Consider the following 56,674-nt stretch of genomic DNA (forward strand, 5'->3'; position numbering starts at 1 on the left):
CCAGCAGCGAGTGGCAGTTGTTGTAGTCGTGCCAACGCGGGTTGAACACCAGCTCGCAGGCCAGGCCCTCGCGCTTGACGAGTTCCTCGATCATATTCGCCCGATATCCGGTAACGATGACCACGGCGCTGTCGTGGACGCCGACCTCACGCAGGCGGTCGAGCGTGCGCAGCAACATGGAGCGCCCGAGGACCTCGACCAGGGGCTTGGGGCGGTCGTCGGTCAGCGGAGCGAGGCGATTGCCGCGACCGGCAGCACGATGATGGCACGCACGCGCGGCAGTGAGAAGTGGCCTGGGTGTCAACCGCGGTGGTCTGAGGCTGTTCTGGCCAGTTGGTCAAGAGCGGCGCTCGCCGAGCCAGGGCGCACCTCCTCGGCGCGATCGAGCGGGCACACCAGCACCCGCCCCCGCTGACCACCACGGCGACGTCACGCATCCCCAGCACCGCGACCTCGGCCCCTCGCTCCACACCCAGCACGCCTTGACTGTCGATCAGCTGCACCCCCGCCGTGGCCGGCGCCACCACCCACGTTGTCGCGGCTGTCCTTCGGCAACGCGGCATGCATCGCCGACCACGACCCGAGGTCGGTCCACGGCAAGCGCATCGGAATGACGCAGAGGTCGCGCTGCTTCTCCATCACCGCGATGTCGATCGCCTCGGCCGTGATCGCGTCGTAGGCGGTGACCGCAGCAGACCCGGGTCCAGTGGGGCGAGCAGCGCCGCAGCTACCGGCGCCATCGCGCCCGCCACATCGGCCGCGCGCGTGGCGCTCGAGCCCGCCGCGGCGCGCCCCAGCGGCATCACGAAGATGCCGGCGTTCCGCAGGGAGCGCCCGGTCTCGACGAAGATCCCGGGCCCGCACGCATCCGGCTTCTCCACGAAGCGCAGCGCGGGATACACGAACGCGCGCCGCGCCGCGCCATGTAGCGGCTCCGGTCCTCGCTCAATGTAGCCGTACGCGGTACTGGCCTCGCGCGGCTCGACCCCAGCGGCGTCGATCCCTTCATCTCCTCCGCCTGCTCACGCAAGCTCCAGCAACGCGGTGAATCGATCCAGATCGCCGATGTGATGGTCCGCCGGCAACACCATCAACGTGGCCTTTGCGACCTGTTCTTCCGTACAGCCCGATCCGCAGGCGCTGGCGGACGTGCAGGAGGGCCAGCGCGACGCAGGGCGCGGTGCTGCGCGGCCGCGGCTCGGGGATCACGTTCGCGGGCGGCAGATCGGGCACCGCAGCCTCCACAGCCGGCACCAGGGCGATGTTGGTGACCACGAAGATCCGCTCGAGCGGCACCAGACGACGCGCCCGCTCGACCGCCGCCGCGAGCAGGGTGCTCGGCGGGCGCTCGCTCAGCTGCAACAGCTGCTTCGGCCGCGTCGGCGTCGATGCCGGCCACAGACGCGTCCCGCCCCCGCCGGCCATGATGACGACGACCCGGACAACACCGACACTCCGCGCTGCCCCGGGGCCATGGGTCCCGCACCAGGTTACCCGCTGGCGCCCCGCCGTACCAGACTCGCGCAAATTGGCCTGCTTGCGGCCGTAGTCGGCCTCCAAGAGTCCCCTTCCTCCGTTGCCGTGAAGCCGCCCTCACACGAAGGTCATCCGATCCCCGTTCGTGACGAGCCGGACGCGAAGGACTGCGAACGCGTTCTTCGGACGCGCGCACCGCCTCGCGGTTATCGACCGCGCTCGTGACGCATCGACGACCTGGGCTTCTGTGGAGCGGCGTCGTGTCGTCGCACGCGACCTTCAAGCTCGCGGCAGGGCCCGCCGTGTGTCGACCACCAGGCGCGCCTGGCGGGCGATCGCCGGCCAGTCATAGGCACTATGGTCGGTGACTACGACGACACAGTCCGCGGCGTCCAGCGCCGCCGCCAGATCCGGCTCGCTGCGAAGGGTGACCCCACCGTGGTCGATGCGCGGGACATGCGGGTCGTGATAGCTGACGCGGGCGCCTTTTTGCCGGAGCAGCTCGATGATGTCGAGCGCAGGCGACTCGCGGACGTCGTCGATATCCTTCTTGTAGGCGACCCCGAGCACCAACACCCGGCTGCCCTTGATCGCCTTCTCGTGCTCGTTGAGTGCGTCCTGCACCTTGCCGACCCAGTACGCCGGCATGCCGCTGTTGATCTCGTCGGCCAGCTGGACGAAGCGGGCGTTGTAGTTGAGCGTGCGCAGCTTCCAGGACAGGTAGTGCGGGTCGAGCGGGATGCAGTGGCCGCCGACGCCGGGCCCCGGCGTGAATTTCATGAACCCGTAGGGCTTGGTCGCGGCGGCGTCGATCACCTCCCAGACGTCGATCCCCAGCTTGTCGCACATCAACGCGATCTCATTGACGAGGGCGATGTTGACGGCGCGGAAGGTGTTCTCCAGCAGCTTCGACATCTCCGCGGCCTGGCTCGAGCTGACCGCGACGACGCTGCGGATCGCCTGACGGTACAGCGCGACCCCGACCTCGCAGCAGGCCGGGCTCACCCCGCCGACGATCTTCGGCGTGGTCTCCACCACGAAGTCCTTGCGACCCGGATCGATGCGCTCCGGCGAGAACACCAGGAAGAAGTCCTGTCCGGCGCGCAGACCCCGGGCCTCGAACATGGGCCGCAGCAGCTCATCGGTGGTCCCCGGGTAGGTCGTCGACTCGAGCGAGATCAACATGCCCGGGTGCAACGCGCGGGCGATCGCCTCGCTGGCCGCCGTCAAGGCCCGGATATCGGGGTCCCGCGTCTTGTTGAGCGGCGTGGGCACACAAATGATCGCCACGTCGGCGCTCGCCAGCGTCGCGTCGAAGTCGCTCGAGGTGAACAGGTTGACGCCGACGATCCGGGCCACCCGCTCGGCCGAGATGTCCTCGACGTACGACTCGCCGCGCTGCAGGGCCGCCAGCTTGCCGGCGTCGATGTCGAGGCCCGTGACCCGCGTGAAGCCTGCCTCGGCGAAGGCGACCGCCAGCGGCAGGCCGACGTAGCCCATCCCGAGGATGGCGATGTGGGCGCTGCGATCAGCGAACTTGTGCAACAGGACTGCGTGCGGATCGGTGCGGGCCACGGCCCGCGGAAAGGTAGCGAAACACCCCGCAGATGCGCGAGCCCACGCGGGTGACTCCTGTCACGCAGCGCCCGGTTCACCCGCTCAGGGCGCGCCGTCCAGGCGTGGCGCATGCACCGGCGCCCCCTGCGTGAGGCGCCGCGCCAGCAACTTGCCGAGCCACAGCAACCACAGCAGCGGGAAGCCGACGGTCACGCCCACGATCCCTCCAAGCTTGCGTACGAGGCTACGGCGCGGGTCGGTCCACGCCATGGCGAGGATCAGCACCCACAACAACACCGCATAGGCCGGGTAGAGCAGCACGAAGCGGACCGGGAAATAATGGCCGATGATGTTGTGCAGAAACTCGAAGTGGCGCCAGCCATAGCGATGCAGCGGCTGGAAGCGCTTGTCCATGCCCCCCGCGATGTCGAGCCGGCGAACCATCACAGCCTCGGGGTCGAACACCGCGTGCTCGCCAGGCCGACGCAGGCGCAGGAACCGGTAGCACAGCGACAGCTCGTCCTCGACGCTGGTGCACTCGTCCCACAGGCCGAAACGCGCCAGCGCGTCGCGGCGGATCGAGACGTTGCCGCCGTGGATCCCCAGGACCTGGCGGCGGCGATCGGCCTGCGCGTAAACCCGCTGGTACATCAAGATCGGCACGTAGCTGAGGACGTGCCGGCGGGCGACCTCCATGTTGCGGTACGGCGGGCCATGCACCGGCCCCTCTGGGATCCACCGCCCGGTGACAGCGATGCAATCCGGGTCGGAGAAGTTGCGCAGGTGAGCGTCGATCCAGCCGTCGTCGAGCGGCAGGTCGTCGTCATCCATGAACAGCAGGATCTCCCCGCGAGCCGCCCGGGCCCCGACGTTGCGCGCCCGCGGACCCCCAAGCGGCGGGTGGTAGAGCATGCGCACTCGCCGGTCACGGGTGAGCGCTGCGAGCTCGTCGGCGACCTCCGGATCCCGGCGCGTGCTCTGCTCAACGACCACGACCTCGAAATCGCTGAAGCGCTGCTCGAGCACCGCATGCAGCAGCTGACACAGCGCCCGGTGCCGGTTGAACGAACGAATGACGACGGAGACGCGGGGCGGCGAGGGCATGGCGGCGACCCGAAGGGGCGGCGCACCCTACCACCGGCCCCGTGGTATACGCCAGCCAATGGCCGTTCAGGTCCCGCCCCAGCACTACGAGTTCCACCGCTACGACGACCTCGAGCGCTGGGGCTCGTACTGGTACCAGATCCGGGCCGCCCTGCGCACCGCGCCGCAGCGGGTCCTGGAGATCGGCAGCGGCACCCGCGTGTTTCGCTCGTACCTCGAGAACCGCGGCGTCGAGGTGCGATCGGTCGACATCGACGACACCCGCCGGCCCGACTACGTCGCCGACGTCAGCGACCTCGACAACTCGCTGCCCCCCGGCCTCCGCTTCGACTGCGTCGCCGCCTTCCAGGTGCTCGAACACCTGCCCTACGAGCGCTTCGAGGCCTGCCTCGCCGGGCTGGCGCGCCGCGCCGCGCCGTGGTGCCTGCTGAGCCTCCCCCACTTCGGCGTGCAGTTCCGACTCGCCTGGAACTTCGCCGGCCTCCGCTTCAGCCGCGGCTTCTCGGTGCCCTTCCCATGGCGCCTGCGCTTCAACGGCGAGCACCACTGGGAGCTCGGCTGGCAGCACCCGATCCGCACTGTCACGCGCACAATCAGCACATACTTCGAGGTCGTCGAGCGGGGCTTCGTGCCGGAGAACCCCTACCACTATCTCTGGGTGCTGCGCTCACGCGCCGGCTGAGCTGGCCCGGGAGGCGTCACCCGAGAGACGGCCGCTGCGGCGCAGCGCGATCATGCCGGGGGCGAACACCGCGGCGAAGGCCGCGAGTCCGCCGATGCGCGCAGTGAGGTCCGCCGCCACGCCCGGCCCGCACAGCGCCGCGAGGCCGATCCAGGCCCCCGCCATGGCCCCGGCCGCGATCGCGGTCAACCCCCGCACGGCGGCGATGCTGCGCTCGTAGTGCCAGCCCTTGGTGATGAGACGCGCCTCAACGGCCCACAGCAAGTTCAGCAAGACATAGGTGAGCCCGATACCCCAGGCCGCCCCATCGACGCCATGGACAGGGATCAGCAGGACGAGCAGCGCGAAGCCGCTGGCGATCGCTAGCAGCATATTGACGAAGGTCAGCCGGCTGTGGCCAAACCCGCTCACGATGTGCTGATTGAGCCCGAACAGGCCGTGCAGCGAATACAGACCAATCAAGATCAGCGCGGGTCGCACGGCCACCGAGAACGACTCGCCCAGCAGCGGCACGATCCACGCCGCCGCGGCGACCATAAACGCGACCAGCGGGATCTGCAGGGTAGCGACCATGATCCACGCATGCGCGAAGCCGCGGCGCAGGCGGCCCTGGTCGTTCGTGTGGCCGATCTGCGAGACCATCGCCATCACCATCGGGTCGAAGGACACGCGGATCGCCGTCACATTCGACGCATACTGCAGCGCGCCCGCGAAGATGCCCACCGCGACCTCGTCGGTCAGCGCGGCCAGCACAAAGACGTCGAGGCGAACGAACAGCGCCTGAGCCAGCTCGCTTAGCCACATCGGCCAGCTGTACCGCCACAGCGCCGGCGGCAGGCGCCACGCCGGCCCCTGCCACGACGACCCGGCGAACGCGCGCCGAAACACCCACAGCACCGCCACCAGCCCCGCCGCGTAGGAGGCGAAGAACGCCAGCGCCAACCCGGTCTCGGCCAGCCCGAGCGCGTAGAGGAGCAGCGCCGCGAGCACCATCACCAGCGACACCACGCCTTCCTTGGCGATGACGTGCGCCTCGATGTGCCGCTTGCCGACAGCGGCCTGACACAGCACCTCGAGCATCGCCATCGGCACCAGGCCGGCGGCCATCCAGCGCAGGCTGGTCGTGATCTCCGGATGCCCAGCCCACGCAGCGATCAGCGGGGCGAGGGCCAAAGCCGTGGCGAGCGCCAGCGCGGCGCTCGTGGCCGCAGAGATCGCCAGCACGGCGCGCAGTCCGAGCCGCTCATCGGCCGGCACCTGGCGCGGGATCCACCACAACAGGCCCTTGTCGAGGCCGAGTAACGCCAGCCGCAGCAGCACCATCAACACCGCCTGGACCAGCGAGAACACGCCGAAGGGCCCCGGCCCGTACAGCGCGATCACCACGATCAGCAAGAAGGGATGGGCAAACTTGACGACGTACCCGATCAAGTTAAAGCGGAGGCTGCGGCGCAGGTCGCCGGCGTCCCTGGCGATCGCAGCGTGCGTGCTCTCCGTCGCGCCGGCCATCACGCCTGGCGCATGACCTTGCGGATCGCGGTGACGACGTCGTGGAGATCGCGGCGCGTGAAGGTCGTCGTCAGGCCGAGGAACACGCAGCGCGCGACCAGGTCAGCCGAGCGCGGGCACAGCGGCTCGGGCTGCAGGTTCACGCTGCGGATCGCCGGCTGCATGTACAGCAGGCGCCCGCCGTACTGTCGCTGAACGCGGATACCCTCAGCGTTGAGCGCCTCGACAACCCGCAGGGTGCGTTCAGGCGACTCGGTCAGGAATGTGAGCGAGACGCCGCCGTCGCCCTCGTCGTCGGGCACACGGGTCAGCTGCAAGCCCGGGATGTCTACGAGGCGCTCGAGCAAGAAGCGCTTGGCCCCGCGCATCCGCGACAAGATGTCGTCGAGGCGGCCCAGCTGCGCCAGCAGGACCGCCGCGTTGAGCTCACCGATCCGCAGCCCCTCGCCGATGCACGGCGACCCCGCCGCCTCGTTGCCGCGGTGGTTGCCGTGGTCGTGCAGGCGGACCGCCCGGTCGTACAGCGCGGCGTCGTCGGTCACGATCGCCCCGCCCTCCCCGGCCGTGATCACCTTGTTGAGCTGGAAGCTGAAGATACCGAGCGCACCGAGGCGACCGACCGTCTGCCCGCGGTACATCGTGCCGCAAGACTGCGCGCAGTCCTCGATCACCGGGATCTCGTGCTCGCGCGCGACCTTCAGGATCGGGTCCATGTCCGCGGCCACGCCGAACAGGTGGACCACGCAGATCGCCTTCGGCTTCGTACCTGTCCCTTCGGCCAGCTTACGACGCAGGTCGACGGGGTCGAGGGTCATGCTCTCGTCGATCTCGACGAACACCGGGCGGGCCCCAAGCGCGAGCACGACATCCGCGGTGGCGACGTAGCTGAACGCCGGCACCAACACCACATCACCGCGACCGACCCCGACCGCGTGCAACGCACACTTGAGCGCCGAGGTGCCCGAGTTGAGCGCCAGCGCGTGCCGCGAGCCGATGCGGGCCGCGAAGCGGCGCTCGAACTACGCCGACTTACCGAGCACATCCGGGCCGTAATAACGAAACAGGCTCTTCGAGCGCAGCACCTCGAGGACCAGCTTCTCCCTCCTCGCGGCCGATCAGCAGCGCGCCCGGTAAGGGCCCCGGCAGCGGCGTCTTGCGCACCGCGGGCCCGCCATCGATGGCGAGCGGCTGGTCGACCGCGCGGGTCGAACGGGCGGCTTGGGGAGGCACGAGCTTGAGCGAGGCGCTGTCTTTCATGGCGGCTTTCAGGTGGGCAGGCGATCGATCGCATCGGCTAGAGCATGGGCGGCTGTGAGGTTCTCGGGTGTATCGATCTCCATGCACACGAGCCCGGTGACGTCGCTGATGTGGAATTACCAGCCGGCGGCGATCAACTGCTCGAACGCCAGCTCGTAGTACACGCGGCGCTGCCCAGCCTCGATCTGCGCGCCGAGGCGGGCCCACAGCGCCTGGGCGGCCGCGGCCGTGAAACGCGCCAGGCCGACCGACTCGCCGATCGCTGCAGCCACGTCGACGGTCTTGCTGACCGCCGCAACGGTGCCGTCTGCCGCTTCGAGCACCTTCATCTCCTCGTCACCAAGGTCACGCCGACGCTCGACCGCCAGCGCCGCCTCGCCGCTCGCCGCCATCACGGTCGTCAGCACCCGCGTCTCGAACAGCAGGTCGCCGTCGAGCAGCACGACGGCCCCCGGAACGGCGACCCGCGCGGTCCACAGCGAATAGGCGTTGTTGGTGCTCGCGTAGACCTCGTTGCGCACGCACGTCACTCGCAGCCGACGCGGGCGCGCGGCCTGCCAGGTCGCCAGGAAGTCGGCCAGCACGTCCTCGCGGTAGCCGGTCACGATCACGACCTCATCGACCCCCGCGACCTCGAGCGCGGCGAGGGCTCGCTCGAGCAACGGTCGCCCGCCGACCGTCACCAGACACTTCGGTCGATCCTGCGTATACGGGTGCAGGCGGGTGCCCTCACCCGCCGCCAGGAGCACCGCGACGGTCGACGCAGCTTGCAAGCGGCACCTTGGTAGTCGGGAACCCGGAGCGTGTCAAATGCTCGCCCTACCCCGCGATCTCGGCCCCCGCTGGCCCGCGAAGCCCCATTCACGGCATCCGCGCACAGCGCGCGGTCAGAGCGACACCCGCGTAATCCGGTCCCGGCTCAGGTGCCCCAGGTACAGCTTGTCCCCGTGCTCGTGCACCGACGCCACCTGCTCCACGTACCCCCCGCTCGCGTCGTGCAGGCTGCGGATCACCTGGCCCGCCTCATCGAGCTCGATCACCAGCCCATACGGCTCCGGCTTGGGCCACAGGAAGCGCGGCAGGTTGGCCACCATCTTGCGCAGGAACGGCCGCGGCGCCAGGAAATCCCCGACCGGGTTGCGCGGCGTGAACATCGCGACCCAGAAGGTCCCGCGCCCGCTCTGACTGATGCCGTCGGGGAAGCCCGGCAGCTCCGCCCCGAACGGCTCCGTCGTGCCCGCCTTCGGCCCGCGCAGCCAGTACCGCGTCACCCGGTAGCGATACGTCTCGTTGACCACCACGAAGCTCTCGTCCTTCGCCAGCGCCACCCCGTTGGCGAAGAACAGCCCCTGCGCCAGCACCGTCGTCGTTTTGCCCACCGGGTCGTAGCGCAGCAGTCGGCCGTGGGCGCGGCCCTCGAGCAGGTCCAGCATGTGGTCGCCGAAGCCGAACTTGTCGCTCGCGTCCGTGAAGTAGATGACGCCGTCGCTCGCCACCACCACGTCGTCGGTGAAGCCGAAGCGCAGCCCGTCCGCGCTGTCCGTCAGCAGCGTCACCACGCCGTCCGGCGCCACCGACAGCAGCCCCCTCTTCGCGTCCGCCACGATCAGCGCCCCGTCCGGCGCGAAGTCGATGCCGAGCGGGCGCCCGCCCGTGTCCGCGAAGGTCGTGATCTTCCCGGCCTCCACCCGCACGATCGTCCCCGCGTGGGTGCCCGCGTACACCCGCCCCTGCGCGTCCGTCTCGATGTCCTCGGGCCCATCGACCTGGCCTTGCCCGATCAGCTCCGCCGTCGCCAGCTTCGCGTTCGGCGCCAGCGGCCCCGTCATCGCCGGCACCGGCGACGGCTCCCACGCCACCGGATCGATCGGCGCCGGCTTGATCGCCAGGTAAGCCACCGCCAGCAGCGACAGCGCGAGCAACAGGAGGAGCACCCGCTTGATCATCGTCATGGTCGCGGCGCCATCATACGCCCCGTCGACCCCCCGCTCCCACGCTCGCCCCCGCCCAACGGCGTGCAGACCTACCGGCGATAGCGGAAGATCTGCGGCTTCCCGCTCTCGACCTCGAAGATGAACCCGAAACCGAAGTCGATAAACCCGGTCTCCGTGTCGACCAGCTGCGACGGCGGGTTGTTGAACGGCGCCGCCTGGCGCACCGCCCGGATCGCCTCCTCGTCCAGGAAGTCGACGTCCGAGCTCCTGTCGAGCTTGATCTTGTTCAGCGTGCCGTCCGGATTGAGCCGGATCAGCAGCCGCGTCACCCGGGTCTTGATGCCGTAGCGACTCCCGTCCGGATCACGGGCCGCGTGCGCCACCTCCGGGTGCCAGTGCTGCTTCACCTGGTCGCGCACCCGATTAAAAAAGCTCGCGTACTTCCAGCGCCGCGAGTTGAGCTGATTCTCATCGCCCTCCTCGATGTCCTGGATATCGTCCATGCTCCCGTTCTGCCCCGGGTCGCCCGGCGACGACGACGGGTCGCCTCGCACCCCTGGCCGCCCCGGCGACGCCAGCTGCGGGCGCAACGGCAGCAGCGAGCCCGGGCTCGGCACCTTCGGCAGCGCCGGATCGCCGCGCCCCTCGTCCGCCTCGCCCTCGGCCGAGCTGGGCTCCTTCGGCTGCGGCCGCGGATCGAGCAGGTTCGGCATCGGCGGCATGTTGTTCGCGTCCGGCGCGTCGCCTGGCGTCGTTGGCCTCGCCCCGGCCCGCTCGCGCCCGTTCTGCGCCTTCGTCTCCTTCTCCACCTTCTGATCGAACTCGGCGACGTGCTTCGCCTCGTCCGGCACGACCTCCTTCTTCACCCGCTCCTGCTTGATCAGCTTGCCGGGCGGGTCGGTCTCGCGGGGCGCCTCGGCCTCTGGATCCTCCGGCGGCTTCTCGTCCTCGTCGACCAGCGCCACCTGCATCCACCCGTCGCGCGAGGGCGCCGGCGCCGAGCTCCACGACAGCCGGATCAAGCGATCGCCGAGCGGCCACAGCAGCACGTGCATCAGCAGCGACGCGATCAGCGTCGCCACCAGGATGACGATCGGCGAGGACTCATCGCGGCGGGCCATACGAAGGGCGAGAAAGTATAGCGGCCCCGGCCTGGGCCGGTATACCCTCCCGCCGCATGCCCGCCACCGCCCGCACGCTCGCGCCCGGCGCCGAGGCCCGCCTCGGCCGTGAGGTCCCGGTCCTCGACCTCGGCTTTGTCCAGCCGATCGACTACATGGGGACCGATGAGGACATCGTCCAGGCCGCGCGCGTGAGCTACGGCCCGAGCACCCGCAAGCTCCACGACGACCGCGGCCTCCTGCGCTACCTGATGCGCCACCGCCACACCACCCCCTTCGAGATGTGCGAGGTGAAGTTCCGCTGCAAGATGCCGATCTTCGTCGCCCGCCAGTGGATCCGCCACCGCACCGCCAACGTCAACGAGATGTCGCTGCGCTACAGCGAGGCCCCCGACGAGTTCTACGTCCCCGAGCTCGAGGCCGTCACCCTCCAGTCGACCACCAACAAGCAGGGCCGCGACGACGACACCAGCCTCCCCGCCGAGCAGCGCGAGCAGGTGCGCCAGCTGCTGCGCGCCCGCAACGAGCTCGCCTACGCCGACTACCAGCACCTCGCCAACGAACTCGGCATCGCCCGCGAGCTCGCCCGCACCATCCTCCCGGTCTCGCTCTACACCCAGTGGATCTGGAAGATCGACCTCCACAACCTCCTCCACTTCCTCGACCTCCGCCTCGACCCCCACGCCCAGATCGAGATCCGCGTGTTCGCCGAGGCCATGGCCGAGTTCGTGCGCGACTGGGTCCCCCACGCCTGGGAGGCCTTCGTCGACTACCGCCGCGAGGCCGTCCCGCTCAGCCGCCTCGAGGCCCGCGCCCTCGGCCGCCTGCTCGCCGGCGACCCCGAGCCCGCCGCGATCGCGGCCGCCGGCCTCAAGGGCCGCGAGCTGCAGGAGTTCGAGCACAAGCTCGCCCGCCTCCGCGAGCTCGCCCGCTGACCGCCTGTCATCGCGTGCGCGCGCTCGTCCGATCACCCGCCTGCCCGAGCTCGCCCGATGACCGCCACCCTCCCGCTCGCCGTCGCCTGCCCACGCTGCCACAGCCCCGCGATCGCCTACTCCTGCGAGCCGCGCTGCTGCTTCAACCACGTCTGCGCCGCCTGCCGCTGCACCTTCCAGACCGCCACTGAATTCCTCGGCAGCAAACTCCCCGGCCTCAGCCCGCCCGATCCACTGCCCGCGGACAGCGATCCCACCGCCCCGACCGCGCAGTGCTGCGAGTGCCGCTCCATCGCCGTCTACCGGCTCGCCGACGGCCGCAGCGCCTGCACCCGCTGCGGCGCCCTCCTCCAGCTCCTCTACGAGGACATCGACTGACCCGCCCGATCGGTGCTCTCGAAGATCCGATCCGCCGACCCCTCGATGAACCCATCGAACAGCGCCCCATCCGGCCCCGGGTACCGGCGTGCGAACTCGTAGTAACACCCCGGCACCGCGTACACCCCGTCGGAGAACTCCACCTCCACGTTATCCGCGATCGTCGAGCTCTGCTCGAGCCCCCTGCGCCGCGGACCCCTTGATCACCCCGCCCGCCGGGTTCAGCGCGAAGCCCTGCGCCACCACCCACTCGTTCAGCGCCGCCAGTTCCGCGAACCCCCGCAGCGCATTCACCAGCACCGTGAAGTGGTTGGCCCGCAGCCCGTGCGCCGCCACCCACGCCGCGTACTCGCTCTCGCGACGCAGCGCCTCGACCTCCGCGAAGCTCACGCTCCAACCTCGCCCGATCGCCAGCGCCGCGGGTAACTGCCCGACCATCCGCCTCACCGTCGCCTGCAACCCATCCGAGCACTCCGCGACCCGCAGCTCGCTGATAAAGACCTTGGGTCGCCCCGCCTCCGGATGCGCCAGGTGCCGCGCGTCGAGCTTCTTCTCGACGAAGCGGTAGCTCCCCGCGACCCGCCAGCCTGCCCGCAGGAACGGCGCCGCCAGCTCGTCGATCCCCATCCGCGTCCCCGCGAAGCCACGCAGCGCCACGTGATCGTCGACCACCGTCTCCCCCAGCGCCGCGAGCCCGCCACGGATCTCCCGCGCCTGCGGCGTGCGCGTCACGTAGTCGTCCCACAGCGCCGAGAGCAGCTCCATCGCCCCGCCAGCATCGCAACAACCTCGACGCGCAGCAACCACTCGCTGGCCCCGCGGGGCAACCACTCGCTTGCCCCGCGCCCCCCTCCGGCGCATCGTCCCCGCGACCATGGACCTGCGCAGCTTCAAGCTCCATCGCCCTGACCGCCACGTCCGTGCCGTCCTCGCCGACCATCGCGGCGAACACCCCCACGACCTCGAGGGCGAGCCCTTCGCCCGCGTCCTCCTCGCCGCCGCCCCCCTACTGTCCCGCCTCCACGATCGCCTCGGCCACGAGCCCCGCGCCCTCTCCGTCGACGGCCTCACCCGCGTCCTCCGCCTCACCACCGAAGGCGATCCGCCCCGCCCCTTCGTCCTCCCCCTACCTGACCTTTCGGACATGTCCCCGGAGATCAGCGCCCTCGCCCGCGCGATCGTCCGCGAGCTCCAGCCCCGCGGCCCCGACCTCCCCGGCACCACCCCCTCCGACCCCGCCTTCTGGGACCACCTCTATCGCGCCGACGCCGGCGGCTGGGAGCTCGGCCGCCCGACCCCGCCGCTCGCCCACTGTCTCGCCGCCGATCCCCCGACCGGCCAGCGCGCCCTCGTCGTCGGCTGCGGCCGCGGTCACGAGGCCCGCCTGCTCGCCGAGCTCGGCGCCCGCGTCACCGCCATCGACCTCGCCCCCGCCGCCATCGCCAGCGCCCGCGCTGCCACCCCGCCACACCTCGCGATCGACTTCCAGGTCGCCGACCTCTTCGCCCTCCCCCGCAGCCCCAGCTTCGACCTCGTCCTCGAGCACTGCTGCTACTGCGCGATCGAGCCGCGACGCCGCCGCGAATACGTCGACGCAGTCGCCGACCTGCTGGTCCCCGGCGGCCGCCTGCTCGGCCTCTTCTACGCCCACGGTCGCCCCGGCGGCCCGCCCTTCACCGTCAGCGCCGACGAGCTCGCCGCCAGCTTCGCCCGCCGCTTCACCGTCGACGCCCTCGCCATCGCCGACGACTCCGTGCTCCTGCGCCTCGGCGAGGAGCTGCTCGGCCGCTTCACCCGCCACTGACCCCAAATATCGCGGCGCGATCCCGCCCGACAGCACGGGCAGTGTGACCCCACACGTCCCCCGCCAATCCCCACCGATCCCTGCGTTGCACGCGCAACGAGCCCGCTGGTATACGACCCGCGGACCTTCTAGGGGGAAGTTTTCATGTCACGCCGCAACAAGATCACGATCGTGGGAGCCGGCAACGTGGGGGCCACCGCCGCCCACTGGGCCGCCCAGAAGCACCTCGGGGACGTCGTCCTCGTCGACATCGTCCCGGGCTTTCCGCAGGGCAAGGCGCTCGACCTCGCCGAGTCCGCCCCGGTCATGGGCTTCGACCTCAAGCTGGTCGGCACCAACGGCTACGACGAGACCGCCGACTCCGACGTCGTCGTCATCACCGCCGGCGTCCCGCGCAAGAAGGACCCCGTCACCGGCAAGTTCACCTCGCGCGACGAGCTCGTCGAGATCAACCGCAAGATCGTCGGCGGCGTCACCCGCGAGATCGCCAGCCGCTCCCCGAACGCCGTGCTCATCTGCGTCAGCAACCCGCTCGATGCCATGTGCCACGTCATGTACGAGGAGTCGAAGTTCCCCAGGGAGCGCGTCGTCGGCATGGCCGGCGTCCTCGACACCGCCCGCTACAAGACCTTCATCGCCGAGGCCCTCGGCGTCAGCGTCGACGACATCCACGGCATGGTCTTGGGCGGCCACGGCGACACCATGGTCCCGCTGCCGACCCACACCTCAATCGGCGGCATCCCGCTGACCGAGCTGCTCCCGCAGGACAAGATCGACGCGATCATCCACCGCACCCGCAACGGCGGCGGCGAGATCGTCGGCCTGCTCGGCTACTCCGGCTACTACGCCCCCGCCGCCTCCACCGTCGCCATGGTCGAGTCGATCGTCCGCGACCGCAAGCGCGTGCTCCCCTGCGCCGCCCTCCTGCGCGGCGAGTACGGCTACCACGACCTCTTCCTCGGCGTCCCCTGCGTCCTCGGCAAGGGCGGCGTCGAGAAGATCATCGAGATGAAGCTCGGCGACAAGGAGAAGGCCATGCTCGAGGTCTCGGCCAAGGCCGTCCGTGAGGTCGTCGCCATCCTGCCGTACGGCCAGAACGCGCAGGCGGCCACATGAAGATCCACGAGTACCAGGGCAAGGAGCTGCTGCGCGGCCTCGGCGTGCCCGTCCCGCTCTCACGGGTCGCCTTCAGCCCCGCCGACGTGCGCGCCGCCGCCAACGAGCTGCACAAGGAGACCGGCAACCCCGTCGTCGTCATCAAGTCGCAGATCCACGCCGGCGGCCGCGGCAAGGGCCGCTTCAAGGAGCACCCCGAGCTCGGCGGCGTCAAGGTCGTCAAGACCGCCGACGCCGCCTTCGAGGTCGGCGAGAAGATGCTCGGCAACACGCTGGTCACCATCCAGACCGGCCCCGAGGGCAAGAAGGTCCACCGCCTCCTGGTCGAGCAGGGCATGGACATCGCCCGCGAGCTCTACCTCGGCATCACCCTCGACCGCGTCACCGGTCGCACCACGATCATGGCCTCCACCGAGGGCGGCATGGACATCGAGGAGGTCGCCGCCCACACCCCGGAGAAGATCCTCCGCGAGAGCATCGACCCCGCCGTCGGCCTGCAGCCGTTCCAGGCCCGCAAGCTCGCCTACGCCCTCGGCCTCCAGGACCCCGTCGCCGGCCGCGCGGTCAAGTTCCTGCTCGCCCTCGCCGCGGCGTACGACAAGCTCGACTGCTCCCTGCTCGAGGTCAACCCGCTCGTGATCACCGGCGCCGGCGAGGTCATCGCCCTCGACGCCAAGGTCACCTTCGACGACAACGCGATGTACCGTCACCGCGACCTCGAGGAGCTGCGCGACCCCAACGAGGAGGACCCCTCCGAGCTCGAGGCCAAGGCCTGGGACCTCAGCTACGTCAAGCTCGACGGCGACATCGGCTGCATGGTCAACGGCGCCGGCCTGGCGATGGCCACCATGGACATCATCCAGTACGTCGGCGCCCACCCGGCCAACTTCCTCGACGTCGGCGGCGGCGCCACGGCCGAGCGCGTCACCGCGGCCTTCAAGATCATCACCAGCGACCCCAACGTGAAGGGGATCCTGATCAACATCTTCGGCGGCATCATGAAGTGCGACACCATCGCCACCGGCGTCATCGCGGCGGTGAAGGAGGTCGGCCTCTCCGTCCCGCTGGTCGTCCGCCTCGAGGGCACCAACGTCGAGCTCGGCAAGCAGATGCTCGACGCCAGCGGCCTCAACGTCGTCACCGCCTCGAACCTGCGGGACGCTGCAACCAAGATCGTCGGTCTCGTCGCCAAGGCCCAGGTGAAGTCATGAGCGTCCTCGTCGACAAGAACACGCGCCTCATCGTCCAGGGCATCACCGGCAAGGTCGGGGCCTTCCACGCCGAGAACTCGCTCAAGTACGGCACCCAGGTCGTCGGCGGCGTCACCCCCGGCAAGGGCGGCGAGAAGGTCCTCGGCGTCCCCGTCTTCGACACCGTCACCGGCGCCGTCAAGGCCACCGGCGCGACCGCGTCCGTCATCTTCGTCCCGCCGCCCTTCGCGGCCGACGCGATCATGGAGGCCGCCGACGCCGAGGTCCCGCTCATCGTCTGCATCACCGAGGGCATCCCCGTCCTCGACATGGTCCGCGTCAAGCGCTACCTGCAGGGCCGCAAGTCGCGGCTGCTCGGGCCCAACTGCCCCGGCATCATCACCCCGAACCAGTGCCGCATCGGCATCATGCCCGGCTACATCCACACGCCCGGCAAGATCGGCGTCGTCTCCCGCTCCGGCACCCTCACCTACGAGGCCGTCCACCAGCTGACCAGCCTCGGCCTCGGCCAGTCCACCGCCATCGGCATCGGCGGCGACCCGGTCAACGGCACCAACTTCGTCGACTGCCTCACCCTCTTCAACGACGACCCCGAGACCGAGGGCATCATCATGATCGGGGAGATCGGCGGCTCCGCCGAGGAAGACGGCGCCGCCTTCATCCACGCCCACGTCAAGAAGCCCGTCGTCGGCTTCATCGCCGGTGTCACCGCCCCGCCCGGCAAGCGCATGGGCCACGCGGGCGCCATCATCTCCGGCGGCAAGGGCACCGCCGAGGCCAAGCTCGAGGCGCTCCGCAACGCCGGCGTGGCGATCGCCGAGACCCCCTCCGACCTCGGCTCCACCATGGCCCGCATCCTCGGCCACCACGCCCGAGCCTGACGCCACACTCCCCACTCCGGGGCTTCAGCGGCCACAGACTGCCCGTCTGCTGGCCGCTTCGTTATTTTCTCGAGCACATCAACGACAGCCAAATTCGTAAGGTCCAACACACAAGAAGCACAGCGACCACAAGCCTGCGCCTCCCGTTGTCGTGGATCACCGCTTGCCTCACCCATGCGGCCCACGCCGAGCCGGTCCCGTGCACTTGCAATCTTCGCATGCCACGCCTACCGTCCGGGCATGCGGAGACTAGGACTGTTGCTGGCGCTCAGCGCCTGTGCGCCCGAAGGCGGCACCGCGAGCAGCGATGTCGACCTCGAGACGATGTCGACCACCGAGGTCGCCAGCACCAATCCTCCCGTCCAGACAGTCACTGGGGCCACCGACGAGACCAACTCGGGGTCCAGCGACCCCGTCACGTCGAGCACCGGCCCCGACACCAGCAGCACCACCAGCACCATCGACAGCAGCAGCTCCGACGCCGAGTCGAGCACCTCGCACGGCCCCCCCGTCTGCGGCAACGGCATCGTTGAGGGCGACGAAGCCTGCGACGACGGCAACGACGACGACACCGACGGCTGCACCAAGACCTGCCTGGTCCCCGGCTGCGGCAACGGCGTCCTCGAGCCAGGCGAGGCCTGCGACGACGGCAACAAGTCCGACCTCGACGCCTGCCTGAACAGCTGCCAGGAGGCCAGCTGCGGCGACGGCGTCGTCTGGGACGAGATGGAGGAGTGCGACGACGCCAACGCCGTCGACACCGACGCCTGCCTCACCAGCTGCAAGGCCGCCAAGTGCGGCGACGGCTACCTCTGGGCCACCAAGGAAGTCTGCGACGACGGCTTCAACGACGGCGAGTACAACGGCTGCTCCCCCGGCTGCAAGGCGCTCTCCCCCACCCGCTGCGGCGACGGCAAGGTCCAGGATCAGTACGAGCACTGCGACGGCAGCAGCGGCCTCATGGGCGTGGGCTGCACCCCTGGCTGCCTCTACGACTTCTCCAGCGTGCCCCAGATGTCCTGCACGATGACCTGCAGCTGGGCCGGCCCGGCAGGCTGCGACCAGGCCGACGCCGATGTCTTCTGCAAGCTGCGCACCGGCAACAAGCAGGCCAAGGCCACCTCGTTCAAGCCCGGCCCGCCCTCTGACAAGGGCGGCTTCCCCTGCTCCGACTCAAAGGTCGTCCTCGACCCCGACCTGCGCCAGAAACTCGGCATCCTCACCGAGTTCGGCGTCAACAAGGAGGTCTACTACCAGGAGACGAAGATCGCCAGCACGCACGGCGTCGCCCAGGTGTTGCAGGCGGCGTTCCTGGTCTGCAGCCCGTGAGCGCAGCGCGCCGCACTCGCATACGATAGACTCGCGGCCACCTCCCATGTGGCCACGCTTCGAACAAGTCACGAGCCGCGACGTCCTCGAGCGCCTCCCGTTCCTCGACCTCCCGTTCGACCGCTACGGCATGGACCCGTACGGCATCTCGCGACACCACCTCGGCCTCTTCATGACGCTGCTCGAGGGGTTCTACAAGCACTACTTCCGCGTCCGCTGCTTCGGCCTCGAGCACATCCCCAAGACCGGCGCCGGCATGCTGGTCGGCAACCACTCCGGTGGCATCCCAGCCGACGGCGGCATGATCGTCGCATCCCTGTTCTTCTCCCTGAACCCGCCCCGCGCCGTCCACGGCATGGTCGAGAAGTTCGCCCAGGAGTGGCCCTTCGTCAGCCAGTGGTTCAACCGCGTCGGCCAGCTCCCCGGCCTCCCCGAGCACGCCATCCGCCTGCTCCACGACGGCCGCCTGCTCATGGTCTTCCCCGAGGGCGCCCGCGGCCTCGGCAAGCTCTACAAAGACCGCTACCACCTCAGCCACTTCGGCACCGGCTTCATGCGCATCGCCCTCCAGACCGGCACCCCGGTCGTCCCCTTCGCCTTCATCGGCGGCGAGGAAGCCATGCCCACGATCTTCCACGCCAAGCGCCTCGCTCGCATCGTCGGCGCCCCCTACTGGCCCGTCCCGCCGTACCTCCTGCCCTTCCCGCTCCCCCTCAGCTGCGAGATCCACTACGGCAAGCCGATGCACTTCCCGGGCAACGGCAACGAACCCGATGAGGTCGTCGAGGGCTACGTCGAGCAGGTCAAGAGCGTCATCAACCTCCTCGTCACCCGCGGCCGCGCCGTCCACGAGCAGCGCCGCTCCGGCGCCAACCTCTCGGAGCCCACGCCATGAAGGTCCTCATCACCGGCATCAACGGCAACCACGCCCGTATGGTCGCCCTGCGCCTGCTCGCGCAGGGCCACGAGATCTTCGGCATCGACCGCCGCCCCTGGCCCGACGCCCCGCCCAACATCCACGTCTTCCAGACCGACGTCCGCAAGCGCCCCGCCGCCGACGTGTTCCGCCAGCACCGCCCCGAGGTCGTCATCCACATGGCGACCATCACCCACTTCTCCGCCCGCGCCGACGAGCGCCTGCGCATCAACCTCCACGGCACCCGCCTCGTGTTCGACTACTGCCACGAATTCGGCGTCAAGCAGGTCGTCTTCGTCGGCCGCCACACCATCTACGGCGCCGCCCCCGACGCCCCGCTCTACCGCACCGAGGACGAGCCCCCGCTCGCCGTCAGCACCTTCCCCGAGCTCGCCGACCTCGTCGCCGCGGACCTCTACGCCGGCTCCGCGCTGTGGCGCTGGCCCGAGCTCAAGACCGCGGTCCTGCGCCTGGTCTACCTGCTCGGCCCGGCCCGCCGCGGCACCCTCGCCAACCTGCTCGACGGCAAGCGCGTGCCGATGATCCTCGGCTTCGACCCGCTCTACCACTTCATGCACGACGAGGACGCCGTCGAGGCGATCATCCGCACCATCGACCACCAGCTCAGCGGCGTCTTCAACGTCGCCGGCCCGCCTCCGATCCCGCTCTCCGTGCTCGCCCGCGGCACCGGACGCCAGGCCATCCCGATCCCCGAGCCGCTGTTTCGCTACGCCGTCGGCCGCTTCGGCCTCGCCTACCTCCCGCCCGGCGCCGCCCTCCACATCAAGCACCCGATCGTCGTCGACGCCGCAGCCTTCCGCGCCGCCACCGGCTTCCAGCACCAGTACGACGCCCACGAGATCATGCGCGGCTTCCGTGACGGCTGATCAGCTGCCGCGATACGGGTCCGGGTCGTAGCGCAGCAGCGCCAGCTCGAAGGCCTCGAGGTGCTCGGCCAGCAGCTCGATGCGCCGCCGCTGCTGCCCACGATCGAGCTCCCTCACCGTCGCCGGATCTTCCGCGAGCGACTCACCGAGCAACACGCTCACGACGTCGCGGTGCGAGACCCCGAGCCGCTCGATCACCTCCGCCTCGAGCACCCCGAGCTCGCGCACCGCCGACACCCACGCCCACGCGAGCTCCTCGATCGCCGGCTCGTCGGGCGCCGCCGCCTCGATCGCAAACCGCAAGATCCGCGTCTCCTGGGCCAGACGCGCCAGCCGCGGCGGCAGGTGCCCGGTCGCCAGCGCCACATCGTCACCCGCCCGCAGCTGTTGCTCGAGCAACCATCCCGGCCGGGCGATCACGGGGGTGAACAGCGCCAGGCACGACACGCTGAACACCACCACGAAGAAGCCGAACACGATCCAGCTGAAGCCAACCAACCCAGCGATGATCGCCGCAGCGATCCACGCCACCGCCTGCCACGCCAGCACGAGCCGGGCCCAGCGCCCCCACTGCACCCTCCGGGCCTCGATCGCCGCGATCCCCCGCTCATGGCGCGCAGTGCGCGTTTGCGCACGAATCACAGCGCCAGCGCCAGCACGCGGGTCCCCATCACCTCGCATCCTCCGCACTCTACCGCAGCACCGGGGCTCCCCGACGACAGCGGCCCCGCAGCCCGCTCGCGCGCCCGCTTTGTTCCGCCGGCATCAGCGACTCGGTTTAGAATGCGGCCACTCGCATCGGTCTACCGCTGCGCCCCCTCCCAAGGCCCAGGACATCCATGACCCACAGCTCCACCGCCTCTGCACCTCGCCGTCGCCGCCTCCCCCGCCTCTCCCGCGGCCTGTGCCTCGCCGCGAGCCTGGGCGCCGCCGCAGCCGGCGTTGCAATGACCAGCAGCGAGGCCCAGGCTGCCCCCAAGATCTTGCGCGAGGGCACCCGCCCAATGGCCTTCCTCCTCGGCCTCGGCCCCTCCTGGGGCGTCGGCGGCAGCGGTTGGTACTACTCCCACGGCCCCGGCTGCAAGGACGGCTTCTGCAACTACGGCGGCTGGGGCGGTCGCTACGGCGGCGCCTTCAAGGTCACGCAGGAGTTCATGGGCCACTTCAAGGGCGACTCCTCCGGCCCCGCGCTCGGCGTGATCCTCAACGAGACCTTCACGGGCCCGTACGTCGGCTTCAACATCGCCCCCAAGTTCACCTACGACATTCAGGTCAAGAAGGGCCTCGCCCTCTACGTATCCCCCAGCGTCTCACTCGGCTACGGCCTGCTGCACTACCGACCCGCCTACTACGGCTACTACGCTGGCGCCAACTACCACGCCGCCAACCTTCAGTTCGGCGTCGCGCTCAAGCTCATCATCAACGACCGCTGGCTGGTCTTCGCCCAGCTGCCCAACTTCGACTTCCTGATCGGCCCCGGCAGCTACTACTACGCCAACGGGGCCTGCGCCGCCGGTTTCAACTGCGGCACCTTCTTCGTCTCCCGCATGGACTTCATCCTCGGCGGCGGCGTCACCTTCTAGCCCCGCGAGCTTCGGCTCCCCCCACGGGCACGCCACACCGCGTGCCCGTTCCACGTCGGTGCACAATCTCTGTGCCAGCGCGTGCTAGCGTGCCCGCGTGCCGCTCCCAGCCCACATGCTGCCCGTCGCCGTCATCGGCGCCGGCTTCCTCGGCCGCCCCCTCGCGCTCGCCCTCCCGCGCCCCGTGCTCGCCCTGTCCCGCAGCGGCCGCCGTGACGCCTGGCCCGAGGGACATGTCCCCGAGGACATTCAGCTTCACGCCCTCGACCTCCTCCACGCCGACGCGTCCGTCATCACCGCTGCCCTCGCCCCCGCGCGCAGCCTCGTGATCTGCGTCGCCGCCGGACGCAGCCAGGATCGCCGCGCCCTCTACCTCGAAGGCACGCGCCGCCTGCTCGTCGCCTGCACCGGCCTCGCCCTCACCCGCGTCGTCTACACCTCCTCCACCTCCGCCCTGCCCGAACGCGACGGCTGGATCGACGACGACGAGCCCGCCCGCCCCGACGACCCTCGCGGCCAGGTCCAACGGGACGCCGAAGATCTCGTGCGGGCCCACTGCGAGGCCCAGCGCTGGCCGTGGCTGATCCTCCGCCTCGCCGGCCTCTACGGCCCCGGACGCGAGCTGTTCCGCCTCTACCGCGACGACCCCGGCGCGCTACAACCCGGCGACGGCATGCAGGCCACCAACCTCATCCACCGCGACGACGCCGTCGCCGCCTGCCTCGCCGCCCTCGCCCTCCCCCCGCGCCACAGCGCCATCGTCAACGTCTGTGACGACGACCACCGCCCGCGCCGCAGCATGTTCGCCGCCCTCGCCCACGCCGCGGACCGCCCCGAGCCGCGCTGGCAGCACCCCGCCGGCCCCCTCCGCGGCAAGCAAGTTCGCAACGATCGCATGAAGCAACTCCTCGGCCTGCACCTGCGTCACCCACAGCACGCCCTCCCGCCCCCTTTATAACCTGTCTTTTAAGACATGTACAAAGGTATAGGTCGCCCCCACTGCCACCCGGCGCAGGCGCCGCGCCGCGCGGGCGGGCCCGCCCGGACCACCACCCCGACGAGAAATTCGGCCCCGGCCTTGCCCGCCAGCCTCCCGTGCTTAAACCCGAAGCCACGCCATGAACCTCCCAGTCGCATCCGCCGTCACCCACGTCTTGCCGATGCCGACCGACGGCACCATGGCGCCGCACATCGACCTCGGCGAGCTTCAGGCAGAGCTCGAGGGCGTCGCCACCGAGGCCCTGCACGCCCGTCGCGCTGGCCTCTCCTTACTCGAGGCCGTCTGGGATCCGCGCTACCCGGGCCTGCGTGAGTTCCACCAGGGCATCCGCGACGCCCTCTTCGTCGAGATCCCGCAAGAGTTCGAGCCCTGGGCCCGCGCCGCCACCAGCAGCCGCGGCGACGCCCGCTTCGATGGCATGCAGCGCACCCTCTTCTCCTTCGCCCGCGCCCGCGCCGAGGACGACCTCTCCGCCCTCCAGGCCGCGCTCGCCGAGCTCCTCGTGTTCGAGGCCGTGCGCCTGCGCCTCCTGGTCACCGCCCTCGGCAGCGCCGAGTTCGAGCTCCTCGGCGGCGAGGAGTCCGACGTCGACGCGATCGCCTGGGCTGAGGTCGGCGCCCTGCTTCACCGCGACGAGCTCAGCGACCCCGAGGTCCGTCCGCTCACCGTCATCCTCGCCGCTGCGAACGTCGCCCTCGCCCGCGACGCCGCCGAGCGGGCCCACGAGCTGCGCTCCAGCGGCGACGACTTCCGCGAGGAGCTGCGCATGCGTGCCCGCCTGCGCGCCGCCCTCCGCGAGCTCCGGCTCCCGGAGGCCGTCCTCCTGGAGAACGCATTGTCCGCCCTCCTCGGGGGCGACCGCCGCGAGCTGGTCGACCTCCAGGCCGAGCGCCCCGTCGCCCTCGATGGCATGAGCCGCCAGGCCATGGACCAGCGGGTCTCTCGCGGCCGTCGCAGCCTCACTCACCCGCGCGCCAGCTGGCCCCGCCGCCGCCGCCCAGCCCTCTTCGACCTCCTGCGCGACACCTCGGTTTGAACCACTCGCGCGGGCCGGGTATGCTCGCCCGCCCGCATGACCGACGCACCCACTGTCGACCGAGGCCCGTCCCGCGGCGCACGCATCGCCCTCGTACTCGGCGTCCTCATCCCCGCCCTCGCCCTCGACCTGTGGACCAAAGCCTGGGCCTGGGAGCATCTGCGCACCCAGCCCGGCCGCGAGATCGTCAAGGACTTCTTCTACCTCGACTTCGCCTTCAACACCGGCTCGGCCTTCGGCTTCCTGCGCGACGCCGGCTGGTCGCGCCTCTTCTTCATCGCCATCACGGTCGCCGCGCTGGTCTACATGGCGCGCCTCGCCCTGACCCTCACCACCCGCGCCGGCTCTGGCTTCGTCGCCATCGGCCTCATCGCCTCCGGCGCCCTCGGCAACCTGCACGACCGCTTCGTCCGCGTCTTCATGGACCAGTACGGAGTGGTCGACTTCATCGTCGTCTACTATTGGCCGGGCAAGCGCTGGCCCGCCTTCAACATCGCCGACGCCGCCCTCGTCGCCGGCGTCCTCCTCTTCATGATCTACCTCCGTCGCCACGGCGACCCCGCCAGCCCCGAAAAGCCCCTGGCCGCCTGAAGCGGGCCTCTGCGCGCTGCTTTGCCTGATCCGAGCCCTGCGCTACACTCGTCGACCCGCATGCTCGTGCAAGCCTCCGACTCTGCCACCAAGCCGCCCGTCGTGACCGCCGACCCGGGCCGCCGCCGGGCCGTCATCGCCGCCTCGATCGCCACCGTCGCCTTCCTCGCGCTCGATCTGTGGACCAAGAACTGGGCCTGGCACACGCTCCGCGACGCGCCGCGGATCGCCGTGATCAAGAAGTGGTTCTACCTCGACTTCAGCTTCAACACCGGCTCCGCCTTCGGCTTCCTGCGCGGGCATGACTTCTCGCGCCCGCTCTTCATCGCCATCACCCTCGCCACCGTCGTGTACATGGCCACGCTGGTGCGCAAGCTGCCCACGGAGCGCCTCTACGGCTTCGTCGCCATCGGCTGCATCATCGGCGGCGCGCTCGGCAACCTGCACGACCGCCTGCTCCGCCAGATGCTCCTCAACGGCGAGCCCAAGCACGGCGTCGTCGACTTCATCCAGGTCTACTACGCCCAGGGCAGCCCGGCCTGGCCGAACTTCAACATCGCGGACGTCGCCCTCGTGATCGGCGTGCTCCTCCTGATCCCCTTCCTGATGTTCCACGCCGAGCCCCAGCCGACCCCCGCGAGCAGCCGCGCCTGAGTCCGCCGCGATCGAAGCGCTCCGATTCGTCGTCACGCCGCCCTGCAGACAGCCGCGCCTGAGTCAGCCGCGATCGAAGGCCCGGACCTTCGCCCAGGTCTCCTGTCGCTCAGCCTCCGCGTCGCTGTCGATCACGATCCCGCCGCCGCTTTGCAGCGCCAGCCCGGCCTCGTCGAGCTCACCCGTGCGGATCGGGATGCTGCAGCGCAGCCCACCCGGCATCAACGCCACGATCGCCCCGCAGTACAAGCCGCGCCGACGCTGCTCGAGATCGTCGATGATCTGCGCCGTGCGCCGCTTCGGCGCCCCGGTGATGCTCCCGCCCGGGAACACCGCCGCGAGCAGCTCCGCCAGCCCCCAGCCCGGCCGCAGGGTACAGCGCACCTCCGAGACCAGGTGGTGCACCGTCGGCAGCGAGACAAGTGCTGGTCGCCGCGGCGCCTCGACCGTGCCCGCGATCGCCAGCCGGCCGAGGTCGTTGCGCACGAGGTCGACGATCATCACATGCTCGGCGAGGTCCTTCTCGCTGGCCAGCAACTCGGCCGCCGCCTCGGCATCGGCCTGCGGATCGCCGCCTCGCGCTCGCGTCCCCTTGATCGGCCAGGATCGGGCCAGATCGCCACCCCCGACCCCACGCCCCAGCTCCACCGCCAGCAGCGTCTCGGGTGAATTCGACACCACCCACAGCGGCGGCGCCAGGCCCTCGCCTCCCGCCAGCAGCGCCCCCATCGTCGCTGGCGTCGCCCCGCGCAGCGCCGCGTACACCGCGGCCGCGCGGACCGCCAGCGGCCGCGCCCCCCACTCCGGTCGCCACGGCGCCGCGAAGGCCTGGCTGAGGTTCACCTGGTAGGTCTCGCCCGCCGCGATGTACTCGCGCACCCTCGCCACCCGCGCCCGATACTCGTCCGCCGTCCACAGCGCCCGCAGCGGTCCCAAGGGCCAGGTCCCGGGGGACATGTCCTCAAGGACAGGTGCCTCATCGATCCGCCGCATCAGGCGGGCCCCCGCGCGCGCCTCGCCGTGCAGTCGCGGCGTCGGCCCCAGCTCGAGCGCCGCCCGGTAGCGACGCAGGCACAGCCCCGGCAGGCGGCCCGCCCGTGGCGCTCGCCCGAGCAGCAGGTCCGCCCCGAGCTCGTAGCTGAGGTGCCCGATCCACACGAACTGCGGCTCGGCCCGCCACAGCGCCTCGATCGCCTCGATCGATCGCATGCTGTCATCGGCCACCCCGAGGTCCGCCTCGAGGCCGAGCCAGCCGCGCTCCTCGCCGCCGTCGAGCCACGCGAAGGCCCCGCCGGGGTCGCTCGCCGCCAGCCCCACGATCCGCGCGCAGAGCCCGGACCTCCCCCGTCCCGGCATCAATCCCCCTGCTTGTGCTGCGCCAGCGCCTCGCGAAAGTGAAAGGTGTACTCGACCGCGCTGAGCACCGACAGGATCACCGACAGCGACAGCATGATGAGCCCCATGCGATGAAAGTCGATCATCTCGTCGAAGCCCGGCATGCGATAGCGGTAGTGGACCAGCAGGAAGCAGATGCCGACCATCTGGAACGCGGTCTTGGCCTTGCCGCCCGCGCTCGCCGCGATCACCATCCCCTCCGACGAGGCCAGCGATCGCAGTCCGTTGATGTAGAACTCGCGGGTCAGCAGGATCGCCACCAGCCACGGCGGCATCCGCCCGTCTGCCGCCAGATACACCAACACCGCCGCGACCATCACCTTGTCGGCCAGCGGATCGACGAACTTGCCGAACACCGTGACCAGCCCCGACCGGCGCGCGAGCCAGCCGTCGATGATGTCGAGCACCGCGGCCAGCATGAACACCAGCGACGACATCACGCAGAGAAACGGGTCCGCGATGTCCATCCACAGCAGCACCGGCGGGATCAGGAACAGCCGGCCGATGGTGATCATGTTGGGGAGGTTCAGGACCTCCCGGCGAAATCGCTCGTAGCGCTTCACGTGAGGCCGTCTCCGCCGGCCGACAGCCCTGGGCTCCGGGCGCGCGCGAGCCTACCCGACGAGATGATGGTCGCTGGCAGCATGACTGGCTCGGCTCCGGGCGCGCGCGAGCCTACCCGCAAACCCCGCCCCGATCCAGGACCTCCGCCACACCCGGTTCAGGGCAGGCCCGCGATGTCTCGACTCGGCCCCGTGTTGCCAGCGTCGCGGCGCTGGAGCTCGCGCTCATAGGCGTAGAAGCGCCGCAGCACCGCCTTCACGTACGCCCGTACACCCGGATGCGGCGGCACACCCCCGTATTTCTGCACCGCCCCGGCCCCCGAGAAGTACCCCGCGAGCACCAGCACCATGTCGCCGCCGAAGCGATTGGCCAGCAGCCGGAGAAACTTGGCCCCACCGTAGATGTTCTGCCGCGGCTCGAACGGCTGCCCGACCCCGAGGAAGCGCGCCGTCGACGGCATCAACTGCGTCAGCCCCATCGCGTTGGTGCGACTCACCGCGTTCGGGTTGTAGTTGCTCTCGGTGTGGATCACCGCACGCAGCAGCGACTCCGGCAGCTGATACAGGCGAGCTGCGCTGCGGATCGTCGTCTCGTAACGGCGCGAGCGCTCGTCGGCCAGCGCCTCGGCCACCTCGGTCGCGGCATTCTGAGCCCGACCGGCCAGGCGGGGGTCGGCCGCGGCGGCCGTATCCGGCAACTCGGCCTCGCCGCTGCCCTGCAAGCCCGGCGTGCTCACCGGGGCCTCGGCCGCCCGCCGCGAGGCGGTCACATGCACGACCCCCTGCGGGTCAGTGTATCGACGATAACTCGGCTCCGCCGCGCCAGCCCTGCCCGCCGCAGCCATCACGATCCCAAGGCACCAGGCCGCCGCCCGCACACCCCGCATCCTAGCAGCTACAAAGCCCGCCTGCGGGCTGCTACCCTGCGCCCACCCCCATGTCTGTGTCGACCCCGATCCACCGCAGCCGATACCTCGTGCTCGGCAGCGGCCTCGCCGGCCTCTACTTCGCGCTCGAGGTCGCCGATCGGGGCCCGGTCACGATCCTCACCAAGCATCGCGCCGAATCCTCCAACACCCGGTGGGCCCAGGGGGGGATCTCAGCCGTGTTCTCCGGCGACGATTCCTCCAACGAGCACGTCGAGGACACCCTGCTCGTCGGCGCCGGCCTGTGCGACCGCGACATGGTCGTCCACGCCGTCGAGAAGGGCCCGGGCCTGGTCCGCCGCCTGGCCGAGCGCTACGGCGTTCGCTTCGACCGGGTCAACGGCGACGAGACGGCCCCCTTCGAGCTCGGCCGCGAGGGCGGCCATTCGCGGCGACGAGTCGTCCACCACCGCGATATGACCGGCGCCGAGATCGAGCGTGCCCTCCTCGCGGCCGCCCACGCCCACCCCAACATCACGGTCCATGAGCACCACACCGTCATCGACCTGCTCAGCTGGACCAAGGTCGACGGCAGCCGCGGCTGCTTCGGCGTCTACGCCCTCAACAACCGCGACGACCGGGTCGAGGCCTTCGTCGCCCCGCTCACCGTGCTCGCCACAGGCGGCGCCGGCCGGGTCTATCGCTACACCAGCAACCCGAGCGTCGCCACCGGTGACGGCATCGCCATGGCCTACCGAATCGGCGCCACGGTGGCCAACCTCGAGTTCATGCAATTTCACCCGACCTGCCTGTATCACGCTGATGCCAATACGTTTTTGATCAGCGAGGCCCTCCGTGGAGAGGGTGGCATCCTGCGTCGTGGCGACGGCTCCGACCTCATGGCGGGCCGGCACGCGATGGCCAGCCTGGCCCCGCGCGACGTGGTCGCCCGCGAGATCGACGCCGAGCTCAAGCGCGCCGGGGTCCGCTGCGTGTACCTCGACATGACCCACCTCGACCCCGAGTTCCTGGTCGAGCGCTTCCCGGCGATCCACGCCCGCTGCATGTCGGTCGGCATCGACATGCGCAAGGACCCGATCCCCGTGGTCCCGGCCGCCCACTACATGTGCGGCGGCGTCGTGGTCGACAAGTACGGCCGCACCGACACCCCGGGCCTGCTGGCGATCGGCGAGGTCGCCATGTCGGGCCTGCACGGCGCCTGCCGCCTCGCCTCCAACTCGCTGCTCGAGGCCGTCGTCCTCGCCTCGGGCGCCGCCGAGATCGCTGACGACTTCGCGCGCGACGCCCCCGAGATCGTCAGCCCATGGAACGAGGGCACCGCCCAGAACTCCGACGAGGCCGTCATGGTCTCCGCCAACTGGGAGGAGCTGCGCGCCCTGATGTGGAACTTCGTCGGCATCGTCCGCTCCGACAAGCGCCTCGAGCGCGGCCGCCGACGCGTCGAGCTGCTGCGCGAGGAGATCGCCGAGTACTACTGGAAGTTCCGCGTCACCCGCGATGTCCTCGAGCTGCGGAACATCGCCCTGGTCGGCCACCTCATCCTCGAGTGTGCCCGCATGCGCAAGGAGACCCGCGGCCTCCACTACAACATCGATTACCCTGAAACTCTCCCAGAATTTGCCCACAATACCATGGTCGACAAACGCACAGGACCTCGCGCCTCCGACCACAAACTCATCACATAATTTCAATACGTTGCCTCGCAAACCTTCAGCACTGCATCGATTGATCCCCGGCCTCCTGGCGCTTGCCTTCGCCGTGCCTGGTTGCCGCAGCGCCGGCAGCGCCCGCAGTCCCGAGGCCCTCCGCGATGCCTATGCCCAGGCCCTGCGACGCGACGACCCCGACGCCGCGTACGCCCTCCTCAGCCCGGAGCTCCAGGCCGCCACCCCGCGCGCCGCCTTCCGCGCCCGCTGGCAGGCCCAGACCGCCGAGCGAGCCGCGGCCCAGGCCGCCCTCGCCGCACTCCCACCGGCTCAGCGTGCCGCGATCGCCGGCGGGCAGACCACCCACGGCGCCCTCGTCCTCACCTGGGCCGAGGTCGCCGGCCACTACCAGATCGTCGCGGGCCTCCCTGGCCTCCCGGACAGCTCCACCCCCGCCCAGGCGATCCGGGCCTTCCTCGCCGCCGTCCGCGGCGCCGATCTACGCGACCTCGAGGCCCTCGTCAGCGACGAGCTCGCGGCCCGCCTGCGCGACGACTGGGGCCGACGCGCCGCCCTCATCGAGGCCCTCCTCGATCAGCCGGGTGCCATCGAATACAGCAGCGACATGCAGCGCGCCGTCCTGCGCTACGAGCCTGGTCGCGCCCTCACCCTCGAGCAGAGCCCCGCTGGCTGGCGCCTCACCGCCCTGCAATAGGCCCCACCTCTGATGGGCTCGGGAGGCGCCCGGCCCCCGTAAACGGACGACCGCGGTTGACCTGCAAACCCCGGGACGAACGTCCGCGGACGACCGGGCCTGCGGACACCAGCCAGTCACGGTCCCTGGTGAGTTATGCGAGGTTGACGCTGTATTTTTCACTGGCCGACAGCCCCCCGACCACGAATACTGAGCCCGACTGGACTCCCCCGCGCTCACTCGCGCGTCCGGTCCTCCCAGATCCCGCGCGTCCCGCACACTCTGGCCACTCTCGTCGCCGACCGGCGACTCGAGTGGCCCCCTCTACCGCACGCCCGAACCTCCCCAGCCCTCCATCAACATTTACACAGCGCGATCAATTCGTTTTATTTTCAACGAGTTGACATGCAGCCTTCCAGCACTTGCTCAATTATCTGTGACCCCGATCCAGGTCACGTCGACGTCGGAAGCCGGTGACAGTTCCGGCACGGAAGGTGCACAATGGCGCGCGCTCACGCCTGGAGAACGACTCTCGATGATGCAGCCCCAGTTCAACGTTGGTGAAAAGGCCGTCTACCCGACCCACGGCGTCGCCGAAGTGGTCGCACTCGAGACCAAGGTCATCGAGGGCAGCGGCATGCAGTTCTACCACCTGCGCGTGGCCGGCTCCGGCCTCAAGATCATCGTCCCCGTCACCAAGGCTGAGGAGAACGGCATGCGGCCGCTCGCCGACAACGGCATGATCGACGAGCTCTACGACCTCCTCCGCGACCACGAGGTCCCGTGTGACCGCCAGACCTGGAACCGGCGCTACCGCGGCTTCATGGAGAAGATCCGCACCGGTTCGCTGTTCGAAGTCGGCGAGGTCTACCGCGACCTGACCCTGCTCAAGAGCACCAAGAACCTCTCGCACGGCGAGCGGCAGATGCTCCAGACCGCGCGCAACCTCGTCATCCGCGAGCTCAGCACGGTCAAGGCCACCCCGGAATCCGTGGTTGCCGAAGAGCTCGACTCCATGTTTAAGGACTGACGTGGCCGCCGAGACCAACGAGTCCATCGATATCCAGATCTCCACCCTCCCCTGGGACCAGATTCAGGTCGACGCCTTCGTCGCCCCGACCAACTCGGAGGGTGTCATGAGCCAGTTCCCGGCCAGCAAGCTGCGGGACCTCGCCGGCAAGGAGGTCGAGGATCTCGTCAAAGAGCACACGCCTCTGGCCATCGGCGCCGCGTTCGTCACCCATGCCGGCAAGATGAAGGCGCGTCACCTGATCCACGTGCCCAACACGGACAAGCCGGGTGGGCGCGTACAGGTCGAGGACGTCCTGCGGGCCACCGCCGCGGTGCTCGTCGCCTGCCGCGTCAAGGGCTTCTCCAGCATCGCCGTCCCGCTGATGGGCGCCTTCGACAGCGGCATCCCGGCCGAGGAGGCCGCCCGCGCCATCCACAGCGAGCTCAAGGCCTACCGCGGCGACCGCCCGCTCAAGGCATTCCTCATGGCCAAGGACGCCGACGACGTCGAGGTCTTCGAGCTGGCCATGGAGGGCAACATCCCCTGACGCCACGGACGCCCCCGTGACCCTCGTCCAGATCGGCCTGCCGCGGGACCGCGCGCCCGGCCCCGCGGTCCCGCTATCCGCCGAGGCCGCCGAGGGCCCGCACCAGCAGGCGGCCGCTGTACCTGGCCTAAAGAACAGCTTGGCCCCCATCAGCGCCGGCCTCGCGCTCGCCGGAGGCCTGGTCCTCCTCGCCCCGCTGGCCCTGCTCACCCAGGAGAGTCCGGCCGCGCTCGCCCTCCTGATCACTGGCCTCGCCGTCCTCGGGCTCATCACCGTGCTGCTCCGCGCTGGCGAGGTCGATCCACCCTGATCGGCCGTCCTCGGCAACCAGTCGACCCGCCATGATCGGTCCGCACCACCTCACGCTCGCCCTGGCCTTGCTCGTCAGCTGCGGTGCCGCCCCGGAGTTGCACAGCGAGCCACGCGCGCTCCACTTCAGCCCGACCCGCCGCGAGCTGCCCCTGCGCCTGGTCCACAGGGGCGACCAGCCGCTCCCCCTGTCGCGGATCCGCCTCGACCACCGCGACCCCGACTGGAGCGCCTTCACCGTCGTCGACCCCGCGCTCCCGCGGCAGATCGAGGCGAACGGCGAGGTCTCGCTGCGCCTGCGCGTCGACCTCGACCACTTCGCCACCCACCGCGGCGGCCACGAATACCGCAGCGGCGGCGCCACCCTCACCTTCAACGCCGACACGACGCTCCACCGCATCGCCCTCCACTTCGCCGACGAGGCCGCACCGACCGGCCTGCGATGGCTCCGGCTCGGCCTGCTCGCCGCCCTCGCCGCCGGAGTGTTCGCCCTCCGCCGCCGCGTGCCCTGGACGATCGCCCTGCCTGCCGCGCTCGCCCTGGCCATCGCCCCGCTCGCCAGCGGCCTGTGCTGGACCCTCGGCATCCCGCTCGGCCCTGCCGATCTCCAGCAGTGCGGCGAAGGTCGTGGCGGAGCCCCCTTGCAGATGCTCCCCGACGCGGACGGTCTCGGCCTGCTCCTCGCCCTCCTTCTGTTCACCGCGATCCCCGGGGCCGACAGGATCTCTGCTGCAGCGTTGTGGTCGAGGCTCACCCTCGCGCTGGCGATCCTGGCGGCAGTGCTCACCACCGGCAGCCTCGACCCGCAGGTCATCGTGGCCGCCCAGACCGGCCTGCACTGGGGCTTGTGGGTGCAACCATTCGCCGCCGCCGCACTCGCTCTGGCCGCCCTCGCTGAGGTTGCCGCCGCCCGGGCCCACTCGCCATTCGCCGCTCGTGTCGCCGCCCTCGGCCTCGCCGCCCTGTTGACCACCGTCTGCCTCGGCGGCGCCGACTTGCCGCTGACGACTGCTGCCCCGGGCCTGCCGCACATCGCAGCGGTCGGCCTCGGCGTCGCTGCCTGGGTCGCCAAGGTCGCCGCGACCTGCTGGTTCCTGCTCCGCGTTGAAAGCCCGCGACGGGCCGTATACCTCGTGCTCGCGCTGGTCCTTGCCACGCTGATGTGGAACCTGGCTCTCGGGCCACACGAGACGCCATAGGCCGTACGCAGGTGACTCGGGCCCGCAGAGCACTCTTCCCGGGCCCCCACTGCGTCGCGCTCACCGCGCGTGGCTCCGGGTCGTAGCTTTTTTCTATTTGGGGTGTTAGCTTGGCCCGGCCTAAGCCTAGGACCGTAGGCTTGCCCGGCGAGCGCGGATGCCAGTTCGGAAGTTCAACCTCGTATTCCGAGTGAGGCGGGAGACAAGCGATCAGGCTTGTGATCAGGCTTGTAATCAGGCTTGTGGCGTCGCGGGAGCCCGCGCCCTCCGCACCCAGATCGGCCCGCCCCGACCCGCACGCTTGAGTGTGGCTCCAGTCGGATCGGCGGTCGGAGGACACCACTGATGGCGACGACGATCGCCCAGATCGGTGGCTTCGAACTGTGGGACATCCTGCAGCTGGCCCAAACCTCGCGCATGTCGATCAAGCTGTCGGTCGAGTCGCCGCACGGCACTGGTTCAATGTTCTTTCAGGGTGGCAATCTGCTGCATGCGGTCGCTGGCGGCAACGAAGGCGACGACGCCGTCAACATCATCCTCGACTGGCGCGAGGGCAGCGTCTCATCCTCGCAGCTGCCCGAGAATTGTCCGACCACCGTACGCCACTCCTCGATCGTCGCCCTGCTGATGGACCGGGCCCGCCAGCGCGATGAACAGCAGCGCGACCGACCGCCCCCCCCTCAGCCGTCCCCGCCACCTCCGGTCCAAACGCCCTACACCGCCACGCCGACCAGCAGCGCCCCCAAGTTCACGCCGCCGATCGTCGCGTCCCGGCCCTTGCCCGCGCCGCCGCGTCCTCCGGTCGAAGCGCCAGTGCCCTCGCCTCCCGAATTCATCCCCGAGCCGGCGCCCGAGCTGCCGCCGGACAAGGAGCTGTCCGACATGGATCTACGAGCCGTCAAGGTGATTCTCGAGGAGATTGACGAACACCTCGGGGGTGGGCTGCTGAGCGTCGACATCATCAGCAAGGCCTCGGGCATGTCGCTCGCGGGCATCAACTCGGCGCCCAAGGCCTGCGCGCTGTTCAACCGCCTGTCCGAGCAGTTGCACACCGCCCTCACCAAGTCCGAGGACTCGCTGGCCCGCGGCATCAACAAGTTCATCATCGAGGGCGACAACGGGCTCTACATCTTCGTGATCGAGCTCGACGAGCGCCACCGTTGGGCCATGTTGGTCGACGGCGCCCGGGCCCAGCTCGGGATGGTCTTCGTCATCATCCCGGAGATCCAGCCACGCCTGGTCGAGGCCATCCAGGCTCGCTGACCGGGGTTGGCCCCTTGTTGGCCGTCTCGTTGGCCCCCCTTGTTGGCCCCCCTCGTTGGCCCCCCTTGTTGGCCGCCGCCGGCCCCACGACTTGACCGCCGAATCGCCCGATCGGGGAGCGCTGCTTGGTCTACATCAGCAAAGTCTACACCCGCTTCGGCGACCACGGCGACACCATGCTCGCCAGCGGTGACACCGTCGGCAAGGACAGCCTACGCGTCGCCGCCTACGGCGAGGTCGACGAGCTGAACGCCGTGCTCGGCATGCTGCGCGTCGAGGTCGGCCGCGCCACATCCGGCATCGCCGGGGTTGCCGACCCCGCCTTCCTCGCCGGCCTCGACGCCTCGCTCGCGCGCATCCAGCAGGAGCTCTTCGACCTCGGGGCCGAGCTCGCCGAGCCCGGGGCCGCCACCGGCAAGGCCCGCCTGTGCGTCGTCGACGACGACGTGACCCGCCTCGAGCACGAGCTCGACGCCCTCAACGAGCCGCTCTCCCCGCTCACCAGCTTCATCCTCCCCGGCGGCGGCCCGGTCGGCGCCACCGCTCACCTCGCCCGCACCGTCTGTCGCCGGGCCGAGCGACGCGCCGTCACCCTGGCCCGCGCCGAGCCCGTCCGCGGCGAGGCGCTGCGCTACCTCAACCGCCTCAGCGACCTCCTCTTCGTCATCGCCCGCGCGGCCGCCCAGCGCCTCGGCCACCCCGAGGTCCTGTGGGACACCCAACGCCGGAGGCCCGCGTGACCCCGCCGCTCAAAAAATTCCGCTACGAGTTCCCGCTGACCGAGGCCCGCTTCCTCGCCGCCCCCTCCGCCGAGGCCGCGGTCCGCTACATCCGCCGCAGCTACCCCCACAACGCCCTCGACGTCCTCCCGACCCTGCGGGAGCTCGCGCGCTGGCCCGAGTTCTGGAAGACCGTCGACGACCAGGGCCTCCAGGTCCCACGCGCGCTCACTTGATTCGCGCCGCGTCCTCGCGGACCTGTCCCCACGGACATGTCCGTAAGAACAGCCACTCACCACACGGACGGACCCGGCGGCAGCAACCCAGCGGCCCGCCCGCGATCGATCAACGCTTCGATCGCCGCCCGCCCCTCTTCGCCCAGCTCGCGCGAGAACTCGTTGACGTACAGCGCGATGTGTCGCCGACACACCTCCGCGTCCAACTCCTGCGCGTGCGCCCGCACGTACGCCGCCGACGCCTGCGGGTCGGCCCACGCCGCCGCGATCGATCGCCGGATGCCCTCCTCCAGCGCACGCGCCAGCGCCTCGCCGCGCGCTCGCTCCACCGCGATCACCCCGAGCGGCAGCGGCAGCCCCGTCTCCGCCTCCCACAGGGCCCCGAGGTCGGCCACCTCCACGAGCCCGTGCGCCGCGTAGGTGAAGCGGCTCTCGTGGATGATCAACCCCGCGTCGACGCGCCCCGCCGCGACCGCCGGGAGGATCGCCTCGAAGCGCAGCTGCACCGTCTCGCGGGGCGGCGGCGCCAGGCTGCGCAGCAGCAGCTGCGCCGTCGTGTAGCGCCCCGGGATCGCGACCCGAAGACCCGCCAGGCGCCGCAGGGCTGCCCTCGGCTCGGTCGGCAGCAGCCCCGGCCGCGACACCAATAACGGCCCGCAGCCGCGTCCCAGCGCCGCCCCGGCGCCGATCGCCACGTAGCGCCCGCACGCGTGCGCCAGCGCGTGCACGCTCATCTTGGTCGCCGGCAACGGATCTTCACCGCTGATCGCCCGCTCGTTGAGCGCCTCGATGTCGGCCAGCCACGGCGCCAGCGCCGGCCCCTCGACCGCGCCGGTGACCAGCGCATGAAACATGAAGGTGTCGTTGGGACACGGCGAGAACCCGATCGCCAGGCTCATCCGACCCCCTCCCACGCGTACGCGGCCGCCAGCGCGCGCACCCCCGCGTGCAGCCGATCGACGGCCCCGCGCAGATCCCAGCCGCCGCGCGCACGCTCGCCGCAGCGGTTGCTGACGCAGCGCAGCTGCACCACCGGCACCCCGAGCTCGCGCCCGACGAGCAGCAGCGCCGCGCCCTCCATCGTCTCGACCTGCGCCCCGCTGCGCCTGGCCAGCGCGGCCGCCAGCTCGTCGCTCCCCGAGCAGCTGCTCACCGTGGCCCCGCGGACCACCGGCACGCCCAGGCGACCCGCCACCGCCGCCGTGCGCACGCGATCCGCCGCGAAGGGGCCGGTGTCCGCGAGCCCGAGCTCGGCCAATCCGCGAAACCCTCCTGTGACCACGACCCCCTCGTCGGCCAGACCGTCCTCGCCGACCACGCACAGCGCCCCGACCTCGAGCCCCGACCCGGCATAGGCCCCGCACACCCCGATCACCAGCAGCCACGCGGGCCGACGCGCGAGCAGCAGCCGCGTCGTGTGCATCGCCGCGGCCGCCTTGCCCACGCCGACGATCGCGTCGGCCAGCCCGCCCGACTCGATCGCCGCGGCGCACACGATGCACGGCCGGTCCTGCACGCCGCCAACGTACGACCCCTGCGGCCGCATGGCCAGCGCGCGCGGCAATTTCTTGCACAGGCGAGCAACCGCCCGCGCCCGAACTTATACACCCGATCAACAAGCCCCACCTCGCGCCCACAGACCCGCTCGCGCCCTCGATCTGTCCCTTGGGCCAGATCCGTCACAGACCGCGAAAACTCGTGCACAGCAGGCCCTCGCACGCGCTCCGCCGCAAAACCCGGCTTGTGCTGCGGCTGCCGGCTGGGCTACAGAGGGTCGCCAGCCATACGCTGGTCGTCGGCCGCAGCGCCGCGGAATCTCGAGAGCGATCGACCATGAATCACCGCAACACCGCCGCATTCTTCCGCGTCGAGGGCATCCTGCTCAGCCGCGGAGTGCTGGCCGCGTCGGCGTACATCGCCGGGAACGCCAAGAAGTTCGGCGAGCGTGCGCTCCGCCTCGGCCTGGTCGCCCTCGCCGCGCCGGTCCACGCCGTGCTCGGTCAGACCGACCGCGCGCTCGCCCACCGCCTGGTCCACCTCGCCTTCCGCGGCATGAGCGAGGACCGCGTCGCCGTGCTCGCCGACGAGTACGCCGAGGACATCCTGAAGGGCAAGCTGCTCGATCAGGGCGTCGAGCTGATGAAGCGCGCCCAGGGCGAGGGTCGCCGCGTGGTCCTGCTGTCCGACGGCATCGCCTCGATCATGCAGCCCTTCGCCCGCCACCTCCGCCACTTCGACGACCTCGTGTGCAACCACCTCGAGTTCCGCGACGGCGAGGCCACCGGCCGCCTGCAGGAGCCCGTGATCGGCGGCGCCTCGGGCGGCCGCTGGCTGCAGCACTACGCCGCCGAGCACGCCATCGACCTCGCGCACAGCAGCGCCTACGGCTCGCACGGCCCGGACATGCTGCTGCTCTCCGCCGTCGGCAAGCCCTGCGCCGTCAACCCCGACTTCGTGCTGCGTCGCAGCGCCCGCGACGCGGACTGGCCGATCATCGAGTATCGCGACTAACCGCGCCACCAGAGGAGCGACCATGCCAACCTCCAGTCAGGCCTCCCAGTCAGGCCATCTCGATCCAGGACACCTTCGCCGGCCGTCACGTCCTGCTCACCGGCGCGTCCGGCTTCCTCGGCAAGGTCTGGCTGGCGATGGTGCTCCACCGCGTCCCCAGCGTCGGCAAGATCTACGTGCTCCTGCGCCCCAAGGCCCAGCGCAGCGCCCTCGACCGCTTCGAGCGCATGGTCGCCACCTCGCCCGCCTTCAAGCCGCTGCACGAGCTGCACGGCGCCGGCATGGGCGAGTTCATCGCTTCCCGCGTCGAGGTCGTCGAGGGCGACGTGACCACGCCCGGCTTCGACATTCGCGACGCCGAGCTCGCCGCCCGCCTCCACCGCGACCTCGACCTCATCCTCAACTGCGCCGGCCTCGTCGACTTCGACCCCGACCTGCGCGAGGCCATGAGCACCAACGTCGACGGGGCCCGCCACGCCGCCGAGTTCACGCTCCGCTGCGCCCGCGCTCGCCTCCTCCACGTCTCGACCTGCTACGTCACCGGCCTGCGCCAGGGCGTCGTACCCGAGGCGGTCGACCCGGCCTTCTCGCCCTGCGGCGAGCCCTTCGACGTCACCCGCGAATACGCCGAGATCACCACCGCCAGCGAGCAGATCATCGCCGCCCACGAGTCGCCCGACGCCGAGGCCGCCGCGCTCGCCGAGACCCTCAAGCAGATGCGCGCCAAGGGTCAGGACGAGGGCAACGCGATGCTCCTGCGCAACCTCCTGCGCCGGGTCAAGCGCCAGCGCCTCAAGGACGAGCTCATCGCCGAGGGCCAGCGCCGGGCCAAACGCTGGCAGTGGCACAACATCTACACGTACAGCAAGGCGATGGCCGAGGCGATCATCGCCAGCAGCCTCCCCGCCGATCGCTTCACGATGTTTCGCCCGGCGATCGTCGAGAGCGCGCTCGAGTATCCGTTCCCGGGTTGGAACCAGGGCTTCAACACCTGCACCCCGCTCATCTACCTGCTCGGCGGCTGGTTTCGCCACTTGCCCGCCCGCATCGGCAACCCCTTCGACGTCATCCCCGTCGACTACGTCTGCCGCGGCCTCGTCGTCGCCGCCGCCTCGCTGCTGCTCGGCCGCCACGCGCCGGTCTACCAGTGCGGCAGCAGCGACCGCAACCTCCTCACCATCGACCGCGCCATCGAGCTGACCGCCCTCGCCCACCGCAAGCACCTGCGCAACCACGGCGACACCGCGCTCGAGCGGGTCGTCCTGTCCCGCTGGGACGCGATCACCACCGACATCGACCACCTGCTCTCCGTCCCCAACATCCGCAGCGCCGCCGAGGGTCTGCGCGACTGGCTGCGCGAGTCCAAGTTCCCGAAGTTCCTGCGCGACACCACCGACGAGTGGGCCGACAAGACCGACGACGCCCTCGACACCGTCGACACCATCGACAAGATGGTCGACCTCTACCAGCCCTTCGTCCACGACAACCACTACGTCTTCGTCTCGCAGGCCCTGTTCGCCGCCCCGCTCGTCGAGCCCGAGTTCGACTGCGACCCCCGCAACATCCGCTGGCGCGACTACTGGCTCGACATCCACGTCCCCGGCCTGCGCAAGTGGTGCTTCCCGCTGTTCGAGAACAAGACCCCGCCCGGCTACACCCCGCGCCACCCCTTCAAGCTCCCGCGCCCACCAGCCCCCGCCGCCGCGCCGACGACCCCGTCGCCCCGCAGCCTCCACCCCGACATCGGCCGCCCCGCCGCCGCCCAGCACGCAGAGGTCTAACGCATGGCCATCTTCCTCACCGGCGCCACCGGCTACATCGGCTCCTACGTCGCCGCCGGCCTGCTCGAGCGCCACAACGACCGCCTCGCCCTCCTGGTCCGCGCCAAGAACCCGGCCGAGGCCGAGGAGCGGCTGTGGAAGTCGATGCAGCTGCACATGGGCTTCGAGCGCTTCATCGAGCTCGTCCGCACCCGCTGCGACCTCTACCTCGGCGACCTCACCTTCCCCGGCCTCGGCCTCGCCCCCGCCGCCCGCGACGCCCTGGTCCGCAGCATGGACAGCGTCCTCCACGTCGCCGCCTCGCTCAACCGCAAGTCCTCCAAGGCCTGCTTCAACGTCAACCTGCGCGGCACCCTCAGCGTCATCAAGCTCGCCCGCGACGCCCAGGACCACCACGGCCTGCGCCGCTTCACCGACATCTCCACGGTCGCCGTCTGCGGCGAGCGCCAGGACGCCGTGGTCACGGAGGACGACATCGTCGACTGGGAGCGCAGCGACTACGACCCCTACGCCCGCACCAAGAAGTTCTGCGAGCACATGCTGCACGAGCTCCTGCCCGACGTCCCCGGCGTGGTCCTGCGCCCGAGCATCGTCCTCGGCGACAGCCGCTTCCCCGAGACCACCCAGTTCGACATGGTCCGCGCCTTCGTCATGCTCGCGCAGCTGCCGGTGCTGCCGTTCAACCCGGAGTGGCGCCTCGACATCGTCCCCGCCGACTACGTCAGCAAAGCCATCGTCCAGATCCACCAGGCCGAGCGCCCGCGCCACTCGAGTTACAACCTGTCCTCCGGGACATCCTCCCTCACGTACCGCCAGATCGTCGACGCCCTCGAGGCCGGCGGCGGCACCCCGCGCCACCGCTTCGCCCCCTGGCTGAACCGGGCCTTCACCCGCACCGTCGACGCCGCCAGCAACACCCCCCGCAACTGGGGCCTCAGCCTGCCCGCCTCGCTGCTCAAGGTCTTCCTGCCCTACCTCAACTTCAACACCGTCTTCGACAACCGCCGCGTCGTCGAGGAGCTCGGCGAGGCCCCCCGCCCCTTCAACGAGTACGCCACCGGCCTCCTCCACTTCGCCCGCGACGGCAAGTTCACCTACCCCTATCTGCCCTGGCCCGGCGGCGCCCAGGTCCGGCAGGTCGCCTGACCATGTCCAGCAAGCCCGTCATCGCCGAAAAATCCCCCGCCAAGCCCAAGCCCGGGGCCCCCAAGCAGCGCAGCCTGTGGCAGCGCCTCAAGGACGCCGTCGACCCCGACTACGCGCTCCAGCTCAGCATGGCCGCGATGATCGAGGCCGCCGCCGTCAAGCACGTCCTCGGCCTCGACCAGGAGCGCTGGGCCCCCGGCAAGCCGCTCAAGCTGCTGCTCGCCGGCTACGTCGGCACCCGCAACACCGGCGCCGATGTCCGCGTCGAGGAGATGATCCGCCAGATCCGCCACGTCGTCGGCGACGACCAGCTCGAGATGGCGATCATGACCTCCGAGGAGAAGCTCTCCGCCGGCTACTTCCGCACCGTCGAACAGCTCCTCTTCCCCCAGCTCTTCCCCAAGTTCCTCTACGAGAACTGCCCCCGCTACCACGGCGTCGTCGCCTGCGAGGGCTCGATGTTCAAGTCGAAGTTCGCCAGCGCCCTGTCGACCATGATGGCCGGCGCGATGGGCATGGCGATCGCCGAGCGCAAGCTGAGCGTCGGCTACGGCGCCGAGGCCGGCGCCATGACCCCCACGCTCAAGGAGTTCGTCCGCGACGTGTGCAAGGGCTCGCTCGTGCTGTGCCGCAATGAACCCTCCCGCGCGGTCCTCCACGAGCTCGGCATCCGCACCACCTCCGGCGCCGACACGGCCTGGACCTTCGAGCCCGCCCCCCTCTCCCGCGGCGCCCAGCTCCTGCGCGAGGCCGGCTGGGACGGCCGCAAGCCCGTGCTCGTCGTCTGCCCGATCAACCCGTTCTGGTGGCCGGTCAAGCCCGATCTGCTCAAGGCCGCCGCCCACACCCTCGGCGGCCAGTACAAGCACGAGCACTACCGTTCGATCTACTTCCACCACCACAGCGACAAGGCCAGCCGCCAGTACGACACCTACCTGCAGGCCCTCGCCGACGGCGTCAACGCCTTCGCCCAGGAGCAGGACATCTTCACCATCCTGGTCGGCATGGAGCAGCTCGACCGCCACGCCTGCGAAGATCTGAACCCCCGCCTCGACCACCGGGCCGCCCTCTTCATCAGCGACACCTTCGACATGTACGAGCTCGTCAGCGTGCTGCGTAACTGCAACATGATGATCAGCTCGCGCTTCCACGCCATCGTCACCTCGATGCCCGGCCTGGTCCCCTCCGCCGGCGTCACCATGGACGAGCGCATCCGCAACCTCATGACCGACCGCGGCCACCCGGACATGTTCTTCGAGGTCGAGGAGGACGGCCTCGGCGAGAAACTGCTCCACACCCTGCGCCGCCTCCACCGCGACGCCGAGTCCATCAGCAGCCAGATCGGCAAGGCCGTCCCCACCCAGCTGCGCCTCATGGGCCAGATGGGCATCGACTTCATGGACGAGGTCGTCCGCGTCTACCCCGAGTTCCCCCGCCGCGAGCTCCCGCGCACCTGGGAGGCCCACCTGCCGCCCCTGCCGCCCGCCGTGCAGCGCCTCCTGGAGACCCACGGATGAACTTCCTCGAGACGATCTTCAACGCCATTGGGGCCGCCCCCGCCCGCGAGCTCGTGATCGAGATCCACGGCAAGACGCAGCGGCCCACCACCGGCGCCGAGCTCCTCGATCACGTCGCCCGCGCCCGCGGCTTCCTCCGCGCCGCCGGCATCCAGCCCGGCGACCGCGTCGCCCTGCTCGCCCCCAACAGCAGCCGCTGGGTCGCCGCCGACCTGGCGATCCTCGCCGAGGGCGCGATCGTCGTCCCGCTCTACAGCCGCCAGGACCCGCACGAGCTCGCCGTCATGGTCCGCGACTGCACCCCCGCGCTCGTGCTCGCCAGCGACGAGACCCTCGCCAATGCCCTGCAGAAGGCCTGCGACGCGCCCGTGCGCGTCGCCCTGTTCGCCGAGCTCCTCGCCGCCACGCCGCTGCACGAGCCCCCGCGCCCGCTCGCCGCCGACGCACCCGTCACGATCATCTACACCTCGGGCACCAGCGGCGAGCCCAAGGGCGCCGTGCTCACCTGTGCCAACGTCGACTACATGGTCCCGCAGACCGTCGCCGCCGTGCACGCGATCACCGGCAACCGCGGCGCCCCCGACCGCGTGTTCCACTTCCTCCCGCTCTGCTTCGCCGGCTCGCGCGTGATGCTGTGGACGCAGCTCTACCGCGGCAACCCGATCCTCCTGTCCACCGACCTGCAGAACCTCGTGCAGGAGATGGCCACCGCCGACCCGCACTACTACCTCAACGTCCCCGCCGTGCTCGAACGGATCCGCAACGGCGTCGGCGCCAAGATCAAGGAGCGCGGGGGCATCGCCGCCGCCCTCTACGAGCGCGGCCAGGCCGCCTTCCGCAAGCATCGTCAGGGCACCGCCAACCTCCTCGACCGCCTCACCCTCGCCGCCGCCCGCAAGCTCGTGTTCTCCGCGATCAAGCGCCAGGTCGGCCCCAGCCTCGAGTTCCTGATCTGCGGCTCCGCGGCCCTCGCCGAGGAGACCCAGTGGTGGTTCGAGCTCATCGGCGTCCGCGTCTACCAGGTCTACGGCCTCACCGAGACCACCGCGATCGTCACCATGGATCAGCCGGAGAAGATCGAGCCCGGCCACGTCGGCCTGGCCCTCCGCGGCTGCGAGCTCAAGCTCGACGCCGACGGCCAGCTCCTGGTCCGCGGCCCCGGCGTCTTCACCGGCTACTGGAACCGCCCCGAGGCCACCGCCGAGGCGATCCAGGGCGGCTGGTTCCACACCGGCGATCAGTGCGAGATCAACACCCAGGGCAACCTCAAGATCATCGGCCGCGTGAAGAACATCCTGGTCCCCGAGTCGGGCCACAACATCGCCCCCGAGCCGATCGAACAGCTCTTCCTCGACCACTGCCCCGCGGCCACGCAGTGCATGCTGATCGGCCACGCCCGCCCGCACCTGATCCTGCTCGTCACCGGCGAGGTCCCCGACGACGCCATCGAGGCCGCGATCGCCCGGGTCAACGCCGGCGTCCCGCACTACCGCAAGATCAAGACCCACCTGCGCGTGCCCGAGGCCTTCACCATCGAGAACGGCCTGCTCACCGCCAACCAGAAGCTGCGCCGCCGCGCCGTCGAGAAGTACCACCACGCCGCGATCGCCAGGGCCTACGCGTCATGACCTCCGACGCGAGCGACAGCCCCGCCGCGGGCATCCACCTCATACGAGCTCGCCCTCGGCGTCCCGCCCTGCAACGAGATCGGCACCCGCATGCTCACGGCCCTCGAGCTTGTCCTCGCCGAGCTCGACCCCGCCGCGCACACGCTGATCATCCACAGCACCCTGCGCGGGGGCTTCTGCGCCGGCGCCGATCTGCGCGAGCTCTACCACGGCCTACAAGCCACGCCGCCCAGCGAGCACGCCGTGCAGCTCCGCGGCTTCATCGACCGCATCCACCGCGTCATGGACGCCCTCGACATGCTCCCGCTCACTACCATCGGCGTGGTCCACGGCGTGTGCTTCGGCGGCGGCTTCGAGCTCGCCCTCACCTGCGACATGCTCATCGCCGAGAAGTCCGCCCGCTTCTGCTTCCCGGAGCTGCGCCTCGGCATCATCCCCGGCTTCGGCGGCATCCCCCGCCTGCGCCGCGACGTCGGCAACGGCCTCATCCGCGACCTGCTCCTCAGCGGCCGCAGCGTCGGCGCCAAGAAGGCCCTCGCCGTCGGCCTCATCAGCCAGATGGTCGCAGGCGGCGAGGGCCTCGCCGCCGCCCGCTCGCTCGCCGCCCAGTCCGGCAAGTTCGACGCCACCGCCCGCCGCGCCGCCAAGGCCTTCATCAAGCCCCTGCCCGCCGCCGAGCTGGCCCGCGAGCGCGACCTCTTCGTCGAGCTCGCCCAGCGCCCCGCCATGCTCGCCGCCCTCCGACGCTTCGTCGAGAGCAGCGAGCTCCGCCCCTACCTGCCCTAATCAGGCCCCAAGAGACAGATCGTCCCCACCATGGCCGCCGACACCCTCACCACCCTCATGAAGCTCGCCGCCAAGCGCTTCGGCGCCGACCTCAGCCAGCTGCGCCCCGAAGACGACCTGTTCGAGCGCCTCGGCATCGACAGCTTCCAGGCCGTCGAGCTCATCTCGGACCTCGAGAACGAGTTCGACATCGAACTCCCCGACTACGAGCTGCAAGGCGTCAAGACCTTCGAGTCGCTGGCGCAGAAGATCGACAAGAGGCGCTAGATGCTCGACCTCGGCAAGATCCCCAGCCTGGGCGCCGCCCTGCGCGACGCGACGACCTCCTTCAAGAGCCGCGAGGCCCTGATCGAGGCCGACCGCCACCGCGAGAACGGGCGCATGACCTACGCCCAGCTGCGCGCCGCCGCCGACCGCTTCACCGGCGCCCTGCAGGCCCACGGCTTCCTGCCCGGCGATCGCTGCGCGATCCTCATGCAGAACCAGAGCAAGTGGATCGTCGGCGCCACCGGAGCCCTGTGGGCCGGCGCCACCCTGGTCCCCCTCGACTACAAGCTCACCGCCCCCGAGCAGGCCGCCCTCGTCGCCCACTGCAAGCCCCGCGTCCTGTTCACCGAGTGGCCCACCTGGGAGAAGCTCAGCCACGAGTCCGCCGCCGTGTTCGAGCGCGTCCTCGTCGTCGTCAGCGAGGCCCCCGAGGGCGCCCGCATCGGCAAGGCCCTCCGCTTCGAGGCCCTCGCCGACAAGCCCGCCACCTACCACGAGCGCCAGCGCGACGACCTCGCCTGCATCGTCTACTCCTCCGGCACCGGCGGCACCCCCAAGGGCTGCATGCTCTCGCACGCCAACTACCTCGCCCAGGCCGAGGTGCTCGGGCGCATGTACCCGATGAAGGAGGGCGAGCGCTACTTCTCCGTCCTCCCCACCAACCACGCGATCGACTTCATGTGCGGCTTCCTCATCCCGCTGATCATGGGCGCCGCCGTGGTCCACCAGCGCACCCTCCGGCCCGCCTACCTCGGCCCGACCATGCAGCGCTACGGCGTCACCCACATGGCGCTCGTCCCGACGATCCTCAAGACCCTGGAGAAGAAGATCCGCGAGCGCCTCGACGACCTCCCCAAGTGGCAGCGCTTCGCCATCGATCAGGTCATCGACCTCAACGCCTTCGTCACCCGCCGCGAGCCCAACCACAAGCTCTCCAGCGCCCTCCTGCGGCCGATCCACGACCAATTCGGCGGCAAGCTCAAGTTCATGTTCTGCGGCGGCGCCTTCGTCGAGCGCGGCTGCGCCGAGTTCCTGAACCGCCTCGGCCTCCCGGTCGCGATCGGCTACGGCCTCACCGAGGCCGGCACCGTCCTCACCGTCAACGACCTCAAGCCCTTCCGCGGCGACAGCGTCGGCAAGCCCGTCCCCGGCGTGGAGCTCCAGCTGCGCGACGAGAACGACGCCGGCGTCGGCGAGGTCTGGGTCCGCGGCCCCACCGTCATGCAGGGCTACCTGGACGAGCCCGAGCTCACCCGCGAGGCGATCGTCGACGGCTGGCTGCGCACCGGCGACCTCGGCACCATCGACGCCGCCGGCCACCTCAAGCTGGTCGGCCGCGCCAAGAACATGATCGTCACCGAGGGCGGCAAGAACGTCTACCCCGAGGACATCGAGGCCGCCTTCGCCGGCATCGACGACTGCGACGACTACGCCGTGTTCGCCAGCAACTACCTGTGGCCCAGCGGCAAGCTCGGCGAGGGCCACGAGCAGCTCCTCATCGTCGTCCGCCCCAAGCCCGGCGTCAGCGAGGAGCAGCGCGCCGCCCTCATCACCGAGCTGCGGACCCGCAACCGCCGGCTCGCCGACTACAAGCGCCTCTCCGGCTACCTCCTGTGGGAGCCCGAATTCCCGCGCACGGCCTCCCAGAAGCTCAAGCGCGAGCCCCTCGCCGTGGCCCTGCGAGCCCGGGTCGACCGCGACGCCGTCCGCGCGCTATAGGTCGTCGCATGACCAGCCAGCCCCGCTTCCTCGCCGTCGTCAACCCCGCCGCGGGCGGCGGCGCCTGTGGTCGCCACGCCGTCGCCACGATCGACCGCCTGCGCCAGTCGGGCCTCGAGGTCGACGTGTTCGAGACCCGCGCCGCCGGCGACGCCCGCGTGCGCGCCCGCGAGGAGCTCGCCGCCGGCCGCCGCGACTTCATCGCCGTCGGCGGCGACGGCACCTCCTTCGAGATCGTCAACGGCCTCCTCGATCAGCCGATCCCCGGCGCCCGCCCGAGCCTCGGCTTCCTCCCGCTCGGCACCGGCAACTCCTTCCTCCGCGACTTCAGCGACCAGGGCGCCGAGTATGCGATCGAGGCGCTCATCCAGGGCAAGCGCCGCCCCTGCGACGTCATCCGCGTCAGCACCACCGGTGGAAGCACCGGCACCCTCCACTACATCAACATCTTCAGCATCGGCTTTGTCGCCGACGTCGGCGCCACCCGCAACCGCCACTTCTCCGGCCTCGGCGAGTTCGGCTACACCCTCGGCACCGTCCTGCGGGTCGCCGGCCTCCACTCCTACGTGTTCCCGATGACCATCGCCGGGCGCAGCGGCGAGGACCGCGAGCCCCTCACCTTCCTCTCGGTCAACAACAGCCGCTTCACCGGCGGCAAGATGATGATGGCCCCCGACGCCAACACCCGCGACGGCCTCCTCGACATCATCCGCGTCGGCCGCATGGGCCGCATCGCGCTGCTGCGCACCTTCCCAAAGATCTTCAAGGGCACCCACGTGCACCACCCGGCCGTCAGCTGCTTCCAGGCGCCCGCCGTCGACTTCCGCCTCGGCGACGCGGTCGACGTCATGATCGACGGCGAGATGATGAAGTTCAACCCCACGCGCCTCGAGGTCGTCCCGGGCGCCATCGACGTCAGGACCTGAGTCATGCTCAAGAAGCTGGTGAAGAAGACCGCGCAGGTCGCCTACTCCGTGGGCGTGTGGGGCCTCTCCTTCGCGTGGATGGGCGGCGTCGCGGTCACCTGGGCCGTCGCGTCCCTGTTTCGCCCCGCGGTCGAGAACCAGCGCCAGATCGGCAACAGCGGCATGGCCGTGTGCCTGAAGTTCACGCTCTGCGAGGTCGAGATCATCCACGACCCCGACTTCGATCCCGAGCGGCGCAGCATGTTCTGTCAGAACCACGTGAACCTGATGGACGCCCACGTCGCCTGCCACACCATCCCGCACGCCTTCTGCGGCCTGATGAACGCCTGGCAGTTCAAGATCCCCTTCTACGGCTGGATCATGCGCCTCGCCGACGGCATCCCCGTCAGCTCCGGCGGCGCCAACCGCTATCGCGAGGTCGCCGCCGCCGCCCGCGACCGCGCCGCCAAGGGCATCTCGATCCTCGTGTTCCCGGAGGCCCACCGCACCGTCGACGGCAAGGTCCACGAGTTCAAGAAGGGCGTGTTCCTCATGGCCCGCGAGGCCGGGCTCCCGGTCGTCCCCCTGGCCACCCGCGGCATGTACGAGCTCAACCGCAAGGGCACCTGGCTGTTCACCCCGACCAAGATCACGATCTACGTCGGCGCCCAGATCGAGACCGCCGGCCTCAGCACCGACGAGCTGCGCAAGGTCATCGCGCGCACCGAGCAGATCATCCGCGACTTCGCCGAGCACGGCATCATCCCCGGCAAGACCGCCGACGCGCCCGCCCCCGCGGGCGAGCTGACGGGCAGCTGACCGCCAGGCTCTCTGGCAGCGGATCGATCGCTACAGCGCGATCACAGATCGAGCGCGTCAGCCTCCACCGCGCGCTCCATGATGAACCCGTAGCGCCACGCCGCGTCCTTGCCCATCAGGCTCGAGATGGTCTGGTCGGTCGCCAGCTCGTCGCGGATGCCCACCTGGATCAGCTGGCGCCGCTTCGGGTCGAGCGTCGTGTCGCGCAGGGTCTCCGGCATCATCTCGCCGAGGCCCTTGAAGCGCTGGATCTCCGGCTTGCCGCGCCGCTCCGCGAGGATCCGCTGCAGGTGCGCGTCGTCGGCGGCCCACAACGTCTCCTTGCCGATGTCGACGCGGAACAGCGGCGGCTGGGCGATGTACACGTGCCCGCGGCGGATCAGCTCCGGCAGGTAGCGATAGAAGAAGGTCAGCAGCAGCGTGGCGATGTGGTGCCCGTCGCTGTCCGCGTCCATCAGCAGGACCACCTTCCCGTAGCGCAGGCCCTCGATCGCGAAGTCCTTGCCGACCCCGCAGCCGAGCACCTTCACGATGTTGCCGAGCTCCTCGTTCTCCAGCACCTTGCTGAGGCTCGCCTGCTCGGCGTTCAGCACCTTGCCGCGCAGCGGCAAGATCGCCTGCGTCTTGCGGTTGCGGCCCATCTTGGCCGAGCCGCCTGCGCTGTCGCCCTCGACCAGGAACAGCTCGCAGCGGCCCGGGTCACGCTCCGAACAGTCCGCCAGCTTGCCTGGCAGGCCCAGGCGCACCCCGCCCGGGCCCTTGCGCGAGACCTGCTGGTTGGCCGCCCGCGAGGCCGCCCGCGCCCGCGCCGAGATGATCACCCGCGCCACGATCGCCTCCGCCGTGCTGCGGTTGCTGTGCAGCCACTGCTCGAGCGCCGGACGGATCGCACCCTCCACCTGCGACGCGACCTCGGGGTTGTTGAGCCGGTTCTTGGTCTGGCTCTGGAACTGCGGCTCGAGCACGTAGGTGCTGAGGATCGCCACCATCCCCTCGCGCAGGTCCTCCATGGCGATCGTCAGGCCCTTGGGCTCCAGCTTGTGCGCCTGCATGTAGCTGCGGATCGCCTTGCCCAGCGCCGTGCGCAGCCCGGCCTCGTGGGTCCCGCCGTCCGGCGTCGGCACCCCGTTGACGAACGACTGCATCGCGTCGTCGCTCGCCTCGGTCCACGCAAAGGCCACCTCGATCTTCGGGTCGTCCGCGCGCTCGAGATAGAAGATGCCCGGGTGCACCGCCGCCTTGCCGCGCACCTGCACCAGCTTGCCCAGGTACTCCGAGATGCCGTCCGCGTGCAGCAGCGTCTCGGTCTTCCCGGTCGACTCATCGGTGAACACGATCTTGAGCCCCTTGTGCAGGTAGCTCTTGGCCTCGAGGCGCTCGTGCAGCACCGCCGGATCGAAGCTCGTGTTCTTGGCCCCGAAGATCTCGGGATCGGGCCGCAGGTACACCGTCGTGCCCGACCCGCGCGCGTTGCCCAGCTTCTTCAGCTTGCCCTCCTGGACCCCGCGGACGAACCCGATCTCCCACGCCGCGCCGTCGCGCCACACCTTCACTGCCAGCGTCTCCGACAGCGCGTTCGCCACCGCCGCCCCGACCCCGTGCAGCCCGCCCGAGTGCTTGTAGCTCTGCCCGTCGAACTTGCCGCCGGCCCCCAGCTTGGTGAACACCGCGACCACCGCCGGCACCTTGAGCTGCGGGTGCAGGTCGACCGGGATCCCGCGCCCGTTGTCGGTGATGGCGATGCCCTTGTGGTCCTTCTCGAGCCTGACCTCGATCGTCGTCGCGTGACCGTTGATCACCTCGTCCACCGAGTTGTCGAGGATCTCCCACACCAGGTGGTGCAGGCCCTCCTTGTTGAGCCCGCCGATGTACATGCCCGGCCGCTTGCGGACGTGGTCCACGCCCTCGAGCACCTGAATCGCCGACGCGTCGTATGTGCTGCCGCTTGCCTTCGCCATGCCGCCTCCTTACTTCTTCGCCCGCTCCACCGGAGCCGCCGCGCCGAGCTCCAGGCTCGGCACCGCCGGCTCCGGCAGCCCGACCTTCTTCACCGCCCCGCGCTTCCACAGCTCGACGCCCCGGCCCCCGCGCGTGACCGGCCGATACTGCTTGCCCACCACCTTCTGCGTCCCGCCCGTCGCCTTCTCGACCTGCATCTCCACCGTCGACGGCGCCGCCGCGGCCAGCTCGTCGTCATCATCCAGCTTGACCAGGATCACCCCGAGCCCCGGCCCGCCGAGCAGGCTGACCTCCTGCGAGCTCGCCACCAGCAGCCGGCCCTGCCGCGTCAGCGCGGCCACGTCGTCCTCCGCGTAGACCTTGAACACCGCGATGAATTCGTCGCCCTCGCGGGCCTTGCCGAACATCCGCCCGCGGCTGGTGCTCGGGTCGCGGTGCGGCCACAGCGTGAAGCGCAGCGCCATCCCCCCCCTCGTCACCGCCAGCATGTGCGGGTACGGCTCCTCGTACTCCTCGCCGAGCTCCGGCCTGGCGAAGCCGAACTCCGGCATCACCCGCGGGTCGGTGCCGACCGCCGCGACCACCCGCTCGCCGTCCTTGAACTTGAACAGCTGCTGCACCGGCGTGCCGTGCCCGGTGCTCTGCGGCACGTCGTGGATCCGCAGCGTGTAGGCCGAGCCCTTGTTGGTGAACAACACCACGCACTCGCGGGTGCTGCCGCCGACCAGCGCCAGCGCCTCGTCGCCCTCGCGCATCCGCGTGCTGGCCAGGTTGATCGAGCGCTGGCGCTTGATCCACCCGTCGCGGGTGATCAGCACGATCGCGTCCTCGGCGACGATGAAGCTCTCCGCCGTGAACTCCTCGGTCACATCCTCATCGGAGATCCGGGTCCGCCGCGGATCGGGGTAGGCCTTCGCCAGCTCCTCCAGCTCGCCGCGGATCACCGCCCACAGCTTCTCTTCGCTCTTCAGGATCGCCTCGATCTTCTTCGCCGCCGCCCGCTTCTCCGCCAGCTCGGCCCGGATCTTCTCGATCTCCAGCTTGGCCAGGCGATAGAGCTTGGTCTCGAGGATCGCGTCGACCTGGATCTCGTCGAGCCGAAACGCCTTCATCAGCTTGCCGGCGGCGTCCTGCTTGCCCTCCGACCTGCGGATGATCTTGATCGCCTCGTCGAGCGCGTCGAACACGATCTCGAAGCCCTCGAGGATGTGGATGCGCTCCTTGAGCTTGCGCAGGTCGTACTCGAAGCGCTGGCGCACCGTCAGCAGGCGGAAGCCGAGGAACTCCTCGAGGATCTGCGAGAGCCCCAGCCGCGCGGGCCGGCCCACCTCCGACCCCGGCACCGGCACCAGGCAGGTGAAGTCGAACTTCACCGTCACCTGCAGCCGCGTGTTCTTCAGCAGGTACGCCATCACCAGCTCGGGCTCGGTGCCCGACTTGCGGCTCAGCTCGAGCTCGACGTGCACGTCGCGGGTGCTGAGGTCCTGCACGCCGATCAGCGCCGGGATCTTCTTGCTGAGGATGATCTCCCCGATCTCCTCGACCAGCGCGCTCTTCTCGATCCCGTACGGCACCGAGGTGATCACGATGAAGGTGCTCTTGTCCTCCTCGCGCAGCTTCCACTCGCCCTGCAGCTTGCACGAGCCCTTGCCGTCCTCGTACAGCCCCGCCAGCTCCTTGCGGGTCGCCACCAGCCGCCCCCCGGTCGGGAAGTCCGGGCCCTTGATGCCCTTCAGCAGCTCCTTGAGCGCCGCCCGCCGGCGCGCCCGCGCCAGGTCCTCCTGCTTGCTCGCGTCCTTCTCCTTGAGCTCCGCCGCCGTCGGCATGTGCTCGATCATCGTCACCGCCGCGCGGATCACCTCGCCGAGGTTGTGCGGCGGGATGTTGGTCGCCATGCCCACCGCGATGCCCGTGCTGCCGTTCACAAGCAGCTGGGGGAACCGCGCCGGGATCACGATCGGCTCCTCACCGGTGCCGTCGTAGGTCGGCCGGAACCACTTGAGCCCCGCGCTGTCCTGCTCGCCCCGCATCTTCGGCAGCTCGCTCAGCAGCTCCGACGCGATCCTCGTCAGCCGGGCCTCGGTGTAGCGATAGGCCGCCGCCGAGTCGCCGTCGATCGAGCCGAAGTTGCCCTGACCGTCGACCAGCGGCATGCGCATCGCGAAGTCCTGCGCCAGCCGGACCATCGCCTCGTACACCGCCGTGTCGCCGTGCGGGTGGTACTTGCCGATCACGTCGCCGACCACCTTGGCGCTCTTGCGGTGGCGCGCCTCGTGGGTCAGGCCGAGGTCCTCGAACATCGTGTACACGATGCGGCGGTGCACCGGCTTGAGCCCGTCGCGCACGTCGGGGATCGCCCGCGCCGTGATCACGGACAGCGCGTAGTTGAGGTACTTGCGGCGCGCCTCCTCGGCCAGGTCACCGGCGATCACGCCGCCCATGCCAGCACCACCGCCAGCGCCCATGCCAGAGCCCATGCCAGGTCCACCGCCCGCCCCGCCGCTCTCCTCCGCGGCCTTGCGCGCGTCCATCAGCTCGGGGTCCTTGGCCAGGTCTTCGGTCCAGTCGCGGGGGCTCATCGTCGGCGCAGTCCTCGTCTGTATGGTTCGCTCGGCCCGCAGCGGGCCCTCGGCCCCCCGCCGGCCCGAACGGACCGCGGCGGCTGCGAGGCGCGAAGGTCACCCGTGCGACGATCGCCGTCAACCCTCCCGCGAGGCCGCGTGCACGGCGGCGTGGGTATGCCATAGGATGGCCGGGCCGTGAACCAGGCCCAAGGCAACATCCGCTGGCACCCCGCCGCCATCACCGCCGCCGAGCGTGAGCGCAGCAAGGGCCAGCGCGGCGCGGCCCTGTGGTTCACCGGCCTGAGCGGCGCCGGCAAGAGCACGATCGCCGCGATCGTCGATCACCGCCTCCACGCCGCCGGTCGCCACAGCTACATCCTCGACGGCGACAACCTGCGCTTCGGCCTGTGCAAGGACCTCGGCTTCTCGCCCGCCGACCGCGCCGAGAACATCCGCCGCATCGGCGAGGTCGCCCGCCTGTTCGTCGACGCCGGCCTCATCGTCCTGTGCGCCGCGATCAGCCCCTACCGCCGCGACCGCGAGCAAGCGCGGGCGCTCGTCGGCGCCGGCCGCTTCATCGAGATCTTCGTCGACACCGAGCTCGCGGAGTGCGAGCGCCGCGATCCCAAGGGCCTCTACCGCCGCGCCCGCGCCGGCGAGATCACCGGCTTCTCCGGCATCGACGCCCCCTACGAGCGCCCCGAGGCCCCCGAGCTGCGCCTGGTCGGCGGCCCCAGCAGCGGCCCCGACGCCCTCGCCGAACAAGTGCTCGCCCACCTGCTCGCGCAGCACATCCTCACTGGCACCTGAGCCGGCACCTGAGCCGGCACCTGAGCCGGCACCTGAGCCGGCACCTGAGCCAACACCGGAGCCAACACCGGAGCGAGTCGCGCGCAAACGCACGTACCCGCGATCGCGGGAACCAGCGCCCGAGGCAGCGCCCCATGGAGCCGTGTCACGTCCCGAAATCACCGCACCACCGCAGCCACACGCCCGGCGCCCCGCCGCTGACTCACCCCGAAATCGCCGCGGCCCTGTTGCGCTCACGAGGGCCCACCCCTAGAGTCCCTCGCCGATGAGCAAGGACGATCTGATTGAATTTGAGGGCACCGTGACCGAGGTGCTCACGGGAGGCCTCTTCCGCGTTGAGGTCGAGAAGGACCACGTGGTCCTCGCGCACCTCGCCGGCAAGATGCGGCGCTTTCGCATCAAGGTCGTGCTCGGTGACCGCGTCACCGTCGGCGTCACTCCGTACGACCCGACCCGCGGCCGCATCACGTATCGGGCCCGCTAGCCGCTGCCCGCACAAGGCCCACGGGCCCAACCAACCCAAGCATCCCAGCGCGTGACCACAAACAAGTGGTCACGCGCGCTGCTTCTCTGGCCGCCGCCACCACGCGCCCTCTACGCGGCCTCTGCGACGACCACGCGGGGCTTCGCGCGTTGCCACCTCGCCGCGATCGATGGTAGCAAGCGAGTATGCGGGTCGCCTCGCCGCGCAGCACGATTGATCGGATCCACCGCGCAGCGACGGCACCATGGCTGCTCGCTTGCCTCGCGCTCGCCGCCTGCAGCGACGACACCGGCGAACCCACCAACGTCACCACCCTCACCCAGACCGCCTCCGAGGGATCCACCGGCGCCGGCAGCAGCGAGACCGGCGTCCCGACCACCGGCGACCCCACCGACCCCTCCACCGGCGAGCCCGCCCCCATCTGCGGCGACGGCGTGAAGGACCCCGGCGAGGCCTGCGACGACGGCAACGTCGACAACACCGACGGCTGCCTCTCCAGCTGCGCCCTCGCCGTCTGCGGCGACGGCTTCGTCCACGTCGGCTTCGAGCAGTGCGACGACGGCAACCTCAGCGACAACGACAACTGCGTCGCCGGCTGCTACGTCGCCTCCTGCGGCGACGGCTTCACCTACGCCGGCATCGAGGCCTGCGACGACGGCAACAAGACCGCGGGCGACGGCTGCGACCTGGCGTGCGTCATCGAGACCGCGATGTGCGGCGACGGCGTCCTCGAGGGCGACGAGCAGTGCGACGACGGCAACCCCGACAACACCGACAGCTGCCTCGACACCTGCGTCCCCTACAGCTGCGGCGACGGCTGGCAGCACGCGATCCTCGAGGAGTGCGACGACGGCAACCCCGACGACACCGACGACTGCGTCGACAAGGACGGCCAGTGCCTGCTCGCCACCTGCGGCGACGGCTTCGTCCACGCCGGCGAGGAGGAGTGCGACGACGCCAACCAGGTCGACACCGACGACTGCACCAACGCCTGCAAGCCCGCGACCTGCGGCGACGCCATCGTCCACGCCGGCGTCGAGCTCTGCGACGACGGCAAGAACGTCGGCACCTACGACGGCTGCGGCCTCGGCTGCGCCAAGCTCGGCCCCCGCTGCGGCGACGGCAACCAGGACGACGAGTTCGAGACCTGCGACGACGGCAACCTCGACCCCGGCGACGGCTGCGACAGCAAGTGCCAGGTCGAGCTCCCGCCCGAGTGCGTCGGCTACGTCGAGCTCAAGGAGGCCGACCGCGCCGTCACCTTCAACGACGGCCCCGGCAAGATCACCAAGTGCGACAAGACCGCCAACAAGTGGCACCGCTTCCTCGCGCCCGCCGGCACCGTCATGCCCCTCGCCGCGCCCAGCATCTACTCCTGCGGCACCGACGCCCCCGGCTGGATGATGGGCGCCTACCCGCTGCCCGAGGACGGCCCGGTCCCCCGCACGGTCTGTTACGCCTGGCAGGGCGACCCCTGCACCTGGACCAACGACATCGTCGTCCGCAACTGCGGCGCATACTACGTGTTCCAGCTGCCGACCCCGCCCGACTGCGCCCTCCGCTACTGCGCCGCCCCGGCCTGAGCCCACGGCCCGAATCGTCGCCGTGATCTGGCATTGCGTGGGCCCAGCGAGCGGTCGCGCGGAGAGCCGCAAAACCTCGCCCGGACCCTCCGCGATCGGGGTACCCTCGCGCGTGGAGGGCCGATGCCACTGACCCCGGAACAGGAATGGATCATCGCCGCCTGCGGCCTCATCGCCCACGCCGACGGCGACCTCTCGCCCGGTGAGAGCGACCAGATGCTCGCCATGCTCGACGAGCACGTCACCCCCGAGGAGCACCAGCGCTGGGCCGCCCTCCTCGTCGACGGCCCCGCGCTCACCCGCGCCTTCGCCGAGCTCCCGCCGCCCCTGCCCGCCTTCACCGAACCACTGCTCGAGAAGGCCTGGACCATGGCCCTCGCCGACGGCCACGCCAGCGACGCCGAGCTCCACAAGCTCGAGCAGATCGCCGACGAGCTCGGCATCAGCGCCGGCGAGCTCGCCGGCTGGCGCCGCCAGTGGACCGAACACGCCGTCGAGCTCGCCGAGCACACCGCCGCCTTCGCGGCCGTGCTGATCCACCACGACGGCACCATCGACCCCGACGAGGCGACCCAGTTCCGCGCCCTCCTCGATCGCCTCCCCCTCGGCGAGCACCGCCGCGACCAACTCGCCGCCAGCCTGCTGTCCAACGCGCCCGCGCTCGACCACGTCGGCGCCAGCCTGGCCGCCCTGCCCCGCGAGCGCCGGATCAGCGTCCTGCGATCGCTCGCCCCCCTGGTCGCCGCCTCGAGCCGCGCCGACCT

General features: G+C 70.4%; 54 protein-coding genes and 2 pseudogenes (1 of these 56 cut by a window edge). 38 read left to right on the forward strand and 18 right to left on the reverse strand.

The window, feature by feature from the left end; translation table 11 throughout:
• From IPJ59_RS37715 to IPJ59_RS10955, 4 genes are all read right to left on the reverse strand, one after another.
• Positions 1 to 304: sugar phosphate nucleotidyltransferase (locus tag IPJ59_RS37715; protein ID WP_366524580.1), on the reverse strand; the 304-nt coding region annotated here is incomplete at its 3' end.
• 701 nt (positions 305 to 1,005) lie between these two features.
• Positions 1,006 to 1,425, reverse strand: coding sequence for a sugar phosphate nucleotidyltransferase (locus tag IPJ59_RS10945; RefSeq protein WP_293271364.1), 420 nt, complete (start codon positions 1,423 to 1,425; stop codon positions 1,006 to 1,008).
• 330 nt (positions 1,426 to 1,755) lie between these two features.
• Positions 1,756 to 3,051: a nucleotide sugar dehydrogenase gene (locus IPJ59_RS10950; RefSeq protein ID WP_293271366.1), complete on the reverse strand. Its 1,296-nt coding sequence runs from the start codon at positions 3,049 to 3,051 to the stop codon at positions 1,756 to 1,758.
• 84 nt (positions 3,052 to 3,135) lie between these two features.
• Positions 3,136 to 4,137 (reverse strand): glycosyltransferase family 2 protein, encoded by a 1,002-nt coding sequence (locus IPJ59_RS10955; protein ID WP_293271369.1) that lies wholly within the window; start codon positions 4,135 to 4,137, stop codon positions 3,136 to 3,138.
• Between the two features lie 58 nt (positions 4,138 to 4,195).
• On the opposite strand from IPJ59_RS10955, the gene IPJ59_RS10960 reads away from it, so the two are divergent.
• Positions 4,196 to 4,819, forward strand: a complete 624-nt coding sequence (locus tag IPJ59_RS10960) for a class I SAM-dependent methyltransferase (RefSeq protein ID WP_293271371.1) — start codon at positions 4,196 to 4,198, stop codon at positions 4,817 to 4,819.
• Here IPJ59_RS10960 and IPJ59_RS10965 read toward each other — a convergent pair.
• The 5 genes and pseudogenes from IPJ59_RS10965 to IPJ59_RS10985 all read right to left on the reverse strand — a co-directional run bounded on the left by IPJ59_RS10965 (position 4,805) and on the right by IPJ59_RS10985 (position 10,640).
• The gene (locus tag IPJ59_RS10965) at positions 4,805 to 6,328 is read right to left on the reverse strand and encodes an oligosaccharide flippase family protein (protein WP_293271373.1); all 1,524 of its coding nucleotides are present in this window, start codon (positions 6,326 to 6,328) and stop codon (positions 4,805 to 4,807) included. The genes IPJ59_RS10960 and IPJ59_RS10965 overlap by 15 nt on opposite strands.
• Positions 6,328 to 7,335, reverse strand: a pseudogene (locus IPJ59_RS10970) (DegT/DnrJ/EryC1/StrS family aminotransferase); the annotation flags it as partial. The pseudogene IPJ59_RS10970 and the gene IPJ59_RS10965, both read right to left, overlap by 1 nt.
• 366 nt (positions 7,336 to 7,701) lie before the next feature.
• Complete coding sequence (locus IPJ59_RS10975) at positions 7,702 to 8,358, reverse strand: phosphocholine cytidylyltransferase family protein (protein ID WP_293271375.1); 657 nt, start codon at positions 8,356 to 8,358, stop codon at positions 7,702 to 7,704.
• A gap of 114 nt (positions 8,359 to 8,472) precedes the next feature.
• Complete coding sequence (locus IPJ59_RS10980) at positions 8,473 to 9,537, reverse strand: SMP-30/gluconolactonase/LRE family protein (RefSeq protein WP_293271376.1); 1,065 nt, start codon at positions 9,535 to 9,537, stop codon at positions 8,473 to 8,475.
• Between the two features lie 71 nt (positions 9,538 to 9,608).
• Positions 9,609 to 10,640 (reverse strand): TonB family protein, encoded by a 1,032-nt coding sequence (locus IPJ59_RS10985; protein ID WP_293271378.1) that lies wholly within the window; start codon positions 10,638 to 10,640, stop codon positions 9,609 to 9,611.
• 56 nt (positions 10,641 to 10,696) lie between these two features.
• Between IPJ59_RS10985 and thyX the strand changes: the two genes are divergently transcribed.
• Both thyX and IPJ59_RS10995 read left to right on the forward strand, forming a co-directional pair.
• Positions 10,697 to 11,575, forward strand: a complete 879-nt coding sequence (gene thyX, locus IPJ59_RS10990; RefSeq protein WP_293271380.1) for an FAD-dependent thymidylate synthase — start codon at positions 10,697 to 10,699, stop codon at positions 11,573 to 11,575.
• A 57-nt stretch (positions 11,576 to 11,632) separates the two neighbouring features.
• The gene (locus IPJ59_RS10995) at positions 11,633 to 11,953 is read left to right on the forward strand and encodes a hypothetical protein (protein ID WP_293271382.1); all 321 of its coding nucleotides are present in this window, start codon (positions 11,633 to 11,635) and stop codon (positions 11,951 to 11,953) included.
• Here IPJ59_RS10995 and IPJ59_RS11005 read toward each other — a convergent pair.
• Positions 11,935 to 12,718, reverse strand: a pseudogene (locus IPJ59_RS11005) (2-oxoadipate dioxygenase/decarboxylase family protein). The gene IPJ59_RS10995 and the pseudogene IPJ59_RS11005 overlap by 19 nt on opposite strands.
• Before the next feature lie 109 nt (positions 12,719 to 12,827).
• Between IPJ59_RS11005 and IPJ59_RS11010 the strand changes: the two are divergent.
• The 7 genes from IPJ59_RS11010 (at position 12,828) to IPJ59_RS11040 (ending at position 20,097) form a co-directional block, all read left to right on the forward strand.
• Positions 12,828 to 13,757 (forward strand): methyltransferase domain-containing protein, encoded by a 930-nt coding sequence (locus tag IPJ59_RS11010; protein ID WP_293271388.1) that lies wholly within the window; start codon positions 12,828 to 12,830, stop codon positions 13,755 to 13,757.
• Between the two features lie 144 nt (positions 13,758 to 13,901).
• Positions 13,902 to 14,873 carry a malate dehydrogenase gene (mdh, locus tag IPJ59_RS11015; RefSeq protein WP_293271390.1) on the forward strand — a complete coding sequence of 324 codons (972 nt, stop codon included), beginning with the start codon at positions 13,902 to 13,904 and terminating at the stop codon, positions 14,871 to 14,873.
• A complete protein-coding gene (sucC, locus tag IPJ59_RS11020; protein WP_293271392.1) occupies positions 14,870 to 16,084 on the forward strand; it encodes an ADP-forming succinate--CoA ligase subunit beta in 1,215 nt (404 codons plus the stop codon). The genes mdh and sucC overlap by 4 nt, the downstream gene beginning before the upstream one ends.
• Entirely contained in the window at positions 16,081 to 16,965 is an 885-nt protein-coding gene (sucD, locus tag IPJ59_RS11025) for a succinate--CoA ligase subunit alpha (protein ID WP_293271394.1), read from the forward strand. Before sucC ends, sucD begins: the two co-directional genes overlap by 4 nt.
• 240 nt (positions 16,966 to 17,205) lie before the next feature.
• Entirely contained in the window at positions 17,206 to 18,294 is a 1,089-nt protein-coding gene (locus IPJ59_RS11030; RefSeq protein WP_293260521.1) for a DUF4215 domain-containing protein, read from the forward strand.
• A 46-nt stretch (positions 18,295 to 18,340) separates the two neighbouring features.
• On the forward strand, positions 18,341 to 19,189 hold the full coding sequence (locus tag IPJ59_RS11035) for a lysophospholipid acyltransferase family protein (protein ID WP_293271396.1): 849 nt from the start codon (positions 18,341 to 18,343) through the stop codon (positions 19,187 to 19,189).
• Positions 19,186 to 20,097: an NAD-dependent epimerase/dehydratase family protein gene (locus IPJ59_RS11040; protein ID WP_293271397.1), complete on the forward strand. Its 912-nt coding sequence runs from the start codon at positions 19,186 to 19,188 to the stop codon at positions 20,095 to 20,097. Before IPJ59_RS11035 ends, IPJ59_RS11040 begins: the two co-directional genes overlap by 4 nt.
• Here the strand turns inward: IPJ59_RS11040 and IPJ59_RS11045 are convergent, their stop codons facing one another.
• The gene (locus IPJ59_RS11045; RefSeq protein ID WP_293271399.1) at positions 20,098 to 20,673 is read right to left on the reverse strand and encodes a hypothetical protein; all 576 of its coding nucleotides are present in this window, start codon (positions 20,671 to 20,673) and stop codon (positions 20,098 to 20,100) included.
• 263 nt (positions 20,674 to 20,936) lie between these two features.
• Here IPJ59_RS11045 and IPJ59_RS11050 point away from each other — a divergent pair, with 263 nt between their 5' ends.
• From IPJ59_RS11050 to lspA (IPJ59_RS11070), 5 genes are all read left to right on the forward strand, one after another.
• Positions 20,937 to 21,680, forward strand: a complete 744-nt coding sequence (locus IPJ59_RS11050) for a hypothetical protein (protein ID WP_293271401.1) — start codon at positions 20,937 to 20,939, stop codon at positions 21,678 to 21,680.
• 97 nt (positions 21,681 to 21,777) lie between these two features.
• Positions 21,778 to 22,638: an NAD-dependent epimerase/dehydratase family protein gene (locus IPJ59_RS11055; RefSeq protein WP_293271403.1), complete on the forward strand. Its 861-nt coding sequence runs from the start codon at positions 21,778 to 21,780 to the stop codon at positions 22,636 to 22,638.
• A gap of 160 nt (positions 22,639 to 22,798) precedes the next feature.
• A complete protein-coding gene (locus IPJ59_RS11060; protein ID WP_293260539.1) occupies positions 22,799 to 23,716 on the forward strand; it encodes a hypothetical protein in 918 nt (305 codons plus the stop codon).
• A gap of 36 nt (positions 23,717 to 23,752) precedes the next feature.
• On the forward strand, positions 23,753 to 24,307 hold the full coding sequence (lspA, locus tag IPJ59_RS11065) for a signal peptidase II (protein WP_293260542.1): 555 nt from the start codon (positions 23,753 to 23,755) through the stop codon (positions 24,305 to 24,307).
• 60 nt (positions 24,308 to 24,367) lie between these two features.
• Complete coding sequence (lspA, locus tag IPJ59_RS11070; RefSeq protein ID WP_293271405.1) at positions 24,368 to 24,961, forward strand: signal peptidase II; 594 nt, start codon at positions 24,368 to 24,370, stop codon at positions 24,959 to 24,961.
• Between the two features lie 63 nt (positions 24,962 to 25,024).
• Here lspA (IPJ59_RS11070) and IPJ59_RS11075 read toward each other — a convergent pair whose 3' ends face one another.
• From IPJ59_RS11075 to IPJ59_RS11085, 3 genes are all read right to left on the reverse strand, one after another.
• Positions 25,025 to 26,278, reverse strand: a complete 1,254-nt coding sequence (locus tag IPJ59_RS11075) for a chorismate-binding protein (RefSeq protein WP_293260546.1) — start codon at positions 26,276 to 26,278, stop codon at positions 25,025 to 25,027.
• Positions 26,279 to 26,316: 38 nt separating this feature from the next.
• Complete coding sequence (pgsA, locus tag IPJ59_RS11080) at positions 26,317 to 26,919, reverse strand: CDP-diacylglycerol--glycerol-3-phosphate 3-phosphatidyltransferase (RefSeq protein ID WP_293271407.1); 603 nt, start codon at positions 26,917 to 26,919, stop codon at positions 26,317 to 26,319.
• 158 nt (positions 26,920 to 27,077) lie between these two features.
• Positions 27,078 to 27,797, reverse strand: coding sequence for a lytic transglycosylase domain-containing protein (locus tag IPJ59_RS11085; protein WP_293271409.1), 720 nt, complete (start codon positions 27,795 to 27,797; stop codon positions 27,078 to 27,080).
• A gap of 59 nt (positions 27,798 to 27,856) precedes the next feature.
• Between IPJ59_RS11085 and nadB the strand changes: the two genes are divergently transcribed.
• The 9 genes from nadB to IPJ59_RS11130 all read left to right on the forward strand — a co-directional run bounded on the left by nadB (position 27,857) and on the right by IPJ59_RS11130 (position 35,431).
• Entirely contained in the window at positions 27,857 to 29,491 is a 1,635-nt protein-coding gene (gene nadB, locus IPJ59_RS11090; protein WP_293271411.1) for an L-aspartate oxidase, read from the forward strand.
• Positions 29,492 to 29,501: 10 nt separating this feature from the next.
• A complete protein-coding gene (locus IPJ59_RS11095) occupies positions 29,502 to 30,167 on the forward strand; it encodes a hypothetical protein (RefSeq protein ID WP_293271413.1) in 666 nt (221 codons plus the stop codon).
• Positions 30,168 to 30,681: 514 nt separating this feature from the next.
• Entirely contained in the window at positions 30,682 to 31,176 is a 495-nt protein-coding gene (locus IPJ59_RS11100; protein WP_293271415.1) for a CarD family transcriptional regulator, read from the forward strand.
• Position 31,177: 1 nt separating this feature from the next.
• Positions 31,178 to 31,705, forward strand: coding sequence for a macro domain-containing protein (locus IPJ59_RS11105; RefSeq protein WP_293260564.1), 528 nt, complete (start codon positions 31,178 to 31,180; stop codon positions 31,703 to 31,705).
• Between the two features lie 16 nt (positions 31,706 to 31,721).
• The gene (locus tag IPJ59_RS11110; protein ID WP_293271417.1) at positions 31,722 to 32,015 is read left to right on the forward strand and encodes a hypothetical protein; all 294 of its coding nucleotides are present in this window, start codon (positions 31,722 to 31,724) and stop codon (positions 32,013 to 32,015) included.
• Positions 32,016 to 32,046: 31 nt separating this feature from the next.
• Positions 32,047 to 33,213 carry an NADH-quinone oxidoreductase subunit H gene (locus IPJ59_RS11115; RefSeq protein ID WP_293271419.1) on the forward strand — a complete coding sequence of 389 codons (1,167 nt, stop codon included), beginning with the start codon at positions 32,047 to 32,049 and terminating at the stop codon, positions 33,211 to 33,213.
• A 345-nt stretch (positions 33,214 to 33,558) separates the two neighbouring features.
• Positions 33,559 to 34,476 carry a DUF4388 domain-containing protein gene (locus tag IPJ59_RS11120; RefSeq protein WP_293271421.1) on the forward strand — a complete coding sequence of 306 codons (918 nt, stop codon included), beginning with the start codon at positions 33,559 to 33,561 and terminating at the stop codon, positions 34,474 to 34,476.
• Positions 34,477 to 34,586: 110 nt separating this feature from the next.
• Positions 34,587 to 35,216, forward strand: a complete 630-nt coding sequence (locus IPJ59_RS11125; protein ID WP_463673357.1) for a cob(I)yrinic acid a,c-diamide adenosyltransferase — start codon at positions 34,587 to 34,589, stop codon at positions 35,214 to 35,216.
• Complete coding sequence (locus tag IPJ59_RS11130) at positions 35,213 to 35,431, forward strand: hypothetical protein (RefSeq protein ID WP_293260579.1); 219 nt, start codon at positions 35,213 to 35,215, stop codon at positions 35,429 to 35,431. The genes IPJ59_RS11125 and IPJ59_RS11130 overlap by 4 nt, the downstream gene beginning before the upstream one ends.
• Positions 35,432 to 35,487: 56 nt before the next feature.
• On the opposite strand, the gene IPJ59_RS11135 is transcribed toward IPJ59_RS11130, so the two are convergent.
• Both IPJ59_RS11135 and mqnB read right to left on the reverse strand, forming a co-directional pair.
• Positions 35,488 to 36,330: a 1,4-dihydroxy-6-naphthoate synthase gene (locus tag IPJ59_RS11135; RefSeq protein WP_293271424.1), complete on the reverse strand. Its 843-nt coding sequence runs from the start codon at positions 36,328 to 36,330 to the stop codon at positions 35,488 to 35,490.
• Entirely contained in the window at positions 36,327 to 36,947 is a 621-nt protein-coding gene (mqnB, locus tag IPJ59_RS11140; protein WP_293260584.1) for a futalosine hydrolase, read from the reverse strand. The genes IPJ59_RS11135 and mqnB overlap by 4 nt, the downstream gene beginning before the upstream one ends.
• 317 nt (positions 36,948 to 37,264) lie before the next feature.
• On the opposite strand from mqnB, the gene IPJ59_RS11145 reads away from it, so the two are divergent.
• The 10 genes from IPJ59_RS11145 to IPJ59_RS11190 all read left to right on the forward strand — a co-directional run bounded on the left by IPJ59_RS11145 (position 37,265) and on the right by IPJ59_RS11190 (position 48,510).
• Positions 37,265 to 37,942 carry an HAD family hydrolase gene (locus IPJ59_RS11145; RefSeq protein WP_293260587.1) on the forward strand — a complete coding sequence of 226 codons (678 nt, stop codon included), beginning with the start codon at positions 37,265 to 37,267 and terminating at the stop codon, positions 37,940 to 37,942.
• Between the two features lie 92 nt (positions 37,943 to 38,034).
• Positions 38,035 to 39,723 carry an SDR family oxidoreductase gene (locus IPJ59_RS11150; RefSeq protein ID WP_293271940.1) on the forward strand — a complete coding sequence of 563 codons (1,689 nt, stop codon included), beginning with the start codon at positions 38,035 to 38,037 and terminating at the stop codon, positions 39,721 to 39,723.
• A gap of 3 nt (positions 39,724 to 39,726) precedes the next feature.
• Entirely contained in the window at positions 39,727 to 40,869 is a 1,143-nt protein-coding gene (locus IPJ59_RS11155; RefSeq protein ID WP_293271426.1) for an SDR family oxidoreductase, read from the forward strand.
• A 2-nt stretch (positions 40,870 to 40,871) separates the two neighbouring features.
• A complete protein-coding gene (locus IPJ59_RS11160) occupies positions 40,872 to 42,386 on the forward strand; it encodes a polysaccharide pyruvyl transferase family protein (protein WP_293271428.1) in 1,515 nt (504 codons plus the stop codon).
• Positions 42,383 to 44,014 carry an AMP-dependent synthetase/ligase gene (locus IPJ59_RS11165; protein ID WP_293271430.1) on the forward strand — a complete coding sequence of 544 codons (1,632 nt, stop codon included), beginning with the start codon at positions 42,383 to 42,385 and terminating at the stop codon, positions 44,012 to 44,014. Before IPJ59_RS11160 ends, IPJ59_RS11165 begins: the two co-directional genes overlap by 4 nt.
• 78 nt (positions 44,015 to 44,092) lie before the next feature.
• Positions 44,093 to 44,800, forward strand: coding sequence for an enoyl-CoA hydratase/isomerase family protein (locus IPJ59_RS11170; RefSeq protein WP_293271942.1), 708 nt, complete (start codon positions 44,093 to 44,095; stop codon positions 44,798 to 44,800).
• A 30-nt stretch (positions 44,801 to 44,830) separates the two neighbouring features.
• Positions 44,831 to 45,067 carry an acyl carrier protein gene (locus IPJ59_RS11175; protein ID WP_293260667.1) on the forward strand — a complete coding sequence of 79 codons (237 nt, stop codon included), beginning with the start codon at positions 44,831 to 44,833 and terminating at the stop codon, positions 45,065 to 45,067.
• Complete coding sequence (locus IPJ59_RS11180; protein WP_293271432.1) at positions 45,068 to 46,786, forward strand: class I adenylate-forming enzyme family protein; 1,719 nt, start codon at positions 45,068 to 45,070, stop codon at positions 46,784 to 46,786.
• Between the two features lie 8 nt (positions 46,787 to 46,794).
• A complete protein-coding gene (locus IPJ59_RS11185) occupies positions 46,795 to 47,712 on the forward strand; it encodes a diacylglycerol/lipid kinase family protein (RefSeq protein WP_293271433.1) in 918 nt (305 codons plus the stop codon).
• 3 nt (positions 47,713 to 47,715) lie between these two features.
• Positions 47,716 to 48,510 (forward strand): lysophospholipid acyltransferase family protein, encoded by a 795-nt coding sequence (locus tag IPJ59_RS11190; RefSeq protein WP_293260676.1) that lies wholly within the window; start codon positions 47,716 to 47,718, stop codon positions 48,508 to 48,510.
• Between the two features lie 41 nt (positions 48,511 to 48,551).
• Here the strand turns inward: IPJ59_RS11190 and IPJ59_RS11195 are convergent, their stop codons facing one another.
• Entirely contained in the window at positions 48,552 to 50,468 is a 1,917-nt protein-coding gene (locus tag IPJ59_RS11195; RefSeq protein WP_293260679.1) for a DNA gyrase/topoisomerase IV subunit B, read from the reverse strand.
• A gap of 9 nt (positions 50,469 to 50,477) precedes the next feature.
• Positions 50,478 to 53,048, reverse strand: a complete 2,571-nt coding sequence (locus IPJ59_RS11200; protein ID WP_293271435.1) for a DNA gyrase/topoisomerase IV subunit A — start codon at positions 53,046 to 53,048, stop codon at positions 50,478 to 50,480.
• Positions 53,049 to 53,228: 180 nt separating this feature from the next.
• On the opposite strand from IPJ59_RS11200, the gene cysC reads away from it, so the two are divergent.
• From cysC to IPJ59_RS11220, 4 genes are all read left to right on the forward strand, one after another.
• Positions 53,229 to 53,843, forward strand: coding sequence for an adenylyl-sulfate kinase (gene cysC / locus IPJ59_RS11205; protein WP_293271437.1), 615 nt, complete (start codon positions 53,229 to 53,231; stop codon positions 53,841 to 53,843).
• Between the two features lie 265 nt (positions 53,844 to 54,108).
• Positions 54,109 to 54,327: a translation initiation factor IF-1 gene (infA, locus tag IPJ59_RS11210; protein WP_293260687.1), complete on the forward strand. Its 219-nt coding sequence runs from the start codon at positions 54,109 to 54,111 to the stop codon at positions 54,325 to 54,327.
• 185 nt (positions 54,328 to 54,512) lie between these two features.
• Positions 54,513 to 55,910 carry a DUF4215 domain-containing protein gene (locus IPJ59_RS11215; protein WP_293271439.1) on the forward strand — a complete coding sequence of 466 codons (1,398 nt, stop codon included), beginning with the start codon at positions 54,513 to 54,515 and terminating at the stop codon, positions 55,908 to 55,910.
• A 123-nt stretch (positions 55,911 to 56,033) separates the two neighbouring features.
• On the forward strand, positions 56,034 to 56,674 hold the 5' portion of the coding sequence (locus tag IPJ59_RS11220) for a TerB family tellurite resistance protein (protein ID WP_293271441.1). The gene runs 94 nt beyond the window's last position; 641 of the gene's 735 nt are visible here — the first part of the coding sequence; its start codon is at positions 56,034 to 56,036; the stop codon falls past the right edge of the window.

This window comes from Nannocystis sp. (assembly GCF_016714285.1).
GTDB lineage: Bacteria > Myxococcota_A > Polyangia > Nannocystales > Nannocystaceae > Nannocystis.

Coding starts and splice junctions, on each gene's coding strand:
- IPJ59_RS10980 (WP_293271376.1), bottom strand. CDS start 9,537: ATGACGATGATCAAGCGGGTGCTCCTCCTGTTGCTCGCGCTGTCGCTG.
- IPJ59_RS11010 (WP_293271388.1), top strand. CDS start 12,828: ATGGACCTGCGCAGCTTCAAGCTCCATCGCCCTGACCGCCACGTCCGT.
- IPJ59_RS11115 (WP_293271419.1), top strand. CDS start 32,047: ATGATCGGTCCGCACCACCTCACGCTCGCCCTGGCCTTGCTCGTCAGC.
- IPJ59_RS11100 (WP_293271415.1), top strand. CDS start 30,682: ATGATGCAGCCCCAGTTCAACGTTGGTGAAAAGGCCGTCTACCCGACC.
- lspA (WP_293271405.1), top strand. CDS start 24,368: ATGCTCGTGCAAGCCTCCGACTCTGCCACCAAGCCGCCCGTCGTGACC.
- IPJ59_RS11060 (WP_293260539.1), top strand. CDS start 22,799: ATGAACCTCCCAGTCGCATCCGCCGTCACCCACGTCTTGCCGATGCCG.
- IPJ59_RS10995 (WP_293271382.1), top strand. CDS start 11,633: ATGACCGCCACCCTCCCGCTCGCCGTCGCCTGCCCACGCTGCCACAGC.
- IPJ59_RS11185 (WP_293271433.1), top strand. CDS start 46,795: ATGACCAGCCAGCCCCGCTTCCTCGCCGTCGTCAACCCCGCCGCGGGC.
- infA (WP_293260687.1), top strand. CDS start 54,109: ATGAGCAAGGACGATCTGATTGAATTTGAGGGCACCGTGACCGAGGTG.
- IPJ59_RS11135 (WP_293271424.1), bottom strand. CDS start 36,330: ATGAGCCTGGCGATCGGGTTCTCGCCGTGTCCCAACGACACCTTCATG.
- IPJ59_RS10955 (WP_293271369.1), bottom strand. CDS start 4,137: ATGCCCTCGCCGCCCCGCGTCTCCGTCGTCATTCGTTCGTTCAACCGG.
- IPJ59_RS11050 (WP_293271401.1), top strand. CDS start 20,937: ATGACCCACAGCTCCACCGCCTCTGCACCTCGCCGTCGCCGCCTCCCC.
- IPJ59_RS11165 (WP_293271430.1), top strand. CDS start 42,383: ATGAACTTCCTCGAGACGATCTTCAACGCCATTGGGGCCGCCCCCGCC.
- IPJ59_RS11120 (WP_293271421.1), top strand. CDS start 33,559: ATGGCGACGACGATCGCCCAGATCGGTGGCTTCGAACTGTGGGACATC.
- IPJ59_RS11145 (WP_293260587.1), top strand. CDS start 37,265: ATGAATCACCGCAACACCGCCGCATTCTTCCGCGTCGAGGGCATCCTG.
- IPJ59_RS11195 (WP_293260679.1), bottom strand. CDS start 50,468: ATGGCGAAGGCAAGCGGCAGCACATACGACGCGTCGGCGATTCAGGTG.
- IPJ59_RS10960 (WP_293271371.1), top strand. CDS start 4,196: ATGGCCGTTCAGGTCCCGCCCCAGCACTACGAGTTCCACCGCTACGAC.
- IPJ59_RS11155 (WP_293271426.1), top strand. CDS start 39,727: ATGGCCATCTTCCTCACCGGCGCCACCGGCTACATCGGCTCCTACGTC.
- IPJ59_RS10985 (WP_293271378.1), bottom strand. CDS start 10,640: ATGGCCCGCCGCGATGAGTCCTCGCCGATCGTCATCCTGGTGGCGACG.
- IPJ59_RS10945 (WP_293271364.1), bottom strand. CDS start 1,425: ATGGCCGGCGGGGGCGGGACGCGTCTGTGGCCGGCATCGACGCCGACG.
- IPJ59_RS11215 (WP_293271439.1), top strand. CDS start 54,513: ATGCGGGTCGCCTCGCCGCGCAGCACGATTGATCGGATCCACCGCGCA.
- thyX (WP_293271380.1), top strand. CDS start 10,697: ATGCCCGCCACCGCCCGCACGCTCGCGCCCGGCGCCGAGGCCCGCCTC.
- IPJ59_RS11200 (WP_293271435.1), bottom strand. CDS start 53,048: ATGAGCCCCCGCGACTGGACCGAAGACCTGGCCAAGGACCCCGAGCTG.
- nadB (WP_293271411.1), top strand. CDS start 27,857: ATGTCTGTGTCGACCCCGATCCACCGCAGCCGATACCTCGTGCTCGGC.
- IPJ59_RS10965 (WP_293271373.1), bottom strand. CDS start 6,328: ATGGCCGGCGCGACGGAGAGCACGCACGCTGCGATCGCCAGGGACGCC.
- sucD (WP_293271394.1), top strand. CDS start 16,081: ATGAGCGTCCTCGTCGACAAGAACACGCGCCTCATCGTCCAGGGCATC.
- mdh (WP_293271390.1), top strand. CDS start 13,902: ATGTCACGCCGCAACAAGATCACGATCGTGGGAGCCGGCAACGTGGGG.
- lspA (WP_293260542.1), top strand. CDS start 23,753: ATGACCGACGCACCCACTGTCGACCGAGGCCCGTCCCGCGGCGCACGC.
- IPJ59_RS11030 (WP_293260521.1), top strand. CDS start 17,206: ATGCGGAGACTAGGACTGTTGCTGGCGCTCAGCGCCTGTGCGCCCGAA.
- IPJ59_RS11040 (WP_293271397.1), top strand. CDS start 19,186: ATGAAGGTCCTCATCACCGGCATCAACGGCAACCACGCCCGTATGGTC.
- IPJ59_RS11160 (WP_293271428.1), top strand. CDS start 40,872: ATGTCCAGCAAGCCCGTCATCGCCGAAAAATCCCCCGCCAAGCCCAAG.
- IPJ59_RS11175 (WP_293260667.1), top strand. CDS start 44,831: ATGGCCGCCGACACCCTCACCACCCTCATGAAGCTCGCCGCCAAGCGC.
- IPJ59_RS11180 (WP_293271432.1), top strand. CDS start 45,068: ATGCTCGACCTCGGCAAGATCCCCAGCCTGGGCGCCGCCCTGCGCGAC.
- sucC (WP_293271392.1), top strand. CDS start 14,870: ATGAAGATCCACGAGTACCAGGGCAAGGAGCTGCTGCGCGGCCTCGGC.
- IPJ59_RS11190 (WP_293260676.1), top strand. CDS start 47,716: ATGCTCAAGAAGCTGGTGAAGAAGACCGCGCAGGTCGCCTACTCCGTG.
- IPJ59_RS11035 (WP_293271396.1), top strand. CDS start 18,341: ATGTGGCCACGCTTCGAACAAGTCACGAGCCGCGACGTCCTCGAGCGC.